This window comes from Biformimicrobium ophioploci, assembly GCF_030270605.1.
GTDB lineage: Bacteria > Pseudomonadota > Gammaproteobacteria > Pseudomonadales > Cellvibrionaceae > Biformimicrobium > Biformimicrobium ophioploci.
In genome coordinates, this window is sequence record NZ_BSYJ01000002.1 from 286,858 (window position 1) to 344,528 (window position 57,671).

Genomic DNA, 57,671 nt, shown 5'->3' on the forward strand with positions numbered 1-57,671 from the left:
GCGGGACTGTTTGCGGTGGTGTGCCACCCCAACCCGCAGGGCGGCGGAACCATGAACAATAAAGTGGTCACGACCCTGGTGCGCGCGTACCGCGACCTGGGTATCCCGGCGGTGCGTTTCAATTGTCGCGGTGTGGGTGCCAGCGAGGGGCAGTTCGACAATGGCGTGGGCGAGGCGGACGATGCGGCCAGTGTTATCGCCTGGGCACGCGCCCAGTTGCCGGGCAGCAGGCTGCTGCTGGCCGGCTTTTCCTTTGGTACTGGCGTGGCTACCAATGCGGGCTTCGGCCAGCCTGACCTTGAGCACCTGTTGCTGGTGGCGCCGCCGGTGTCCAGGTACCCCTATACCCGCGAGGGCCGTCTGCCGGCGCCGGCGCTGGTGTGCATGGGCACTGAGGACGAACTGGTTTCCCATCGTGAAGTCACCGAGTGGGTCGATCAGGTGCACTCGCCGCTTCTTTATAAGGAGTTCCCCGGGGTGTGCCATTTTTTCCATGGGCACCTGACCGATCTCAAGCGGGTCGCCAGCGAAGCGCTGATCCAGCACCTAGGCGCTTGATTGCTGCCGGCGCTGCCGTTACATTGCCTGCCGATTTTTGGCACACAGCAGGGCCTACATGTCCGAGCAATCCCCCCTGACACCGCTGCAGCGATACGAGCACGACCTGACGCGCCCGGGGTTCCGCGCGGACCCGGCCCAGCGCGCTGCCGTTGAGGCGCTCGAGGACCTGTATCACCGATTACTTCGCCATCGTGCCGCGCGCCAATCCCTGGTCGGTCGGTTCAAGTCCCGTTTTGGCACTACCGAAGTGGTGCAGGGCCTCTATTTCTGGGGCGGGGTCGGGCGCGGCAAGACCTACCTGATGGACAGCTTTTTCGAGTCGCTGCCGTTCGAGCAGAAGATGCGTGCCCACTTTCACCGCTTTATGCGCGAGGTGCATGCGGACCTGAAGCGTCTTGCCGGGCAGAAGAACCCGCTGGAGCAGGTTGCGGATGGCATCGCGGCGCGGGCGCAGGTGCTGTGTTTCGACGAGTTCTTCGTCTCCGATATCACCGATGCGATGATCCTTGCCGGCCTGATGGACGGGCTGTTCCGGCGCGGCGTTACCCTGGTGGCGACCTCCAATATAGTGCCGGACGGCCTCTACAAGGACGGCCTGCAGCGCGCGCGCTTCCTGCCGGCCATTGACCTGCTCAATCGCTATACGCAGGTGATCAATGTGGATGGCGGGGTGGATTATCGCCTGCGCGCGCTGGAGCAGGCGGAGCTATACCATGCGCCGCTGGATGCCGCCGCCAATGAGAGCCTGCAGGCGAGCTTTGACAGCCTGATTGTGGGTGGCTCCGAGGTGCACGAGGATATTGCGCTGGATATCGAGGGTCGCAGCATCACCGCCTATAGAGAAGCGGATGATGTGGCCTGGTTTGAATTCGAGGCGCTGTGCGATGGGCCGCGCTCGCAGAATGACTATATCGAGCTGGCCCGGGAATACCACGCAGTGCTGGTGGGCAATGTGCCGCAGTTCGATTCCTCCCGCGAGGACCAGGCGCGGCGCTTTATCAATCTGGTCGACGAGTTCTATGACCGCTCCGTCAAGCTGGTGCTGTCGGCGGCGGTGCCGCTGGAGCAGCTCTATGCCGGCCAGCGGCTGATCTTCGAGTTTGAGCGGACGGTCAGTCGACTTCTTGAAATGCAGTCGCACGAGTACCTCGCCAGACCGCACAAACCCTAGTGGCGGGGCGCACGCCGAGGTGTCGGACCACCTTGTGCGCGACGGTTTCGAAAAGCCAATTCCCGCGCCTGCTCAGCCGCATCAACCGTAATTCGGCGTTGTCCGAAAATTCAGCAATACTACTTGAAATGGGTGCGCCTCGCGTGTAGGATTCGCGCTCTTTTGTGGAGAGACCCCCGGATTCCGGGGTATTTACAGGTGTTTATAACATGAAGACATACAGTGCAAAGCCGGAAGCGGTAACCCGCGACTGGTACATTATTGACGCTGCAGACAAGACTCTGGGTCGGCTGTCGACCGAGATCGCGACACGTCTGCGTGGCAAGCACAAGCCTGAATATACTCCCCACGTGGACACCGGCGACTACATCGTAGTCATCAACGTGGAGAAGATCCGCGTTACCGGTAAAAAAGCAACGGACAAGATCTACCACAGCCACACCGGCTACCCTGGTGGTCTGAAATCCATCAGTTTTGAAAAGCTGATCGAGAAAGCTCCGGAGCGCACTCTGCAGTCTGCTGTTAAAGGCATGCTGCCGCGTGGTCCACTGGGACGAGCCATGTTCAAGAAGCTGAAAATCTACTCTGGCAGCGAGCATCCGCACGCCGCTCAGCAACCAAAAGAACTGGCACTTTAAGCGGGGCATTAGAAAATGGCAGCTACACAATATTACGGAACCGGTCGTCGTAAGACTTCCACCGCGCGCGTTTTCCTGACCCAGGGCGCCGGTAACATCACTATCAATGGCCGTTCCATCGACGAGTACTTCGGTCGCGAAGTTGCTCGCATGATCGTTCGTCAGCCGCTCGAGCTGATCGACATGACTGAGAAGTTCGACATCAACGTTACTGTAAAGGGCGGTGGTTCCTTCGGTCAGGCGGGTGCTATCCGTCACGGCCTGACCCGCGCACTGATGCAGTACGATGAAGCCAACCGTCCTCCGCTGCGTGCCGCTGGTTTTGTTACCCGCGACGCACGTGAAGTTGAGCGTAAGAAAGTTGGTCTGCGCAAAGCACGTAAGAAGCCGCAATTCTCCAAGCGTTAATTCGCAGCTTCAAAATGGCCCGGCACTTGCCGGGCTTTTTTTTGCCCGGAATTCGTGTTTTTGGCGTAGAATTGTGCGCCACCCGCCGGGCCCAATTTGCATTTTGCGAGAAAGTACAAAAAGTGACCGAACTTGTATAAAGAGGGCATTTTCTTTAACATGTCGCGGCTTTTTAGTGCCCCTTTTCGGGGTGGGTTATAACAATACCTATAGCTAGTTGTCGGTTTTTTGGGGAATTCTGCGCGCGCAGCCATATTTTAGGGGGGTTGGGTGAAGCGGGTTCCGTTGGGCCAGCGAATACGCTGTGATGGGAGATTAGCGTCATGAGTGATGGCGGAGTGAATGTAGGTCGGCGTCGGTTCCTGACGGCCGCTACCTGTGTCGTGGGTGGTGCAGGTGCAGTCGGTGTTGCCGTACCTTTCGTGGCATCCTGGAATCCGAGTGCCAAGGCCAAGGCCGCAGGTGCACCGGTCAAGTACAACATCAGCAAGCTGGAGCCGGGCCAGATGGTCACTGTCGAATGGCAGGGCAAGCCGGTGTACGTGGTACGTCGCACCAAGGACGCGCTGGACAACCTGGCTGCCATCGAGGGCAACCTGCGTGACCCGAGTTCCGAAGAATCCAAACAGCCGGAATATGTCGACCCCAAGACCCGTTCCATCAAGGGTGAGACCCTGGTCCTGCTGGGCCTGTGTACTCACCTCGGTTGTGCCCCGATGTACCGCCCGGAAGTGGGCGCCGCAGACCTCGGTGGTGACGAGTGGATGGGTGGCTTCTTCTGCCCGTGCCACGGTTCCAAGTTCGACCTCGCAGGCCGCGTGTACCAGGGTGTACCGGCGCCAATCAACCTCGAGGTTCCACCTTACTCGTATGAAAGCGACGATGTGATCGTTATTGGTCTGGATGAGGGGGCTGCAGCATGAGTTGGCTAAAAGGTCTCGGCGACTGGGTTGATGCGCGTCTGCCTATCTACCGCGCGTGGGACACCCACATGGGCAAGTACTACGCGCCCAAGAACTTCAATTTCTGGTATTTCTTCGGGGTTTTCTCCCTGCTGGTGCTGGTAAACCAGCTGCTGACCGGTATCTGGCTGGTGATGAGCTACTCGCCGACTGCCGAGGAAGCTTTCGCCTCCGTTGAATACATCATGCGTGATGTGGAGATGGGCTGGCTGATACGCTACCTGCACTCCACGGGCGCGTCCGCCTTCTTCGTGGTGGTTTACCTGCACATGTTCCGTGGCCTGCTGTATGGCTCCTATAAGCCGCCGCGCGAGCTGGTGTGGATCTTCGGTATGTGTATCTACCTGGTGCTGATGGCAGAGGCCTTCATGGGCTACGTACTGCCGTGGGGCCAGATGTCCTACTGGGGCGCACAGGTAATCGTTTCCCTGTTCGGTGCCGTCCCGGTGGTGGGTGAGGACCTGGTCCAGTGGATTCGCGGTGATTACCTGATTTCCGGTATTACCCTGACCCGCTTCTTCTCCCTGCACGTGATTGCGCTGCCGCTGGTTCTGGTAATGCTGGTGGTACTGCATATCCTCGCACTGCACGAAGTGGGTTCCAATAACCCGGACGGCGTAGAGATCAAGAAGAACAAGGATGAAAACGGCATCCCGAAAGACGGTATCCCGTTCCACCCGTACTTCACCGTGCATGACCTGGTGGGTATTGCGGTATTCCTGTTCGTGTTCTGTATCGTGGTGTTCTTCTTCCCGGAAATGGGCGGCTTCTTCCTTGAATACGCCAACTTCGAGGAAGCAAACCCGCTGAAGACCCCGGAACATATTGCGCCGGTCTGGTACTTCACGCCGTTCTACGCAATCCTGCGTGCGGTGACCTTCGACATCGGTCCGTTCACTTCGAAGTTCCTCGGCCTGGTGGCCATGGGCGCGGCGATCGCGATCCTGTTCGTACTGCCGTGGCTGGACAAGAGCCCGGTGAAGTCCATGCGCTACAAGGGCAACTTCAGCCGCTTCGCGCTGCTGGTGTTCGCAGCGGCATTCATCATCCTGGGTTACCTGGGTGTGAAGGCGCCGACCGACGGTCGCACCATGCTGGCCCAGATTTGTACCGTGATCTACTTCGCGTACTTCATCGGCATGCCGTTCTGGACCGCGCGTGAGAAGTGCCAGCCTGAGCCGACCCGCGTAACCAGCCCGGACGGCGGCAAGTCTGCGCTTGCCCTGATTGGCGGCATCATCGTGGTGGCGCTGCTGACCGTGATCCCGATCAAGGCAGTGGGTGCGACCAGCAACGTCCAGCTCGACGCAATCGAGCTGGACCAGACTGACAAGGCTTCCCTGCAGAACGGTGCCAAGTACTTCGTCAACTACTGCATGGGCTGTCACAGCGCCAACTTCTCCCGCTGGGAGCGCGTGGCTGACGACCTGGGTATCCCGCACGAGCTGATGATGGAGAACCTGGTCCTTGGTGACCACAAGATCGGTAACCTGATGGAAATCTCCATGGACCCGAAAGAGTCCAAGGCCTGGTTCGGCGCTACCCCGCCGGACCTGACCCTGAGCGCCCGTTCGCGCTCCCCGGAGTGGCTGTACACCTACCTGCGCGGCTTCTACCGCGACGACAGCCGTCCGACCGGTGTGAACAACAAGGTTTTCGACAAGGTCGCAATGCCGCACGTACTGCTCGAGCTGCAGGGCCTGCAGGAATGCGCGCCTGGCCCGAAGATGGACCACGGCAAGGTTGTACGCGACGAGCTGGGTAACCCGATCATGGATGAATCCGGCTGCGGCAGCCTGGTTGTAGGCGACGTGAAAGGTTCCATGACCCCGGAAGAGTACGACAAGGCCATGTATGACCTGGTCAACTTTATGGAGTACATTGCAGAGCCCATGCAGGAAGAGCGCAAGCGCATCGGTTTCTATGTGCTGGCCTTCATCCTGGTGTTCTTCATCTTTGCCTGGCTCCTCAACCGTGAGTACTGGAAAGACGTACATTAATCGGTAAGCACGGTTTTACGGGCGGTTGACCTGTGTCTGCCGCCCGTTTGCATTTTTACAGTTACCAACTATTCGTATGGCCCTGCCATACTGAAGCGAAATAATTTGAGGTAGTGTCCAATGGGTGTGCCGACTAACAAGCGCTCTTCCATGACCTTCTTTTCCGATGGTCGTGACCATTACAGCCACCGCGTGCGTATCGTACTGGCGGAAAAAGGTGTTTCCGTCGAAATCATCGACGTGGACCCGGTCGACAAGCCCGCCGAACTGGCGGACATGAATCCCTACAACTCCCTGCCGACCCTGGTGGACCGCGAGCTGGTGCTCTACGAGACCAAGGTCATGATGGAGTACCTGGACGAGCGCTTCCCGCACCCGCCGCTGCTGCCGGTCTACCCGGTTGCGCGTGCGCAGAGCCGCCAGATCATGCACCGCATCGAGCGCGACTGGTGCCCGCTGGTGGACAAGATCCTTGCCGGTGGCAAGGAAGCGACGGCCGCGCGCAAAGAGCTGCGCGACAGCCTGGTCGGCATTGCGCCGATGTTCAACGACCTGCCGTACTTCTTTAACGAGGAGTTCTCTCTGGTGGATTGCTGCATGGCACCGTTGCTGTGGCGCCTGGAGCAGTTCGAAATCGCGCTGCCGAAGACCAAGCAGGCCAAGCCGCTGCTGGATTACATGGATCGCCTGTTCTCTCGTGAAGCTTTCCAGGAGAGCCTCACCGAGTATGAAAAAGAGATGAGAAGTTGATACAGGCGGGCGCGCTGTGAAAAAGCCGGAAATGACCTCCAATCGGCCCTATATCATCCGGGCGTTCTACGAGTGGATTTCAGAAAACAAGTGCACCCCTTATATCCTGGTGGATTCGCACCTGCCGGGCGTACTGGTGCCGCAACAGCATGTGAATGAGGACGGCCAGATTGTTCTGAATATCTCCGAGACTGCGGTCTCCGGGCTCACCATGGACAACTACGCCATCCGCTTCAATGCCCGCTTCGGCGGCGTGCCCACGGATATCCAGGTGCCGGTTGGTGCCGTGATCGGAATCTATGCGCGCGAGAATGGCCAGGGCATGGTGTTCGAGGCGGAAGAAACGCCGGAGCCACCGGAGCCGACGCCGCCCACCAGTCTCGCCGATAAAAAGCCCGGCAAACGGCCGGCATTGCGCGTGGTGAAATAAGCCGCGTCATTTCAACAGGGGCCCGTTCTCTCCGGGCCTCTGTCGCCTCCCGCCTTTTCTCCCCTCCATTATTTTTATAATTACTGTTTTTATCGCGGCTGCTGGTTATTTCTATTGCTTATTGGTCAATCGATTGCCGCTCCCCAATACTGCTACCAATGCGCGTGAAATTCACTTTGCAAATAAAGGCAGGCTGCGATGGGAATACTTAGTCACACTGTGGGCATCTTTACCCACCCCGACCGTGAGTGGCAGAAAATCAGGGAAGATCACGACTCGGTAGGGCACCTGTTCCTCACCCATGTACCAATCCTGGCCCTGATACCGGTTGTCAGTTTCTACATCGGGGTTACGCAGTTCGGCTTTGATGTGGGCGACACCCACCGCAAACTGACCCCCGGCAGCGCGCTCTCCCTGAGCATCCTGACCTATGCGGCGATACTGGCCGGCGTATATATTTTTGGCGAGTTCATTCACTGGATGGCACGCACCTATGGTGTGGAAGGGGATGAGGACACCCTCCGCTACGAAAGCCACGCACTGGCAGTATTTGTGACAACGCCCATCTTCCTGGTGGGGTTTGTCGGGCTCTACCCGGACCTCTGGGTCAACGCCGTGGTGACACTGCTCGCTGCCTGTTACTCCATCTACCTGCTTTACGAGGGCATTCCGATCCTGATGAACATCGATAAGGAGCGCGCGTTTATGTACGCCTCCTCGGTGGTCACCATCGGGCTGGTGCTGCTGGTGATCGTGCGGATCGGCACGGTGATCCTGTGGTTGCTGGGTTTCCAGCCGATCTATACCGATTAGTCCCCGTATCCCCTAACGCTCCGCTAGAAAGACCGCGCCACTGGCGCGGTTTTTTTGTGTGCATCAGGCTTTACGATCGATTTTTTAGATCACGGCTATAAATTTAATTAAATTTAATTAATTGCTGCTTCTTAATAGTATTTCTTCGTGCCCGCGGGACTGCCCGCGAAATTACGAAAGCCAACGAGCAAGGAGAAATACCATGTCCCACTATATCGGCAACAGCATCCAGCCGTTTACCGCCAAGGCCTACCAGACCGGCGACTTTCTTGATGTGTCCAGCGAAGACCTGAAGGGCAAGTGGTCTGTGCTGTTCTTCTACCCGGCGGACTTCACCTTTGTATGTCCGACCGAGCTGGGTGACCTTGCGGATAACTATGCGGAGTTCCAGAAACTGGGTGTGGAAATCTATTCCGTCTCCACGGACACTCACTTCACCCACAAGGCCTGGCACGATACCTCCGACACCATCGGCAAGATCCGCTTCCCGATGCTCGCGGATCCGACAGGCAAGCTGACCCGTGACTTTGGCGTGATGATCGAGGAAGAGGGCATCGCCGAGCGCGGTACCTTCGTGATCGACCCGGAGGGCCGTATCCAGATTGTGGAAATCAATGCTGGCGGTATTGGGCGTAACGCCAGTGAGCTGCTGCGGAAGATCAAGGCGGCCCAGTACATCGCCGCCCACCCGGGTGAAGTGTGCCCGGCGAAGTGGGAAGAGGGCGAAGAGACCCTGGCGCCTTCCCTGGACCTGGTCGGCAAGATCTAAACCCGATCCTTTTCCTGGCTTTATCCACTGCCAGAGCTTGCCCCGCCAAAGTGCGGGGCTGTGCCCGTGGAAAATCATCAAAAGGACGAGGTTACCCATGTCATATAAAGCGCTGGATTCAAACCTGAAGCAACAGCTGAAAACCTACTTCGCAAATATCCGCCGTCCGGTCGAGATGCACCTTGCGGCCGGGGACTCGGCCAAGGGTTCCGAGCTGGCCGGCATGGTTGCGGACATCGCGGAGTTGTCTGCAGACATAACAAGGGTCGAGGCGCAGTTACCGCGCATACCGCAGCTGGCGGTTGGGTCTGCCGGGGAAGCGCCGCGGGTGTCGTTTTCCGGTGTGCCAGCGGGCCATGAATTCAATTCCCTGGTGCTGGCGCTGCTGCAGGCCGGTGGTCACCCGGCAAAAATTTCGGATGAACTGGCCGAGCGTATCCGCAACCTGCCGGGCGAATATCGCTTTGAAACCTTTGTGTCCCTGTCCTGCCAGAACTGCCCGGATGTGGTGCAGGCGCTGAACCTGATGGCGAGCCTGAACCCGCGCATTCGTCACGAGATGATCGACGGCGCCCTGTTCCCGCAGGAAGTGGAGGCCCGCAACATCATGGGCGTGCCGTCAGTGTGGCTGAACGGCGAACACTTCTTGCAGGGGCGCACCACGCTTGAGGAAGTGGTGGACAAGCTTGATACCGATGCACCTTCGCGCAAGGCCGAGGCGCTCAACCAGAAGGCGCCCTACGATGTGCTGGTGGTCGGTGGTGGCCCGGCCGGTGTTGCCGCGGCAATTTATGCGGCACGCAAGGGTATCCGTACCGGCCTGCTGGCCGAGCGCTTTGGCGGCCAGGTGATGGATACCGTGGGTATCGAGAACCTGATTTCCGTACCCTACACCGAGGGCCCGAAACTGGCTGCGAACCTGGAACAGCATCTCGCGGATTACGATGTGGATATCATTACAGGCCAGAAAGCGGCTGGCCTTGCACGAGACGGCAAGTTACAGCTTGCCCTTGAAAGTGGCGCAACCCTGTCGAGCAGAGCCGTCGTGCTTGCGACGGGCGCGCGCTGGCGCCAGCTGGGTGTGCCGGGAGAAGACGACTACCGCAACAAGGGCGTGGCTTACTGCCCGCACTGTGACGGACCACTGTTCAAGGGTAAGGATGTGGCGGTCATCGGCGGCGGCAACTCGGGTATCGAGGCCGCGATCGACCTGGCCGGCATAGTCCGAAACGTAACGGTGCTGGAGTTTGCCGACACTTTGCGCGCGGATGACGTGCTGGTGCGCAAGGCCAACTCTATGCCCAATATCACCATCATTACTTCTGCGCAGACCACAGAGGTCCACGGTGATGGCAGCAAAGTAATCGCCCTGGACTACATTGATCGCAACAGCGGTGAGTCAAAAGTGATTGAGTTGGCCGGCGTGTTTGTCCAGATCGGACTGGTGCCGAATACCGAATGGCTGCAGGGCTCGCAGGTAGAACGCAACCGCGCTGGCGAAATTATCGCGGATACGCGTGGTGCGACCAGCATGGAAGGCGTGTTTGCCGCGGGTGATGTCACTGATGTGCCCTACAAGCAGATCATCATATCCATGGGCGGCGGCGCTGCAGCTTCGCTGGGAGCGTTTGACTATCTGATTCGGAGCGCAGAAGAGGTAGAGGAGCCGGTACTGGCAAAGACAGCGTGACCCTGGTTCGGAGCAGTGGCGCCAAGCTAACCGGCTGGCATTTCAAAAACGCATAAATACTTCCCTGTAGCTCCTGCGCGCCGTCCATGGCGCGCAAGGTTTTGAAATGCAAGCCCGGTTATCTTGCCTTAGCGTTAACCAAAACCTGCCGACCTGGGGTGGCGTTAGCCAACGATCGGCGGCATCGGACAATCCAGTGTATCGGCAATCGCGCGCAGCATCTCTGCTTCCGGTGCATCCACCTGGCCATCGTGCTCGATCACCTTAACCAGTGCCTTCAGCAGGCGCGGCTTGTGCAGCGGCTTCAATCGGCTGCATACGGCAACCGCATTGTCCAGCAGCTCGATGGTGATGTCCTTCTGAAGGGGCAGCGGCCTGACCGGCAGTGCCAGTGCTTCGAGGCCGGCGATGTAAGCACTGTTGGCATCCAGGTATTCGGCATCCACGCAATGTGCCATGGCGGCGAGCAGGGTACTGGCAGCAGCCGGGACCTGGCCCTTGCTGACCGTGACAGCGCGACCACCGTTGGAACCTTCCATCGCATGCATCAGTACACGGTAGAGCGCCCATTCGCGCAGGTGCAGGGTGCCATCCAGTTCCAGCAGGCGCAGCAGGTTGCGCTTGAAGACCTCGTACTGGAACGGCGCCAGACGCTTGATGGCCGGTACGCTGAGGTCCAGGGCCGCGAGACGCTGTGCGGCGGGCAATGCCCGGACGGCGTCTTCGATCTTGCCCATTTCCCTGCGCACGCCGGGGTGGGCAATTTCCTCGAGCAGTGTGCGGGCACTGTCACGCTCCGTGCCCTCGATCGGCATCACCAGCAGGTAGATCAGTGCGCGCGCCGCGAACGGCTCATGTGCTGCCGCGCGAACGCGGTCGTCGAGGTTCGCCAGCATCTGGAAGCTGCTGGCCATATGCGCTTCACCGGGATGGCCGATGCTGTTGATGGACTGCGCCACCGCAGCGGTGCTGTAGCTGTTGTTATTGGAGGTGTTGATCCCGGAAATCTGTTGCGCGGCTGCGGCCTGTGCCGCCGTTGGAACAGATTTTTCATTAACTGTTGCCGTATCGGGTGCCAGTGCTGCGACTGCGGGATACTGCCCATCCCAGCTCGGTTCGATTCGCTGGATGCGATCGGCAAGCGCCGGGTGGGTACTGAAGAAACTGCTGAAACGCTGCTTCAGGCCGTTGGCGAAAAACATATGGCTGAATTCGCTGGTGCGACCGGCGGACATCTGCGAACCAAAGCTGTTGCCGCCAATCTTTTTCAGCGCGCCGGCAATGCCGCTGCTGTCGCGGGTGAACTGCACCGCGGAGGCATCGGCCAGGTATTCACGCTGGCGGCTTACCGCGGCCTTGATCATATTGCCGAAAAAAGTGCCGATGTAACCGATGGCCATCAGTGCCGCGCCGATCCCGAACAGCGCCAGCACGCCGTTTCCACGTCGGGAAGAGGAGCGGTAGCTGTAGGGCGAGCGGTAAGTGGCACTGCGCAGTAGCCATGAGCCCACCAGGCCGATAAACAGGATGCCGTGCAGCATCCCGATCAGGCGGATATTGAGGCGCATGTCACCGTTGAAGATATGGCTGAATTCGTGCGCGACAACGCCCTGCAGCTCGGCCCGGTCCAGCTTTTCGATACAGCCCCGGGTCAGGCCCACTACCGCATCGGCTTCCTTGTAACCGGCGGCGAAGGCATTGATGGCCTGGTCCTCGATCACATAGACATCGGGCACCGGGGTGCCGGAGGCAATCGCCATCTCCTCCACCACATTCAGGGCGCGGCGCTCGGCCTGGTCCTGAGAATCCAGGTTGATCAGGCGCCCGCCCATGGCCTCGGCCACGGTGCGGCCACCGCCGGAGAGTTCCCGTAGCTTGAACAGGGAGGCAATCGCTACCACACCGCACACAGTCAGGGCGATCCAGCCGATATTCTGCCAGCCGACAATTTGCGCAACCTGGAGCAGCTCAAATTCGGACAGCGGCTGGCCGCTGCCCTGAAAGGCCATCAGCGCAAACAGCAGGGTGGTGAGGCCGATCAGCAGGAATACCGCCAGCGCGAACAGGGAAAGGTACAGGGCGCTGCTGCGGCGCGCCCTGTCCTGGTACTCAAAAAAATTCATGGTCTGTTACCGTTACCAGTCAGGCTGATCAAAACTGGATTTGTGGTGCCGCCTGGATCTGCTCGGTATCGGCAAACTCCAGCAGCCTGGCGTCGGTACGGTGGCCGAAGGTGTTGGCAAAGAATACCGGCGGGAAGCTCTGGCGATAGGTGTTGTAGGTCATTACCGCATCGTTGAATGCCTGCCGCGCGAATGCCACCTTGTTTTCGGTGCTGGTCAACTCTTCGGACAGTTGCGCCATGTTCTGGTTGGCCTTGAGGTCCGGATAGGCTTCCATCACCACGTTCATGCGTCCCAGGGCATTGGCGAGCGCCCCTTCGGCGTTGGCCAGGCCCGCAATCGCACCGCCGTCAGCGGGGTTGGCGGAGGCAGCCTTGAGGCCCGCGAGGGCAGTGTTGCGCGCGGAGATCACCGCTTCCAGGGTCTCGCGCTCGTGCTTGAGGTAGCCCTTGGCGGTTTCCACCAGGTTGGGGATCAGGTCGTAGCGGCGCTTCAGCTGCACTTCAATCTGGGCGAAGGCGTTCTCGAAGCGGTTCTTGAGCGCAACCAGCTTGTTGTAAATGCCGATCACATAGAAGACCAGTGCCGCGATGGCGACCAGCCAGACAATACCCGTAAGGTCCATGGTGTGACTCCATTGTCATAGGTTGTTATTGGATATCCCGAGGAATCTTATCACGCCTGTAATTACGCCATCGTGTGGATTTGTGCGCGAAAACGGTCAGGCGTGCCACCTTGGTTGCACTGTGGCGGGTTTGAGGGCTGGTGTATAATGCGCGCCAATCTGCGGCCTCCGGGCCGGCACATCCGCCCCGCCAGTGGCGAGGCGTTATCTGAAGAATTGAGGAGTGCACGCATGAGCGACACGCAGGATCCGGTAGTAATCGTTGGTATTTCCCGTACCCCCATGGGCGGCATGCAGGGTGCCCTGAGTGGCCTGAGCGCTGCGGAGCTGGGCGCTGTGGCCATTCGCGGTGCGCTCGCGGACGCGGGTGTGGCTGCCGATCAGGTAGACGAAGTCTTTATGGGCTGCGTACTGCCGGCAGGCGTGGGCCAGGCGCCGGCGCGCCAGGCGTCCAAAGGTGCGGGTATTCCGGATGGAACCCCGACTACTACCGTGAACAAGGTGTGCGGCTCCGGTATGAAGACCGTAATGATGGGCCGCAACGCTATCCTGACTGGTGAAGCGGATGTGGTTGTTGCTGGTGGTATGGAGAGCATGAGTAATGCCCCTTATATGCTGCCGAAAGCGCGCGGTGGTATGCGCCTCGGTCACGGTGAGGTGCTGGACCACATGTTCACCGACGGCCTGCAGGACGCCTATGCCGGCGGCCTGATGGGCAACTTTGCCGAGTGCACCGCGGACAAGTACACCTTTTCCCGCGAGGCGCAGGACAACTTCGCACTGGAATCCCTGTCACGCGCCAATGCGGCGATCGAGAGCGGTGCTTTCGAGCGCGAAATCACTCCGGTAGTGATCAAATCCCGCAAGGGTGAAACCACCGTGGCGGTGGATGAGCAGCCGGGCAATGCGCGTCCGGAAAAAATCCCGACCCTGCGCCCGGCCTTCCGCAAGGACGGCACCGTAACCGCGGCCAACGCCAGCTCCATCTCCGATGGTGCGGCGGCGCTGGTGCTGATGCGCCAGTCCGAAGCGGAGAAGCGCGGTCTCAAGCCGCTGGCCGTACTGCGTGGCCAGACCCAGTTTGCGCAGGAGCCGGAGTGGTTTACCACGGCACCGGTCGGCGCCATGAAGAAGCTGTTCGAGCAGACTGGCTGGAGCGTTGCCGATGTCGACCTGTTCGAGATCAATGAGGCATTTGCGGTTGTGACCATGTCCGCGATGGAAGACCTGGGCCTGCCGCACGAGAAGGTAAATGTGAATGGCGGTGCCTGTGCACTGGGTCACCCGCTGGGCGCGAGCGGTGCGCGTATCATCGTGACCCTGCTGGCGGCGCTGGAAAATCGCGGCCTGAAAAAGGGTATGGCGAGCCTGTGTATCGGCGGTGGTGAGGCCACTGCGATCGCGATCGAACGCCTCTAATTCCTAAATGGGCCTGTGGCCTGTAGCCGGTATTTCTGTCCAAAACTGCCTACTCGGCAAATGTTTTGGACAGATAAGCCCGGCACGGCCACGCCGGGCCAGATATTTTTAGTCAATATATTCCACTGCTTTAACTACTTTCTGTACTCCGCCGACGCCACGCGTCGCTTCCGCCGCACGATCCGCCTCATTGCGGGTTAGCAGGCCCATCAGGTAAACCACACCGGCCTCGGTCACCACCTTGATTCGACCGCTGTCGATATCCTTGTTCGCCAGCAACACGCTTTTCACCTTGGACGTCATCCACAGGTCGCTGCTGCGTGACAGCACGGATGCGCCGCCCTGGATATTGAGTTCGTTGTAGACCTGGCGCACGTTCTTCACTTCTGCCGCAGTCTTGCCGGCCAGCAGGCGCATGTCATTGCTCGGCACCTGTCCGGTCAGCAGTACCACGCCGTTAAAACTGGTGACGTCGACATTCGACGCCTTCAGATCCGGGTGGGCCTTGCCGATATTCACGGTGACCACGGTCTCGATGGCCTGGTCGTCGATCATGGCTCCCAGGCTGCGTTTACCCGGGTCGGACTCGATCGGGCCGTTGTTGGTCAGGTCGGCGATGGTGGCACAGCCGGCCAGCATGATTGCGCCAAAGGTGGCTATCCCGAAGCGTATCACTCGCGCTTTCATCATTGTTTGGGACCTCTGAATTGTTATTGAAATAAAAGTTATTCTTCGTAGCTGCCGAACAGGCTGCTATCCACCAGGTCGCACAGGGTAAATACCGTTAGCATGTGCACCTGGTGTACGGCTGCGGGGTCTACTTCCGGCACCCGCAGTTCGATATCGTGGTTGTCGAGCAGGGCGGCACAGTCGCCGCCGTCAGCACCGGTAAAAGCCAGTACACTCATCTCGCGATCGCGTGCCGCACGCACGGCCTGGACCAGGTTGGAGTCGCGCCCGTCGCTGCTGAATATTACCAGCAGGTCTCCCGGCTGGCCGAGTGCGTGCACGGGCTTTGCATAGGTCTGTGCGCCGCCATGGTTCTGTGCAATCGCCGTGCCCAGTGCCGAGTCCGCGTTGATGGCCAGGGCCGGCAGGCTGGGGCGTTCGCGCTGGAAGCCGCTGACAAGATTGGTTACCAGTGTCTGTGCCACCGCGCCGCTGACGCCATTGCCACAGGCCAGCACCTTGTTTTCCGAAAGCAGTGTGTGGACCAGCATTTCACTGGCTTCCGCGATCAGCGGAGCGAGAAATTCCCCGGCATTCATCGTCGCCTCGATACTGCGGTGAAAGAGGGTTACGACGTGCTGTTCCATTGAGTGATTGTCCGTATCAGTAGGTCCCGAATGCGTTGCGGACCCAATTAATTCTTGTTGTATCTGTGCCCAGCGGCCCGGTGATTGCGACGATGTCGAAGCGACACGGTGCGTTGATTCGCCGGCGTTGCAGGTAGAACTGCGCCGCATTGAGCAATTTCCGCTGCTTGCGCTGGTCGACAGAGGCGAGTGCGCCGCCGTAGTGGTCCGTCTTCCGGTACCGGACCTCGACAAAAACGAGATGTTGCCCGTCCTGCGCGATCAGGTCCAGTTCGCCAACCTTGCAGCTGAAGTTTTTTTCAATAATACGCAGCCCTTGTTGCTGCAAAAAGTCGGCCGCGGCCGATTCCGCACGGCTTCCAGTGCCTGCGGTGGTCGTGATTCCATTCACGCTTTGTTGTCCCCCTTGGGGTTTATTGTTGTATCTGATCCTGCAGCTGCTCCGGTGCCGGGAGTGGCTCTTCCGCCTGCACGACGTCAGTGCGGGAAGCTGTCGGCATCGGCTTGCGGTATTCCGCGCTGGTGATTGCCCTGGCGCGGCCATTGCGCACCTGGGCCCATACCTGCTCGCGTTCGATCTTGCCATCGGCGCTCAGCATCAGGGTGCCGGTCAGGCCGAATACCCGCTGTTCGCTGAACTCACGCAGCAGCGGCAGGCGTCCGAACAGGCGGAATGCATCGGCGCCCATGGCGTAGAGGCCGGCAAAAGCAGCAGATGGCTTGGCTTGGCGCTCGATGCTGTCCTTGATGGCGTTGTCGCCCTCGAACAGCCACGGCATGGCGGTGAAGCGGATACCGTTCAGGTCGCGATTGCGCTCCCGGTCGTCGCCGGAATAAATCTGCGAAGTCGCAAATACCGGCAGGTCGCCGGCGTAGTAGTAGGCCAGCATCGGTTTGATCTGGCGCGCGGCATCGTTGCGCGCGATGGCAAATACCACGTCCAGGTCCGCGCGGCGGCGCGGGGTGAACTTGAGTGGACGCGCAATGGCCCTGCGGATTTCACGCTCGCGGGCGCGGCCCTCAGCGATCAGCAGGCTGTCGTTGATGGATTTGGAGATGGCGGCCTGATTGGCATATTCCGCGACGCTGGGAATATTGCCGCCAAGGCGCTGCCATTCCTCGCGGAAGGCTTCCGTTGCACGCGTGCCCCAGCCTGTGCCGGGTGCGACCACCAGCGCCTGGCGATGGCCTAGCTGGTAGGCCTGTCGCGCAACCTGTCGAGCCTCATCCTCGATGGCGAGGCCAAACTGCACCAGGTCACCGGTAAGGCGGCCGGTCTCCGCATAGTTCAGGGCCAGCGTCGGTACCGGCAGGGATTCCGTTGCGGCCAGGTTGTTCACCAGCTCCTTGTCCAGCGGCCCGATAATAAACTGGGCACCGCCATTGACGGCCTGCTGGTAGGTTTCCTCGAAGTTGCCGGCGGCACTGTCATAAATCTGGATGTCCGGGACCTGGGCGCCATTGTTCATCGCCGCGTAATAGGCAGCCAGGAACCCATCCTGGATGGCGCGTCCGGCACGTGAGAGCTTGCCCGTGAGCGGCAACAGCAGGGCAATATTCTGTGGCTGGTTGGCGGCAACCTGCTCGAACGCCTGTAACTGGCGCGGTGCCGTCAGGTTGGCGGTGTGGCCGGGCCAGCGTTCACGCCAGCGCTGCAGTGCCGTGGTCTGCGAGCTGATATCCATCTGTGTGTCACGGCCAAGCTTGGCCAGCTCATACCAGGCACGCATTTCCGGGTCCGAGGTGCTGGCTGCACGCGCGCTCAATTCTGCGCTGGGCAGCTGCATCAGCGTGGTCCAGAAACCCTCGTTGTTGGCCCGGGTTTCCTCTTCGGTGCGGGCGATGCTTGCCAGCGCACGATGTTCGGCGATGGCGCTGTCGATCTCCCCGAACAGGGAAAACAGCTCGGCGCGTAGCTGTCGCAGCGGCACACGGGTTTCGACCGGCAGGAAGGCGATTCCGCTACTCACGCGTTCGGCGCTGACCAGCTCGTGGGCTTCCATCAGGTCTGCCTGGTTGGAAAGGATCTTGCCGTAATGCAGGGCGTAATCGGCAAACTCCTGCTGGGCCAGGTTCTCTGCCTCAATCTGTTGCAGGGCCTGACTGGCACGCTCCTCGTCCTGCAAGCCGGCGAATATCACCCCGGCCTGCAGTAGCTGGCGGTCGCGCTCAGCAGTGGCGTTGCTCATGGCCTGCTGCATCAGGCGCTCTGCGGCGCCGCGGTCCAGCCCGGGCTGGGTGCGCTGTTCCGGTACCAGCGGGGGCTGCTGCTTGGGTGCCTGGCTGCCGCATGCGGTCAGGGCGAGCACCAGTGCTGCCGAGGCGATTGCAGGTACGGGCTTGGGCATGGTCAGGGCAAAGCGGAATTGCCGGCGCTTGGCGGGCATGCGGATCTCCTGCTGGTCTCGGTCCGGACTGTGCGGCCGGAATCGTTCAAAATTCTTATGGTTGACCAGTCGTCCGCAGGCGTGTGGAAGCGGGCGTGGCACCAGACCCGCTATGGTACCGCGAGCGGCGGAAGCAGGACAATGCGGCTGCCATGAAGGTGGGGAATCGCGTCACATCCGCGGAAAAAAAAACCGCCCGGAGGGCGGTATCAGGATGATTTTTCTATCTTTTCGCGAAAGGTTGCTGTCTCGACGGCTGCCGCGGGTTACTTCTGCAGCAGCAGTCCGCACTCGCGGTGTTCCTCGCCCTTGGTGGGGTCGAAGTAGATGTCGTTATCCGGCAGGTCGTGGGTGTAGACGTATTCTTCAACGTCCAGCTCGTTGAGGTGGAACATCGGCGCCACCCGCACGGTGCCGTGGCTGCCCTTGGTGAAGATATCCAGGTTCTTGCGGTGCGCGTTCTGGTCGTGGCGGATCCCGTTGAGCCAGACATCCGGCTTGAGGTCCTCCATGGCGCGGCTGAACGGCTCCAGCTTGACGGTGCGGGAGAAGAAATCGTGCTCCGGCGTGTCCAGCGGGGGGATGCCGCCATAGACCGCGTTGTAATGCGCAGCGGACATCTTGGGGGCGTAGGTGCGCATATTGAGGCCGAACAGCTCAATCACCTTCTCGATATGGCGGTAGGTTTCCGGGGTGTTGTACCCGTGATCCACCCAGATCACCGGGATGTCCGGCTTGACCCGGGTCACCAGATGCAAAAATGCCACCGCCAGCGGGCGGAAGTTGGTGAATACCACCGGGTTGACCGCGTTCTCGATGGTGAACTGCATGATCTCGCTCGGCCGGGCCTCGCGGAAGCGTCGGTTCAGGACGTCCAGGTCCGCATCGTGGTGGAAAGTGAGGGGCGTCTGACCGGCGTTTGCCGCTTGCGCTACTGATGAATTGGACGCTGTCACCGCCATGGTTTCCTTGCCTGAACGAATCGGGATCTGTAATTGGGAGGATCGTAAACTTAACGTTTCCATGGCTGACTTAAAAATAATAAAAGCGCATCCACATATGCCTTTTGGTTCTATACTGTCCCGCACAGGCCACAGTCCCGTCCGGAGGAAGATCGATGCTTGCGGAAAACGCCCTCTATATTGTTGCCACCCCGGTGGGCAATCTCGGGGATATGACGCCGCGTGCCGTGGATGTGCTCGCGGCGGTGGACATGGTGGCGGCCGAGGACACCCGTCACAGCCAGCGCCTGTTCGCCCATTTTGAAATCAATACGCCGCTGGCGGCATACCACGACCACTCCGGTGAGGGCCGGGTCGACTGGCTGCTGCAGAAACTGCACGACGGCGGCTCGGTGGCACTGATTTCCGATGCCGGCACCCCCCTGATTTCGGACCCGGGTTACCGCATCGTGCGCCGCGCGCGCGAGCAGGGCATCAAGGTGATCCCGGTGCCGGGGGCCTGCGCGTTTGTGGCTGCCCTGTCGGCGGCCGGCCTTCCGAGCGATCGCTTCAGTTTCGAGGGCTTCCTCGCCGCCAAGCCCGGTACCCGCCGCAACCAGCTGGAAAAGCTGGCAGCGGACACCCGCACCCTGGTGTTCTATGAAGCGCCGCATCGCGTGGCCGATACGCTGGCAGCCATGGCTGAGGTGTTCGGGGCGGGGCGCGAGGCGGTTATCGCACGCGAACTCACCAAGGCCTTCGAGACCATCCATTTTGCGCCGCTGGCGGAGCTGGCGGCGTGGGTTGCGGCGGATTCGAATCAGCAGCGCGGTGAAATAGTGCTGTTGGTGCGTGGCGCGCCGGAGCCGGGTGATGAGGGGCTGGACCCAGAGTCAATCCGGATCATGGAGATACTGCGGCAGGAGCTGCCGGTAAAACAGGCTGCCAAGCTGGCCAGCGAGATCACCGGTGTACGGAAAAAAACGCTGTACCAGTGGGCCATTGAAAAAGAATGATTGCCCGGGAGGGGCTTCATCATTACCCTATGCCGCGAGTTGGCTGGGCAATCGCTGTTCTTCTTCGGAAGAGTGGAGGAAAGTCCGGGCTCCATAGGGTATGACGCCAGGTAACGCCTGGGGGGCGCGAGCCTACGGAAAGTGCAGCAGAGAGTAGACCGCCGATGGCCTTCCCAGATTTCGGTCTGGGGGCACAGGTAAGGGTGAAAGGGTGCGGTAAGAGCGCACCGCGCAGCTGGTAACAGTCTGTGGCGATGGTAAACCCCGTCCGGAGCAAGACCAAATAGGCCCTCTACAGGTGTGACCCGCACTGAGGGCGGGTAGGTTGCTTGAGGTGTCTGGTGACAGGCATCCCAGATGAATGATTGTCCTCGACAGAACCCGGCTTACAGGCCAACTCACCAATTCCCATACATTCGGCCGCGGCTGCTAAATACGGCACCACCGCGGTTGAATGACCTTCCTCGCTCTCCTAGCTCGACAATATTCGTCAGGTTTCAATATTGGATTGTGTCTGGATGCCAGTGAGTCTCAATCAGGTTGGCTGGTATGAGCGTGCCATTTTTCGGGTGCCGGCTGTAATCGCGGTGCGCAGCCCGGGTATGTCAGAATGTGTTGATTCGTATTTTTGTACCAACACTGGAAAACCATGGCCAGACAGAATAATCACTCCCGCGAGCTGACTGAGTTCTTCCTGTTGAGCTTCTTGATCGCCTGGGCGGTTTGGATTCCAATCCTGCTGGGGCTCTTACCTGCCGCTTTGGTGCCGTTCGGGTTTTTGGGTCCGATTGTTGCCGCCACGACTCTCACGGCCAGAAATTCGGGCAAGGCCGGGCTGAAGAGTCTTTATGCCGGCCTGCTGAGGTTCAAGGTAAGCTGGGTTTGGTATATCGCGATATTGACGCCCGCGGCCATAACAACAGTTACCCATCTGGTTTTCTCATTCTTCTTCGGTTTTGAATCATTTATTGGGCTGGACAAGATTGTCATCAGTTACCTTGTGATCGCGGTATTCCTGATCCTCGAAGAGGTGGGCTGGCGAGGCTATGCGTTGCCGCGACTTTTGAACGGCCATAGTGCGCTCAAGGCGTCCTTGATTTTGGGCGTTGTATGGGCTGTCTGGCACTTCCCGTTCTGGTCAATTATCCCGATTGCGGGTGCGCCTGAGCCGTTTTTCCTCTTTTATATAACCGGCACCATGGGTGCGGTTTGCATGGCTGTGGTATTGACCTGGATCTACAAAAATACCGGTCGAAGCATTGCGCTGGCAACGCTCTGTCACGCGAGCTTCAATGCCACAGTCGGGGCAATCACATTTGATAAAAGCGTTGCGATCTATCACAACTTAATTCTTGTTGTTGTGGCAGTACTGGTCGCAGTGCTTTTGGTTGCGATATTTGGTGGCAAGGACCTGAGAAGGTCACGCTCAGGGGATGATCTCGATATGGTTGGCGCGGCCAATTAATCTGACTTCCCATGTCCAATACAGTGTAGCTAGTACGTAGGTTTTCCCGAGAGCGTGCTGGGCTTCATAAAATTCACTAATGTTATTAGACGGTGCTTTTTGGGGGGTGGGTTCGCCCCCTAAGTTTGAATGCGTAGACCAAAGCGAAAGTCAATACGATGCCCGCCAGCCATGTGATGCTATTTTGGCTCAATATGACTGAATAGATTGATACATACAGGCTTGAGTAGTTTGCCCAGGTCGCTGAGTTTCCGGCAAAGTTTACGAGAGCATGAGTTGCCAAAAAGGCAAGGAAGAAAAAGAAAAACGGGCTTTTCTTAAGCTCGATTCCTTTATCTTTTATGAGGATGGCAATAAATATTAATTCAACAGTAATATAGATAAGGTTTATACGTATCATACCGCTTAAATCACCGAAAACATCAGCGTCGAAAAGACGCGAAAGTGGAGATGGTAAAACTACGATGGCAGTGACTGCCATGTAGCGGGCATGGAGCGGCACTCGTTTTCTAAACCATATTGCTAATGCGCAAGAAAATGTGAACGCTAAGAGCATTCCGTGGTCAATCATGAAAAACGTAAGAGCCCAAAACTCACTAAGTTTTAAATCGGCCTGGCTTACGTACATTATGTGGACAGCGCTGGCAATAACTACCGGCGCTAACACAAAGGATGCTTTGCCAAGAGCGCGGTGCAATTCCTTTTTCTTCTGCCGGATCAAGGTCGATTGAGCAATGAGTAATACATACCAAAGAATCGCCGAAAGGCTGTGAATATGATGGGCGAGGCCGTTCGATGTTAGCTTTAAGAAATAGCTTGGTATGAAACCAGCGATTACTATTAGAAAGGAAATAAAGAAAAAGAGATTCGCGTTTTTATACATGATGTGCCCTAAGTTTTTGCTCGATTTTTCATCAGGTTTTTATATGGTTGCTGAGAAGTAACTCGGTCGTCTCTGCCTACTTTTCTCTCTTTCTCGTGTTTAAGTCCCCCGGAGTCCATACGGCTCTTCGCCCTGGGCCCACTGTGATTGAAGTGTTTCCAATGGTTTCGACATGCGCACCCCGCCCTTTTCTTGGTGTGAGATGTGCTCATAGAATGCTAATTCCCGCAGGAACTTTGATTGGTCTAGTTCCTTGATTGTTTCCCTGCCCAAAATCGTGTAGGCGTGATCCAGAAAAGCAATATGGTTTGCATTGTCTCCGCCGGGCGCTATGGGGGACATGCTTAGGGTAAGTAAAAGTATGTAGCTGCTTACGTTGAGGGAGGGCATATTTTCAGTTCCCGGGCGAAATTTTTATCTGAGTGAATATATTACAGCCCGGCAGGCGGGATAAAACGATTTATTTTTTAGGCTCTATTAGTAGAGCGTATCGCCTGAGTTATTGGTGGGTCGAGACGGTACGTTAACGCGTTGTTTTTAGTTGGATTTTTCATGATTCTTATGTAAAGAAGGGGGCGTTTTCTATTTAATGTAATGTTGTGTAATAAACGTGTATGGCGGAGATTTTTAGTATCTGTTACGTTGGCGCTTAAATTTCCCTGAAATGATACTGAATAGCTATGGAGTGGCATCAAATGTGTAGCCGGAGGCTTGTTCTATTTACCTTTCTATTGGTTTTCTTGCCGGCGTATGCCAACGCATCGTGGACAAAATATGAGTCCAGCAATTTTATAGTCTATTCGGATTATGCGGATAAAAGCGTAAAGAAAAAGATTGAGCGGCTAGAGCGCTTCAAGGCGACACTGAATAAATTGCTGTCAATTCCTGAGGCGGCCGGAAGGGTTCCGTTCGAAATATACTGGTTCAAGAATAGGCGCGAATTTCGAAAGTATACGGAAGATTTCGATACAGCAGGTTTTTTCCTCGATAGATTGGGCTCTCCGGTGATGGTTGTTGGGCCAGGTTACGGGGATGAGGTTCTGTTTCATGAGTATATCCACTTTCTTACGCGCAGGCTGGGTAGTTTCAAATATCCGCGTTGGTATGACGAGGGAATTGCCGAGTTCTATTCAACCATGGAGTTCAAAGGCGGCGATGCCATTGTTGGTGCAGTGCCAGATATCCGAAAGTCATGGTTGCAGCACAGGCCAAAGGTAAAGCTTTCCGAGCTATTGGAACATGGCTACCAATCACGCGGTTCCCAGTTTACTGCGCGATTTTATGCATCATCCTGGCTGCTCGTGCACCGCCTGATTCTCGGTTATATGAACAATATGCCGGATTACAATGATGGGCTTCGGGATTATCTGAAGCGCTATACCGAGGGCGAAAAAGGAGCCGAAGTATTTATGGCGAGTATTGGTGCGGATGAGGCGGACCTCCAATCCGAGCTTAGTCATTATGCTCGCAAGCGGAATTTAAAACTGGGTAGCATGAAGGCTCCGAAAGTTGCTGTACAAATACAAGCAGCCAGGCTCGATAAAGCTGAAGCTCTGAATGCTATGGTACGTCTGGCGCTTGCCAAAAACGACTGGAAATATGCAGAAGAGCTTTTGCGAGATGATGAGGCGACCCTGGATACAGAGGGCAGGGCTGTTTTGGCGATCATAGAGGGGCACGGAAATGAGGTGCCGGGCTCGGAAGTCGTATTGATTGAAGCTTTGGAGGCCAGTTCGGAGCTCAGCGGCGCAGCCAGTAATTTTCTCGGGCACGCATTGTTCGACCTGGCTGAAAAGCCGGGTGCCAGTAGTGAGCAAAACCTGATTGACGCAGTTAACTACCTGATGCAGGCAAGGGAGCAGGGGCAGCTTCATGGAGAGGCTCGTATGCTGGTTGAGGCGCTGTGGTCCCTTGGGCGAGAGGAGGAAGCTATCGCTGAAATTGTCCGATTAATTCAATCGAACCCCGCTAGCATCGCCACAAATATGCTTGCAGGTGAGTACATGATAAAAGCCCGGGCTCTCGATGAAGCAAAGTATTTCCTGAGGAAGGTGGTCAACTGGTCCCATTCGGAATCCCAGGTTAAATATGCAGAGAAATTGCTTGCGAAACTGGATTCAATAATCGCGGTGACAGAGGCGCCGTAGTCGTTGTGGCTCGCTATCGGGCAAATTGATCCTTCGTGGGGGCTGGCACATAATTGAATGGTCAAGGAACCGACTATCATCCCGCAGTGAAAGCCCAAGCCCTTTCCCATAAAGCTGGTCTGGAAGACTCCCACGCCTTGCCGGTTTCGGATGTTTTCCATCTGCTGGAAACCGGTGATGGGGGGCTGGCGGAGCGAGACGTGCTGCGGCGTGCGCAGCGCTATGGCAAAAATACATTGCCCGGTGTCGCTTTCACCCCTGCCTGGCAGCGCCTGCTGCACCAGGTCGACAATGCCCTGATTTATATCCTGATTGCCAGTGCGCTGGTGAGTTTCGCGCTGGGCCATGTGGTAGATGGCGGCGTCATCATCGCGGTGGTCATCATCAATGGCATCGTCGGTTTTATCCAGGAGGGCAAGGCCGAGGCGGCGCTGCAATCGATCCTTTCCATGATCCGCACCGAGAGTCTGGTGGTGCGCGACGGGGTCGCCACCTCCGTCGACAGTTCCGAGCTGGTACCCGGCGACTATGTGATGTTGCAGGCAGGCGACAGGGTGCCTGCGGATATCCGTATTTCCTGGTGCAAGGACCTGCGCTGTGATGAGTCTGCCCTGACAGGGGAGTCACAGCCGGTTGAGAAACAGGTAGAGCCGGTGGCGACAGATGCCCCGCTCGCGGAGCGTACCAGCATGGCCTACATGGGTACCATGGTGACCTATGGCGCGGCCCGCGGTGTGGTCTGCGATACAGGGCTCGCGACCCAGGTAGGCGGTATCAGTGAACTCGTGCGCCGGGCCAGCATTCCGGAAACGCCGCTGCAAAAACAGCTCAAGCGCTTCGCGCAGCAGCTGAGCGTGGGCATCCTGATTTTGTCCGTGGCGGCGATGCTGTTCGGGGTGTATTTCCGCGATTACGCGTTCGATGAGATGTTCCAGGCTGCGATTGGCATCGCGGTGGCGTCGGTGCCCGAGGGCCTACCCGCAATCGTCACCATTGCCCTTGCAATCGGTGTCCAGCGCATGGCGAGGAGCAATGCACTGGTGCGTCGCCTGCCTGGGGTGGAGGTGCTGGGCTCGGTGGACGTGATCTGTTCCGACAAGACCGGCACGCTCACCACCAATACCATGACGGCTCGGGAGCTGGTGGTGGGGTCAGGTAGCCTGGATATTTCCGGGGAGGGTTACCGGCCACAAGGTAACTTCCGTGACCGTTCCAGCGGTGCGCTGGTTGAAACGTCCCGTGACACACTGGTAACCCGGGCCTGCCTTGCGGCGATGCTTTGTAACGACGCGAGCCTGACGGAATCCGATGCCGACTGGGTGATGCACGGCGATCCCACCGAGGGTGCGCTGCTGGTAATGGCCTACAAATACGGCATCCGGCCGGGCAGTGTCGGCGGCAACTGGGCCCGTATCGACGAGCTCCCTTTCGAAACTGAAAAACGCTATATGGCTACCCTGCACCGGGAGACTGACGGTTCCGGTATTGCCATGATCAAGGGCGCGCCGGACCAGTTGCTGCAATCCTGCGTTTTCCAGTTGGGGGTGGCGGGCGAGGAGCCGCTTGACCTGCAGTACTGGCGGCGCCATCTGCATTCCCTGGCCGAGCGGGGCATGCGGGTAATGGCGCTGGCGCAGAAGAAGATTGCCAGCAGCGCGGCTGGCATTTCCCATGCCGATGTCGCCGAGGGGCTTACCATCCTTGCGCTGGTTGGCATCAGTGACCCGCCACGCGCGGAGGCCGTCGCCAGTATCCGCGCGTGTCACGAAGCTGGTATCCGGGTCAAGATGATTACCGGGGATAGCCCGGATACCGCGAGCGCCATCGGCGATGAGCTTGGGCTTGTTACTCATGAAGCGCAGACTGGCCGCGAGCTGGACGCGCTGGCAGAAGGGGAGTTGGCCCAGGTTGCTTCGCGGGTGGATATCTTTGCGCGCACCAGTCCCGCCAATAAACTGCAGCTGGTCAACGCCCTGCAGGCGCAGGGCCATGTGGTGGCCATGACCGGCGATGGGGTGAATGATGCGCCCGCACTGCGTACGGCAGATATTGGTGTGGCGATGGGCAAGAAGGGCACCGATGCTGCGCGTGAGGCGGCGGATATCATCCTCACCGATGACAATTTCGCCACCATCGTGCGTGCGGTGCAGGAAGGTCGCACCGTTTACGACAATATCGTCAAGTCGATCCTGTTTGTGTTGCCCACCAGTCTCGCCGAGGCGGCGGTAATCCTGATTGCGATTGTTGTGGGCCAGGTGCTGCCGATTACGCCGGCCCAGATCCTGTGGGTCAATATGATCACTGCGGTGACCCTGGCACTGGCGCTGGCACTGGAGCCACCAGAAGCAGGCTTGATGTTGCGACCGCCACGGGCCTCGTCGCAGGGCTTGATAACGGCAAACCTGGTGTCGAGGATTTTGCTGGTTGGCATCTGCTCGGCGCTGATTGTATTCGGCCTGTTCAGCTATTTCCGCGCGCAGGGAGAAAGCCTGGAGCTGGCCCGCAGTGTTGCGGTCAATGCGCTGGTCATGGTGGAGGCGGTGTACCTGTTGAGCTGCCGCCACCTGACCGCCTCCATATTCAGGCGGGATTTCTTTCGCGGTGCGTTGCCTGCATTCCTGGCAATTGCGATCGTGGCGCTGTTCCAGCTTGGCTTTACCTACCTGCCGGTGTCACAGCAACTGTTCGGGCTTGAGGCGCTGCATCTGCAGCACTGGATCGCAATCTTGCTGGCCTGCCTGCCATTGGTGCTTGCTGTGGAACTGGAAAAGTGGTTGTGGCGGTTAGGGCGGCCCCGCCAATAATTCGTTCGCTTTCCTCAGCTAGAGCTCCAGTTCGACGGCGTACTGCTCAACCATGCGTTGTATCTCTTCCTGAAAGCGCTGGTCTTTCTGTTCCCGCATAAAATCACGCAGCACCGTGGCGCGCACTTCCTGCAGTTTTGCCGGACGTTCCGGTTCGTAGTCGAGGAACAACACCAGGTGCAGTCCTCTGGGGGAGACGATTGGTCCCTGCCACCTTTCCCGGTCTGCATCCGTGGTGTTCAGCAGGTTCTGGGCAAACTGCTGGCCGAAGTGGGCATCCAGCATTTCGCGCTTTTGCCGTGCGTAGTTGTGCTGGTGTGGAAACGGGTCCCCCAGCTGCACGGCGTCCGCGGTGGATAATTTGCCCGCGTTCAGTTTTTTGAGGACTTTCTCCGCCCGCGCCATTGCACCTGCATCACTTTGGATAAAAACGTGAGTGAGGGAAAACTGCTCCGGCTGGCGATACAGGTCACGATGCCTGGAAAAGAAGGCCTGCAAGGCCTCTTTCGGTGGTTGCGCCGGCGGGCGGGTGGAGTCCTGGGCCATAAACTCCAGTTTCTGCACTAGCCGTTTTTTGATCACCGGGTCTTCCTGCGCGAGCTGCATGTCCATCGCCTGGCGGTAAAGCGCCTCCTCCCGGATGTACAGGTCGATGAGGTGATCGCGTTCAGCGGTGTTCATGCTTTGCAGGTGTCGACGTGCAGTCTGAAGATCCGGGGCCCGCGTCTGGTATTGCAGAAACTGGACCAGGCGCTCTTCCGTGACCCGGATGGCCCGCTCTTCGCTTCCCCATTCATGGCCGATGCTGAACAGCAGGCCGCCGAGGATGGCAAAATGCAGCAGTGGCTCTCGCAGCCAGCGTGTCATGCTCTGCGCTCCCTTCATCCCCAGTGTTCCTTTTGCTCGATTCCGTTGTTCGATTCCGCTCCTGTCAGGCACAGCCGGATCCTGCCGTCCGTGATTGACCTGACTTTCCGTAATCAGTCTAGAACAGGCGTCCAGCCGGTCTGCCCGGGAGCTGAAGAGATGCGCGTCGGATTTCCACTTTATTGGCGCCGGGGATTTGTTAGTGCCAACTAACTTTTATTCACCGTCCAAACTTAAAGTAATTTCTCACGTAAAGAATGTAAGTGCTTGCTTGCGCTCATTTCGTAGCCGAGCAACCATCAGTTGGCGGTAGCGCTGGCGGCAATTTCCCCTTTTGTATCAACAAGATAACGGTGTGATTCCTTGACTTTGCAAGGGGTGGGAATATAGTGGCCTAAGTGGAAAAAAGTGGAGAAATGTGGGTGCAGGTGGGAAGTTAGTGGGTAATTACCCCGCCCTGGCGCCTCTCTCCAAAAAATAACTGGGTAAATCTACAGCAAAAATCGTCACCCATGTATCTCGGAAGCCATGCCATCAATATGGACGCCAAGGGGCGTCTGGCCATACCCGCGCGGATTCGCGAGGGGCTTATGGCTGCGTGTGGCGGGCGTCTGGTGATGACCGCGCACACCGAGGAGCGTTGCCTGCTGGTGTACCCGGAGCCCCAGTGGCAGGAAATCCTGCCAAATATCGAAGCTCTGCCAAGCTTTAATAAAGTGGCACGCCGGACCCAGCGCCTGCTGATCGGTTATGCCTGTGAGCTGGAGATGGATGCCAACGGCCGCGTGCTGGTTCCGCCTACGCTTAGGGAGTACGCCGGTCTGGAAAAGAAGCTGATGTTGGTGGGCCAGGGCAAGAAGCTGGAGCTCTGGAGCGAGCCGCGCTGGATGGAATGGATTGACGACAGCGAAGGCGACGATGAGATTCCGCCCGAGATGGCGTCCCTTTCCCTGTAATCCGACCTGGGGGTAATAGATGTCGCAGGAGCTCCACAAGACGGTATTGCTGGATGAGGCGGTCGATGCACTGGTGACCGATGCCTCCGGCTTTTATGTGGACGGTACCTTCGGGCGCGGCGGCCACAGTGGTGCGATCCTGGCGCAGCTCGCGGACAGCGGGCAGCTGCTGGCAATCGACAAGGATCCGCAGGCCATTGCCTACGGGCAGGAAAAATTTGCCGGTGAAGAGCGCCTCGCGCTGTATCACGGTTCCTTTGCGGAGCTGTCTGATGCGGTGGCCGGGCGAGGTATGTCCGGGCAGGTTACCGGCATATTGCTGGACCTGGGGGTGTCATCGCCTCAGCTGGATGAGGCGGAACGCGGTTTCAGCTTCCTTCAGGACGGGCCGCTGGATATGCGCATGGACACCACCCGCGGTATGAGCGCGGCGGAGTGGGTCAACACCGCGGAAGAGTCTGAGATTGCGCGGGTATTTAAGGAATTTGGCGAAGAGCGCTTCGCAAGACGCATGGCGGGCGCCATCTGCAAGCGCCGCGAGGAAAAGCCGTTTAGCCGTACCGGCGACTTGGCAGAAGTGGTCAAGGCGGCAAACCCGGCCTGGGAAAAAGGCAAGCACCCGGCCACGCGGGCATTTCAGGCCATTCGCATCCATATCAATGGAGAGCTGGAAGACCTGCAGAAGACGCTGGCCAGTGCGCTGGAAGAATTGAAGCCCGGTGGTCGCCTGGTGGTGATCAGTTTCCACTCGCTGGAAGACCGCATGGTGAAGCGTTATTTCCGCGAGCAGGAAAAGGGCCCGCAGTTGCCCAAAGGGTTGCCGGTGATGGAGTCACAGGTACCGAGGACCATCCGCACCATCGGCAAGGCGATCAAGGCCAGTGCCGAGGAAGTGGGTGGCAATGTGCGTTCCCGCAGCGCCGTTATGCGGGTTGCAGAGAAGCTGCCGGGTGCCGCCTGATGGGCGGCGCAGTAAAAAAGTCGCTGTGGCTGGCGGCCCTGTGGTTTGGTGTGCTGGCTTCCGCCATTGGCGTTGTACACAGCACACACCAGTCGCGCTCACTGACAGCGCAGCTGGTGCAGATGCAAAAGGCGCAGGATGAGTTGCGCTTTGAGCGGGAGCGGTTGTTGATCGAGCGCGGTGCCTTCTCGGCCTATAGCCGGATCGAACAGGCAGCGCGGGAAGAACTGGATATGAGGATGCCCACCGAAGACGAAAGGATTCTGGTGGATGCGAGCGGTAAGTAAATAGAGGCGCGAATAAAAGCGCACAAAAAACGGGTATGGGGACCTGAGCACCTATGGGCGCAACCAAGGTTAAGCAGATTCAGCCGGGTATTCCCCGCTGGCGCTTTGCGCTGGTGGCGGCATGCCTTGTTGTGATGTGTGGCGCGTTGGTCGTGCACCTGGCGAAATTGCAGGTGGTGCCCTCCGAGGATCGCGGCTTTGAGTTCCTGCAGGAAGAGGGGCGCGCGCGCACCCTCCGTACCGAAAGCATCGCCGCTTACCGCGGCAGTATCGTGGATCGCAATGGCGAGCAGCTGGCGGTAAGCACCCCGGTCTCCACCGTATGGGCCAACCCCAAGCAGCTGGCCCAGGCGGCTGACCGCTTGCCGCAGCTGGCGAGTGCGCTCGGCATGAGCGAGAAGGCGCTCAGGGCGAAGCTGAAAAATTACCGCAATAAAGAGTTTATGTACCTGAAGCGCCGTGTGGATCCATCCGAGGCGCAACAGGTGCTGGCGCTGGATGTTCCGGGCGTGTTCGAGCGTAGCGAATATCGCCGTTATTACCCGGCCGGTGAAGTGGCGGCCCACATCGTCGGCTTTACCGATATCGACGATCGCGGCCAGGAAGGTATGGAGCTGGCCTTTGACGAGTGGCTGAACGGAACCCCCGGCAAGAAGCGCGTGGTCAAGGATCTCAAGGGGCGTGTGGTACAGGATCTGGCTTTGCTGGAAGAAGCGCAGCCCGGTGGCAACCTGCAGTTGACGATCGATCTGCGCCTGCAATACCTGGCCTATAGGGAGCTGAAGGCGGCAGTAGCGGAAAACAATGCATCGTCCGGGTCCATGGTGATTCTCGACGCGGACACAGGGGATGTGCTGGCGATGGTGAACCAGCCATCGTTCAACCCCAACGACCGGAAGACAGCAAAACCGGGCACCACCAGAAACCGGGCAATAACAGATCAGATTGAACCCGGGTCAGTGATGAAAGCACTGACCATGATGGCAGCACTGGAAAGCGGGCGCTTTACGCCCGCTTCGGTGTTTCAGACGAGCCCTGGCTGGATCCATATCGGCGGCAAGACGTTCAAGGACCCGGTCAACTACGGCAGCCTGGACCTGGCCGGCATCCTGATGAAATCCAGCCAGGTGGGTACCACCAAGCTGGCGATGGAGCTCGAGCCCGATGCGGTACGCGACCTGTTTTACCGCGCAGGCCTGGGTGAGTCCGTGGGCACCGGTTTCCCGGGCGAATCCGCCGGCAAGCTGCCGAGCCGCACTCGCTGGCATCCGGTGGAGCGCGCCAACTTCGCCTTCGGTTACGGCCTTACCGTGAGCGCCCTGCAGCTTGCCCAGGCATACAACGTGATTGCCAACAAGGGCGTGAAGAAGTCGGTCAACCTGGTTGTGGGAGATGCCGCCGTGCATACCGAAGAGCAGGTGGTGGAAGAAAAGGTCGCGAAGCAGGTCGTGCGCATGATGACCACCGTGACCGGCGATGCCGGTACCGGTAAGCGTGCCCGGGTAGAGGGCTACACCGTTGCCGGCAAGACCGGTACGGCGCGCAAGGTGACATCAAAAGGTTATTCGGAAGACCGGCATCGCTCGGTCTTTGCGGGTTTTATTCCGGCGGATGAGCCGCGCCTGGTGGCGGCAATCGTGGTGGAGGACCCGGGTAATGAAAAATATCACGGTGGCGATGTGGCGGCACCGGTGTTTGGCAAGGTAATGGAATCTGCAATGCGCATGCTGGGCGAGTCGCCGGAATCTGACCGCGATCCCGCCAAGCAACTTGCTGCGCAGGTGCAGAAACGGGAGACAGCAATATGAGCCAGCGCAGTATTTCGCTCAAGCAGCTGGTGCCCGGCTACGCAGGCATTCCCGAACTGGAAGTGACTGGCGTGGCACTGGACAGCCGCAAGGTTGTACCGGGTGGCCTGTTTATGGCGATTCCCGGCAGTGTGGTGGACGGCCGCGATTATATTCCGCAGGCCATAGACAAAGGCGCGGCCGCCATCCTGTGTGAGGCGGATGCGGTCAGTTGCGAACAGCGTGAAGGCGTCACCATTTGTGGCGTGCCGGGGCTTGCGGCGCGCATCGGTGAAATTGCCGCGCGTTTTTACGGCAAGCCGACAGAGTCCATTTACCTGGTGGGCGTGACCGGTACCAATGGCAAGTCGACCTGTGCCTACCTCGCGACACAGCTACTCGCGGCCCACTTCGGTAGCGCGGGCCTGATGGGGACCATCGGTAACGGCGTTTGGCGCGATGGCGACATCGACCTGGTGGAAACCGGGTTGACCACCCCGGACCCGGTACGCCTGCAGGAAGAATATGCGACGTTCCATGAGCAGGGCGTGCGCGCCGCGGCCATGGAAGTTTCCTCACACTCGCTCGACCAGGGCCGGGTGCACGGGCTGACATTTGATACGGCAATTTTTACCAACCTGAGCCGCGACCACCTGGATTACCACGGCACCATGGCCGCTTATGGATCGGCCAAGGAAAAACTGTTTGGCCTGCCGAAGATGCGTTTTGGCGTGATCAATGTGGACGACCCCTTCGGTGCCCAGCTGGCGGAGCGGGTCAAATTGCGCGGCCTCAAGGTAATCACTTACGGACTGCAGGGCGGCGATGTACGCGCGACGGAACTGCGCCGCCTTGAGCAGGGCTTTGTGGTCAAGCTCACTACCCCCTGGGGTGAGGGTGAGCTGCATGCCGCGCTGATGGGTGACTTCAATATCCACAACGCGCTGGCGGTGGTGGCCGCCGCAAAATGTGCCGGCATGCCGTTCGAGAAAATCCTCGAGGTGTTCCCGAGCCTGCGCGCGGTGCCGGGGCGCATGGAGCGAGTGGAGAGCGATGCTGGAGATGATGATATCTCCGTGCTGGTGGATTACGCCCACACGCCGGACGCACTGCGTGCAGCACTGGCGGCGGTGCGCCCTTATTGCCGCGGCCGCTTGTGGTGTGTGTTTGGTTGCGGCGGTGATCGCGACAGCGGCAAGCGCGCGCCAATGGGGCGCATTGCATCGGAAATGGCGGATGTCGCGGTAGTGACCAGCGACAACCCGCGCACCGAGGATCCGCAGGCGATTATCCGCGATGTCCTCGAAGGTGCGGCGGACAGCGCCCGGGTGGAGCCGGATCGCGCGAAAGCAATCGCCATGGCGGTTAGTGAAGCGGCCCCCGGCGATATCGTGTTGATCGCGGGCAAGGGACACGAGGATTACCAGATCATCGGCAAGGAACGCACGCATTTCTGTGATCGCGAGCATGCCGAGCAACAGCTGGCTTTACGGGCCACTGGTAAAGCGCAGGACGCAGGAGGGACAGCATGATCGAAGCGCTTTCCCTGCAGCAATTGCAGCAGCGTTTTGGTGGAGAGTTACACAACGGCGATGCCTGTTTCACAGGTGTCGGTACCGACTCACGTAATGTCGCCGAGGGTGACCTGTTCGTTGCGTTGAGCGGTGAGAATTTTGATGCGCACGATTTTGTCGCTTCCGTGGCGGACAAGGTGTGCGGCGTGATTGTCTCGCGTCACCTGCCGGACGTGAATGTGCCTCAGTGGCAGGTAGATGACACGGTAATCGCGCTGGGCCAGGTGGCCATGCTCTGCCGTGAAAAATTCTCCGGCAAGGTTATCGGCATCACCGGTTCCTGTGGCAAGACCACGGTGAAGGAAATGCTGGCCGCTGTGTTGCAGCAGAAGCACAACGTCTGTGTGACGCGTGGCAACCTGAACAATCATATCGGTGTGCCGCTGACCCTGTTTGGGCTCGGTCACGAGCACGAAGTGGCGATTATTGAGATGGGCGCCAGTGGCCCGAGTGAAATCGGCTACCTGTGTAGCCTTGCCAGGCCGCAAGTCACCGGCATCACCAATGTGCAGCCGGCACATGTGGAAGGTTTTGGCTCCATCCAGGGCATCGCCAATGCCAAGGGCCAGATCTACAGCGGCCTCGAGCAAAATGGTGTGGCGGTGGTCAATGTGGACGACGATTTTGCGCCGCAGTGGTTGAACGCCATGCGCAGCGATATCGCCACCACCCGCGTATCGGTCGAACAGGCAGCGGATATTTTTGCCACTGACGCCAGTGTGAATGACGCGGGCTTTGCCAGCTTCACCCTGCACATCGGTGACAAGGCATTGCCGGTCAACCTGAAGGTCCTGGGTGGCCACAATGTGGCCAATGCGGTGATGGTCGCCGGCCTGGCCCGGGGTGTTGGACTTGAGGCGGAAGAGATCGTTGCCGGGATCGAGCAGTTCACCGGTGTTGCCGGACGTATGGCAGAGAGCGAGGGGCACGGTGCGTCACGCGTGATCGACGACAGCTATAACGCCAATCCCGGCTCCGTTACTGCGGCAATCAAGATGCTTGCCACTCGTGCCGGCAAGCGCGTGCTGGTGCTCGGCGACATGAAGGAACTGGGTGAGGACGCGCTCGAGCAACACCGCAATATGGGGCGCCTCGCGCGTCAGAGCGGTATCGACGCGCTGTACACCATTGGAGAGCTGGCTTCTGCCGCTTCGGAAAGTTTTGGCGCAGACGGGCGTCACTATCCGGATCGGCAGGCACTGGTTCGAGAATTATCAGCCCAGCTGGACGAGCACACGACGGTGCTGGTCAAGGGCTCCCGCAGTGCGCGCATGGAGTTGATCGTGCAGGCACTGACACAAGAGGAAGGTTAATCATGCTGGTTTGGCTGGCCGAGTATTTACAGCAGTACGTAAGTGGTTTCTCGGTATTCCAGTACCTGACCGTGCGCGCGATTCTGGGAGTGCTGACGGCACTGGGAATTTCCCTGATCGTCGGTCCCAAGATGATCTACTGGCTGAACCATATGCAGGTCGGCCAGGCGGTGCGCGATGACGGCCCCGAGAGTCACCTGAGTAAATCGGGTACGCCGACCATGGGCGGCACCCTGATTCTGGCTGCGATCTTCGCGTCAGTGCTGCTCTGGGCGGACCTGTCGAATCGCTATGTGCTGGTGACCATGGCGGTGACCTTTATTTTTGGTGCGGTCGGCTTTGTCGATGATTACAAGAAGGTGGTGGAGAAGAACCCACGCGGCCTGATTGCGCGCTGGAAATATTTCTGGCAATCGGTGGCGGGCCTGGGCGCTGCGATCTACCTGTATATGACCGCGGCCACGCCCGCGGAAACGCAGCTGATTATTCCGTTCTTCAAAAATGTGGCGCTGGATCTGGGCCCCATGTACATCGTGCTGACGTACTTCGTCATCGTCGGCACCAGTAACGCGGTCAACCTGACCGACGGACTGGATGGCCTCGCGATCATGCCCACGGTACTGGTTGGCGGTGCGCTGGGTGTTATCGCCTATCTGGTGGGTAACGCGCAGTTTGCGCCTTACCTGCATATCCCGTTTATCGCGGGGGCCGGTGAGCTGGTGGTGTTCTGCGCGGCACTTGGCGGTGCGGGGCTCGGGTTCCTGTGGTTCAACACCTATCCCGCACAGGTATTTATGGGGGATGTAGGCGCGCTGGCACTGGGTGCGGCGCTCGGGGTGATGGCGGTGATCGTACGCCATGAAATTGTGCTGTTCATTATGGGCGGCGTATTTGTGCTGGAGACGGTGTCGGTCATTCTGCAGGTCGCTTCTTTCAAGCTGACCGGCAAACGGATTTTCCGGATGGCGCCGCTGCATCACCACTATGAATTGAAAGGGTGGCCTGAACCGCGCGTGATCGTGCGCTTCTGGATCATCACCGTTGTACTGGTCCTGTTCGGGCTGGCAACACTGAAACTCAGATAAAAAGACTGGCTGGAAATAGATAACAAATGGCAACCAGTGACTTGATAGCATCCAACGCGATGCGGGTCGTAATCGGGCTCGGGGCGAGCGGCGTTTCTGCCGTGCGTTACCTGCGCGCCGAGGGTTTGCCGTGCGTGGTTTTCGATACTCGCGAGCAGCCGGCGGGGCTGGACGCATTCCGGGAAGCTTTCCCGGATGTCGCAGTACATACCGGCGCTCTCAACCCGGAGGTGCTGGCAAGCGCAGCAGAACTGATTGTGAGCCCGGGCGTATCTGTGAAGACGCCAGAGATCCGTGCCGCTGCCGAGGCCGGTGTGCCGGTGATCGGCGATGTAGAGCTGTTTGCCCGTGCCATCAAAGGAATGCCGCTGGACCTGGTGGCTATTACCGGCTCCAACGCCAAAAGTACCGTTACTACCCTGCTGGGTGATATGGCCAAAGCGGCCGGTCGCAATGTGGTGATCGGCGGCAATATCGGCGTGCCGGTGCTGGATCTGTTACCACTGGAAGGTGTGGATACGGTGGTGCTGGAGCTGTCCAGTTTCCAGCTGGAAACCACCTATTCGCTGGAAGCGACTGCCGCCACGATCCTCAACATTTCCGAGGATCATATGGATCGTTATGACAGCCTGGCTGAATACCATCAGGCCAAGCTGCGTATCGTGCGCGGTGCGCACAGGGTGCTGGTCAATCGCGACGACGCACTGACACAGCCGCCGATGGCGCAGGGTGTGGAGTACCGCAGCTTCGGTGGCGGCAACCCGGACCTCAAGCAGTACGGCACTATTGATATCGACGGCGAAAAGTGGCTTGCGAAAGGGCCGCGCGCGTTGATGCCGGTCACCGAACTGGGCACCGTCGGCAGCCACAACGTATTGAATGCACTTTCGGCATTTGCCCTCGGTGACATGATCGGCCTGGAAGAAGAGCCGATGCTGGAAACCCTGCGGGTGTTCCACGGACTGGCGCACCGGTGCGAAAAAGTAGCGGAGTTTGCCGGCCTGTATTTCGTAAACGATTCCAAGGGCACTAATGTCGGTGCAACCCTGGCGGCGGTGGAAGGCCTCGGCGAAGACCACAATGTGGTTCTGCTGGCCGGAGGCGTCGGCAAGGGCGCGGACTTCTCACCGCTGCGTGAGGGCGCGCCGTCCCTGCGGGCCCTGGTCACCTTCGGCCAGGATGGCCCGGTCATCGCACAGGCGTTTGGCAACAGCTGTGAAAGTTATGCGGTGCAAGACATGGCCGAGGCGCTGGCAAAAGCCGTGGAAGTGGCCCAGCCCGGTGATTTCGTATTGCTGTCGCCGGCCTGTGCCAGCTTTGACCAGTATCGCAACTTCGAGGTGCGTGGTGAGCATTTCCGCTCGCTGGTGAAAGCGCTGGAGCAGCAGCACGATGCAAGCGGGGAGGTGGCCAATGCCTGATGCCGGTTCCTCCAAATCGATGATGCCGACGGCGCCGCTGAAGAACCCGTGGCTGATGCCGCTGGCCGTCGCCGCGCTGATCAGCATCGGTCTGGTGATGGTGGCTTCTGCCTCGATCAGTAATGCGGCGGAATCCTACGGAAATCCCTGGCATTACCTCACACGTCACTGCATTTACCTGGTATTGGCGCTGTGTGGCATGGCTGTAGTGGCAATGATCCCGATGGATATCTGGCAACGCCTTTCCTGGCCGCTGTTGCTGTTCGCGATCCTGCTGCTGGTGGCAGTGCTTGTGCCGGGCCTCGGGCGCCGCGTCAACGGAGCACTGCGCTGGATTGCTGTGGGACCGTTCAGCGTGCAGCCGGCGGAAGTGGCGAAGTTCTGCGTGATCGTGTTCTTTGCCAGCTTCCTCACGCGGCGCTACGCGCAGATCCGCCACTGGGGCAGCTTCCTGATTCCGTTTGTGCTGCTGGGCATCGTTGCGGTGCTGCTGCTGGCGGAGCCGGACTTCGGCTCGGTCGTGGTGATCTCGCTGACCGTGATGGCGATGGTGTTCCTCGCCGGCGCGCGCCTGCCGCATACCTTCGTGCTGGTGATGCTGGCGCTCGGTGCGCTGGTGGCAATCGCCATTGCCAGCCCTTATCGACTGGAGCGCCTGTCGACCTTTATGGATCCGTGGGCAGCGAAGTTCTCCGGCGGTTACCAGCTGACCCAGTCCCTGATTGCTTTCGGCCAGGGCGAATGGGCCGGCGTCGGGCTTGGCAACAGCGTGCAGAAACTGCTGTATCTACCGGAAGCTCATACAGACTTTGTTTTTGCAGTGCTCTCCGAGGAATGGGGTCTTGCCGGTGGGCTGGCAGTGATCGCGCTGTTTGTGGTGCTGATCCAGCAGATGCTGAAGCTGGTAAGCGCAGCGCTCCTGCACAAGCGCTTTTTTGACGCGATGGTGGTGTTCGGCGTGGCGGTGCTGTTCGCAGGGCAGGCATTTATCAATATGGGCGTGGCATCGGGCCTGTTGCCTACCAAGGGCCTGACACTGCCGTTTGTCAGTTTCGGCGGCAGTAGCCTGATCGTCTGCAGCGCATTGTTCGCGCTGGTGCTGCGTGTGCAGTACGAACTGGCCCGCGGCCCTGTGCAACAGGCTAGCGCCAAGAAGGATGGCCCGGTTCTCCGGACCAGCAAGCGCGCGGCCAACAGCAGCAAATCCCGAGTGAAGGATGACGCTCTGCAGGAGGTGGCCGCATGAGCAGCCTGCAGGGCAAGAAAATACTGGTAATGGCCGGCGGTACCGGTGGCCATGTGTTTCCCGCACTGGCGGTGGCACGCGCACTGGAAGACACCGGGGCGGAAATCGCCTGGATGGGCACCCGCCGCGGTATCGAGTCGCGTCTGATGCCGCAGGAAAATATTCCGCTGCACTGTATCGATGTGGAGGGCGTGCGCGGCAAGGGCAAGCTGGCGCTGTTGAAGGCGCCGTGGCAGGTAAGTAAGGCGCTATCGCAGGCGCGCGGGATTATCCGCACGGTGCAGCCGGACCTGGTACTCGGCTTTGGCGGTTTTGCCTCGGGCCCCGGTGGGCTGGCGGCGAAACTGTGCGGGCTGCCGCTGCTGATTCACGAACAGAATGCAGTCGCGGGCACCACTAACCGGTTGCTGGCGAAAATCGCAGACCGGGTCATGGCAGCGTTTCCGTGTGACCTGAAGGGGGCCACGGTAGTGGGCAACCCGGTACGCAAGGACATCGCACGGTTACCGGAGCCGGCGGCGCGCGTCGGCAGTGGCCAGCAGGGCCGTTACCTGCTGGTACTGGGCGGTAGCCTGGGCGCACAGGCAATTAATGAAACCTTGCCGCAGGCGCTGGCGCAGTTGCCTGCTGAGCAACGGCCGCTGGTGGTACACCAGGCGGGCCCGAAATTGATTGAGAGCGCGCAGCGTGCCTATGAAGAAGCGGGTGTGGCCGCGCGGGTGATTCCGTTTATCGATGATATGGCGGATGCCTATGCGGGCGCAGACCTGGTGGTGTGTCGTGCCGGCGCTCTGACGGTATCGGAAGTGGCGGCGGCGGGTGTCGGGGCAATCATGGTCCCGTTCCCCTATGCCATCGACGACCACCAGACAAAAAATGGCGAGTGGTTGGCAAATGCCGGCGCTGGCGAAGTGATACAGCAGAAAGACCTGACTGCAGAACTGCTGGCTGAAAAACTGGCAGCGCTGTTCGGCCAGCCGCAGCGTCTGCTGCAGATGGCAGAAGCGGCGAGAGATGCGGCAAAGACTGGCGCGACAGGCGATGTGGTAGAAGCCTGTGAGGAATTAGTGAGGTAGTTATGTCCGAACGCGAAGAGCTTTTCAGTGCAGCGGTAGCCGGGGAAGATTACTTCCGGATGCCGGGTATGCGCCGCATCCGTCGTATCCACTTTATCGGTATCGGCGGCGCGGGCATGAGCGGCATCGCCGAAGTATTGCAGAACCAGGGTTACCAGGTATCCGGTTCGGACCTGAAAGAGAGCGGCGTGACCGACCGCCTGCGCGGTATGGGCATCGAGGTGTTCATCGGTCACCGCGCGGAGAATGTGGCCGATGTGGATGTGGTGGTGAACTCGTCCGCGATCCACACGGACAACCCGGAATACCTGGCCGCGAAGGAAAACCGTATCCCGGTGGTACGCCGCGCGGAGATGCTCGGTGAGCTGATGCGCTATCGCTACGGTATTGCCGTAGCGGGTACGCATGGCAAGACCACCACCACCAGTCTGCTTGCGTCGATTTTTGCTGCGGACCAGCGTGACCCGACATTTGTGATCGGCGGCCTGGTGAACAGTGCTGGCACCAATGCGGCGCTGGGTGAAAGCCGTTACCTGATCGCGGAAGCGGATGAAAGCGATGCGTCGTTTATTCACCTGCAGCCGATGGTGACAGTAATCACCAATATCGATGCCGACCATATGGAAACCTATGGCGGCGACTTTAATAAGGTGAAGCAGATTTTTGTCGACTTCATTCACAACCTGCCGTTCTACGGCCTCGCGGTTGTGTGTGGGGATGACGAGAATGTCCAGGAAGTGCTGCCGCGGTTTTCGCGCCCGGTGCTGACCTATGGATTTGACGAAGAAAATGATTTCCGCATTCGCGACGTACGCCAGGAGCCGATGCGCAGTTTCTTCACGGTGGAAAGGCCGGATATGGAACCGCTGGAAGTCTGTGTGAACACACCCGGGATCCACAACGTGCTGAACGCGACTGCGGCGATTGCCGTTGCCACGGACGAGGGCGTGTCCGACGAGGCAATCAAGGCGGGCCTGGAGAATTTCCAGGGCGTGGGGCGCCGCTTCCAGGTGTACGGGCATTTCCCGGTGGAAGGCAGCGACCCGGCGAACGAAGAGAGCAAGGTGATGCTGGTGGACGACTACGGTCACCACCCGCGGGAAGTGGCAGCGACCATCAGGGCGGTGCGCGATGGCTGGCCGGAACGTCGCCTGGTGATGGTGTACCAGCCGCATCGCTATACGCGCACGCGCGACCTGTTCGAGGATTTTGTACAGGTACTGTCCTCGGTGGACAAGCTGGTATTGCTGGATGTGTACAGCGCGGGCGAGGACCCGATTCCTGGTGCGGACGGGCGCACCCTGTCGCGCAGCATTCGCAACCGTGGCCAGCAGGATCCGATTTTCGTGGAGCACGTGGATGAGGTGCCGGAAATACTGCAGGGCGTGCTGGAGCCCGGCGACATAGTGCTGACCCAGGGCGCCGGCAATGTCGGCACACTCGCCGGGCGCCTGACGGAAACCCTGTTTTCCGGAACCGGTGAGGCGGGCTGATGGCGCCGCAGCCGGCAAAGAAGGAAAAACAGAAGGCGGCGGCCAAGAAAAAACGCCCGCGTGGCGCCAGCCGTCGCCCGGACGCCGATGCGCCGAGCTTTTGGCCGGCTGTCCTGAAAGGCCTGCTGGTTTGTGTACTGGGTGTTGGCCTGCTATATGGCGCGGTGCTGGGAGTGCAGCAACTGCCGGTACCGAAGGTGCCGGATGCAACAGCGCTGAAGAATGTGGAAGTGCGCGGTGAGTTCCGCGCGGTGAGTCAGGCCCGCGTAGAGGAACTGTTGCTGCCGCTGCTGGCGCCGGGGTTTTTCAGCCTCGATGTCAAGGGCGTGAAAGAAGTGCTGGAAGCCGAAGGCTGGATTCGCCAGGCCGCTGTCGGCCGGCGCTGGCCACAGGGCATCTGGATCGAGATTACGGAAGAGCAGCCGCTGGCCTACTGGGGTAAAGACAGGATGCTGGTGGCGAGTGGCAAGATCCTGCAGCGGCCGCAGGGGTTAGCCAGCAAGGCCTTGCCGCTGCTGTCGGGACCGGAAGAGTCGGTGCGGGAAGTGATGGAGCGCTACCGCGACCTGAATGCATTGTTGCAGGGCAGCGGCATGAGCATCGCAAGCCTGCAGCTGGAAAACGCAGGCTGGTTGCTGGAGATGAAGTCCGGCGTGCGCATGGTACTGGGTACTGGCGAGCTGCTGCAGAAAGTGGAGCGCTTTCTGGCGCTGAGCAAGGGCTTGCTGGCGCCATACCTGGACCGGGTGGCGGGCGTGGATGCGCGCTACAGCAACGCACTGGCGGTGCAGTGGAAAGACAGCTGAGTCGATGATGAAAAACAGGCGAATAAAAAGCCGCTGATTGAACAGAAAATAAAACAACAGAATTGATTACAACAATAAAGCTGCGCGCGTCAGTGCAGCGAGGTGGATGAAATGGCGCAGGCAAATGAAAATCGAATGATCGTGGGGCTGGATATCGGCACTTCCAAGGTCGTGGCCATCGTGGGTGAGGTTTCACCGACGGGGGAGCTTGAAATTGTCGGCATTGGTTCGCACCGTTCCTCGGGTATGAAGAAAGGCGTGGTGGTCAATATTGAATCCACCGTGCAGTCGATCCAGCGCGCGGTGGAAGAGGCCGAGTTGATGGCGGGATGCCAGATCCACTCGGTATATGCCGGTATTGCCGGTAGCCATATTCGCAGCATGAATTCCCACGGCATTGTCGCGATCAAGGATCGCGAGGTGGCGCCGCAGGACCTGGAGCGCGTAATCGATGCGGCGCGGGCCGTCGCCATTCCGGCGGACCAGAAAATCCTGCACACCATCCCGCAGGAATACCTGATCGATGAACAGGAAGGCGTGAAGGAGCCGCTGGGTATGTCTGGTGTGCGCCTGGAAGCCAAAGTGCACCTGGTCACCTGCGCAGTCAATGCGGCGCAGAATATCGAGAAATGTATTCGCCGCTGCGGCCTGGAAGTGGAAGACATCATCCTGGAGCAGCTGGCGTCGAGCTATGCGGTACTCACCGACGACGAGAAAGAGCTGGGCGTGTGCATGGTGGATATCGGTGGTGGTACTACGGACATTGCGATCTTTACCGGCGGCGCTATCCGTCATACCGGTGTGATCCCGATTGCCGGCGACCAGGTCACCAATGATATCGCCATGGCGCTGCGCACGCCTACGCCGCATGCGGAAGACCTGAAGATCAAATATGCCTGTGCGCTGGCAAAGCTCGCGCGCGAAGGCGAAACCATCAAGGTGCCGGGTGTGGGTGATCGTGCACCGCGCGACCTGTCCCGCCAGGCACTGGCGGACGTGGTGGAGCCTCGTTACGACGAGCTGTTTACGCTGGTGCAGGCGGAGCTGCGTCGCAGCGGTTTCGAAGACTTGTGTGCGGCGGGCGTGGTGATCACCGGTGGATCTTCCAAGATGGAAGGGGTGGTGGAACTGGCAGAGGAAATTTTCCATATGCCGGTACGTCTGGCAACGCCGCAGGGTGTCTCCGGTCTGACCGATATCGTCACCAACTCCATTTACTCCACGGGCGTGGGCCTTCTGCAGTACGCCAGGGAAAAGGAAGAGGGCGGCATGGTCAGCAAGCCGGTCAAGAAAAATGAAAACCAGTGGTGGGACAAGGTGAAGCACTGGTTCCAGGGCAATCTCTGATTGCTCCGGGATAAGGTTCAAGTTGTTTGGTTGTTTTGTTTTTAAATTGGAAATAAGAGCATAAAAAAGGGGAACAGAAATGTTCGAATTGGTTGATAGCATTCCAGAAAATGCAGTTATCAAGGTGGTTGGCGTTGGTGGTGGCGGCGGTAACGCCGTGCAGCACATGATCGTCAGCCAGGTTGAGGGTGTGGATTTCATCTGCGCCAACACCGATGCGCAGGCGCTCAATCGCGTTGAGAACTGCACCATCCTGCAACTGGGGAACGAAATTACCAAGGGTCTCGGCGCGGGCGCCAATCCTGAAGTGGGTCGTCAGGCTGCACTTGAGGATCGTGAGCGCATCGCCGAGGTTCTGTCCGGTGCGGACATGGTCTTTATTACTGCCGGCATGGGCGGCGGTACCGGTACCGGTGCTGCGCCGATCGTCGCGGAAATCGCGCGCGAGCTGGGTATTCTCACCGTGGCAGTGGTGACCCGCCCGTTTGTATTCGAAGGCAAAAAGCGCGCGGCCGTGGCCGATGAGGGTATGCGTGAACTGCAGGGTGCAGTGGATTCCCTGATCACCATCCCCAACGAGCGCCTCATAGAAGTGCTGGGCAACAAGGTCTCACTGAAGGCTGCGTTCCAGGAAGCCAACAACGTATTGCTGGGTGCAGTACAGGGCGTGGCCGATCTGATCATCCGCCCGGGCATCATCAACGTGGACTTCGCGGACGTACGCACCGTGATGTCCGAGATGGGCATGGCAATGATGGGCACCGGTTCCGCTACCGGCGAAGACCGCGCACGCGTTGCCGCAGAGAAGGCGGTACGCAGCCCGCTGCTCGACAACATCAACCTCGAGGGTGCCCGCGGTATCCTGGTCAACATCATTACCGGCACCGCAGAAGGCTGCGAGTTGGGTCTGGGTGAATTCTCCGAGGTCGGTGACCTGGTGGGTGAATTCGCATCTCCTGAGGCGACTGTCGTGGTGGGTACCGCGGTGGACGAGTCTTTGGGTGAAGAGCTGCGCGTAACCGTGGTTGCTACCGGTCTCGGTGAAGTGGTTGCCGCAGCACCGGCGCGTCCGCAGAAGGTTGTGGACAACACCCGTGCGCCGGCGCGTCCGAGCCGTGACGCACACGACCAGACTGCTGCGCGTCAACAGGCGCCTGAGCGCCAGCCAGTAACTGATCGACGCCAGCCGGTTACAAGCCAGCAAAACCCGCTGGGTGGCGCGGAGCCGGATATGGAATATCTCGATATTCCGGCTTTCCTGCGCCGCCAAGCCGATTAAGGCCAGCAAGAGGCGGTTTGTTTTATTTATGCTCTCGCCCAAGGATGGGCGGCTCGGGGGAGGGGTGGCAATTGCGCCACCCCGACCAGCGGGTTTAGGAGTAATCAGGAGGTGAACGGAAAGCGGTACGAGCAATAACCCGATCACATAATGGGCGCATAAATTGCCTTTGGGCTATGTTTAAGAAGGCGGCAGGCTTTAACTACCGTGAGCTGGAGCGCGACATTAAGGGAAACTGACAGGTCGCGACTGAAATCACCATATTGGTTATTTCGCGCCAACTCTGCTATTATTGCCGGCTTGATTCGGACTCGGGTACAGCTTAGCGACCCCATTATTAGTGGAATTCGAACCGCAAATGATTAAACAGCGTACATTGAAGAATGCCATTCGGGCGACCGGTGTTGGTCTGCACACTGGCCAGAAAGTTGTTCTTACGCTCAAGCCTGCACCGGTTAACTCCGGTATTGTGTTCCGTCGTGTAGATCTGGACCCGGTGGTCGAGATTGAAGCCAAGGCGGAAAACGTCGGCGACACCATGCTCAACACCACCCTGGTAAAGGGTGACGTGCGCGTATCTACCGTTGAGCACCTGCTGTCCGCAATGGCGGGCCTCGGTATCGATAACGCAGTCGTCGAGCTGACTTCCCCGGAAGTGCCGATCATGGACGGCAGTGCCGGTCCGTTTGTATTCCTTATCCAGTCTGCTGGTATCCAGGAGCAGGCTGCACCGAAGCGCTACCTGCGCATCAAGAAGCCGGTGACCATCGAAGACGGCGACAAGAAGGTCAGCTTCCTGCCGTTCGACGGTTTCAAGGTTTCCTTTACCATTGATTTCGACCACCCGGTATTCCAGGGCCGCAACCTGAGTTCCTCCGTGGACTTCTCCAGCACCTCCTTCGTCAAAGAAGTGAGCCGCGCCCGTACCTTCGGCTTTATGCACGAGATCGAGTACCTGCGCTCCAAGGGCCTGGTACAGGGTGGCAGCGTTGACAACGCCATCGTGGTGGACCAGTACCGCATCCTCAACGAGGGCGGCCTCCGCTACGAAGACGAATTCGTCAAGCACAAGATTCTCGACGCCATCGGCGACCTGTACCTGCTGGGTACCAGCCTGATCGGCGAGTTCCAGGCCTACAAGTCTGGCCATGCACTGAACAACAAATCCCTGCGCCAGCTGATGGCACAGGAAGACGCCTGGGAAATGGTGACCTTCGACACAGAAGAAGAGGCGCCCATTTCCTACGTGAAGCCAATTTTGGCGGTGTAAGAAAACAAGGCTGGCAGCTCACTGCCGGCCTTTTTTCATTTTTGGGGTATTGATTTCGGTTGAACCCGGTGCCATATAAAAGGCAATCGGTAACCGATTTGACAGGGGTGGGAGCACCAGGGGGATTTCCCCGGGCTTTCGCAAATATAAAGATAACTTCAGCAGAGGTCAGCGCTGCCGTCAGAGCAGTGAACGCCCGATGAAAGTCATCGTATTAAGTGGCCGCGAAGCCAAGTCTCGTACATTCAACCTCGGCACCTGGAGCAAGGCGCTGGTGGGTCTGTGCGTGCTCGGTTTACCCGTGGGCGCGTTCCTGCTGGGGGCTAACCTGCCCGCGCAGGAAACTGACCTGTTTGATGCCCGTACCACGAATGCCTGGCACAAGGCCCTGCGCAAGCAGCAGTCGGACGTGGCCGATGCCGAGCAGGAAGCCAAAGAACAGCTGACCGCACTGACCCTGAAACTGGGTGAGATGCAGGCACGCCTGACCCGTCTCGATGCCCTGGGTGAGCGACTGGTTTCCATCGCCAAGCTCGACAAGGGCGAATTCCAGTTCGGCACCATGCCGGCCATGGGTGGCCCTGACGCAATCGCCGAAGTGGGCGAGCTGCCGTACCAGCCGCCGGAGTTCGTGAGTGTCCTCAATGGCCTCGCGCACCAGATCGACGATCGCCAGTCGCAGCTCGATACCCTGGAAGCCCTGATGTCCCGGCGCAAGCTGGATGACGACATGTTCCTGGCCGGGCGCCCGATCAAGAAGGGCTGGATGTCCTCCCGCTATGGTTATCGCACCGACCCGTTCAATGGCAACCGCGCCTGGCACGGTGGTGTGGATTTCGCCGGCAAGAAGGGTGCCGACGTGGTGGCGGTTGCTGCCGGCGTGGTGACCTGGGCTGACAACCGTTACGGCTACGGCCAGATGGTCGAAATCAACCACGGCAACGGTTACAAAACACGCTACGGCCACAATTCCCAGCTGAAAGTGAAGCTTGGCGACATTGTGAAGAAGGGCGAAACCGTCGCCCTGATGGGTTCCAGCGGTCGCTCGACCGGCCCGCACGTGCACTTCGAGGTCTACAAGAACGGCCGCCCGGTAAACCCGGCAACCTATATCCGCCGCACCGGGCGCTGAATTCCCTCCCCAACTTGCGACTCAGCGCGCCTTACTGTTTACTTGCATCCTCCGGCGCAGGCCTACTGCGCTGCTATCAATAAAGTGGTTTTATAAGAATGATTGGCAAAGTCTTCCGTGCGGTCTTCGGCTCCAAGAACGACCGTGAAATCAAGCGCATGCGGCGCATCGTCAAGCGTATCAACGAGCTGGAAGAGTCCTATTCGGCGCTGGACGACGCGGCCCTCAAGGCCAAGACCGCGGAATTCCGCGAGCGTCACGAGAAGGGTGAATCCCTGGATGCGCTGCTGCCGGAAGCCTTTGCCGCCGTGCGTGAATCGGGCAAGCGGACCCTGGGCCTGCGCCACTTTGACGTACAGATGATCGGTGGCATCACCCTGCACGAAGGCCGCATCGCCGAGATGCGCACCGGTGAAGGTAAGACCCTGGTGGCGACACTGCCGGCCTACCTGAACGCCATCACCGGCAAGGGTGTTCACATCGTAACCGTGAACGATTACCTGGCCAGTCGTGACGCCAACTGGATGCGCCCGGTCTATGAATTCCTGGGCCTGAGCGTTGGCATCGTGGTGTCCATGCAGGATCCGCTGCAGAAGAAGTCCGCCTACGAGGCCGACATTACCTACGGCACCAACAACGAATTCGGCTTCGACTACCTGCGCGACAACATGGTGCTGCGCCTCGATGACCGCGTACAGCGCCCGCACAACTTCGCCATCGTGGATGAGGTGGACTCCATCCTGATCGATGAGGCCCGTACCCCGCTGATCATCTCCGGCCAGGCCGAAGATTCGTCCAAGATGTACATGCACATCAACACGCTGATTCCACAGTTGCAGCGTGCGGCCGAGGGTGGCGAAGGCGACTTCACCGTGGACGAGAAAACCCGTCAGGTGGAGCTGACCGAAGAAGGCCACCAGAGGGTGGAAGACCTGCTGACCAGCAGTGGTGCCCTGCGCGAAGGTGAAAGCCTGTACGCACCGAACAACCTGGGCCTGCTGCACCACGTGCAGTCCGCACTGCGCGCGCACAACCTGTTCCGCAACGATGTGGATTACATCGTGCAGGACGGCCAGGTGGTGCTGATCGACGAGCATACCGGCCGGACCATGCCGGGCCGCCGCCTTTCCGAGGGCCTGCACCAGGCGCTGGAAGCGAAAGAGGGCGTGCAGATCCAGAGCGAGAGCCAGACCCTGGCTTCCACTACTTTCCAGAACCTGTTCCGCTACTACCCGAAACTGGCGGGCATGACCGGTACTGCAGATACCGAAGCCTTTGAATTCCACCAGATTTACAGCCTGGACGTAGTGGTGATCCCCACTAACAAGGAGATCGCGCGCCAGGACCTCAACGACCTCGTCTACCTCACCAAAGAGGAGAAGATGGATGCGATCGTCGAGGACATCAAATACTGCCGCGAGAAGAACGCACCGATCCTGGTGGGTACCGCGTCCATCGAGACTTCTGAAGAGATGTCCCGTCGCCTGCAGAAGGCGAAGATCCAGCACCAGGTACTGAACGCCAAGTTCCACGAGAAGGAAGCGCATATCATCGCCCAGGCGGGCCGTCCGGGTACCGTGACCATCGCCACCAACATGGCGGGTCGTGGTACCGATATTGTCCTGGGTGGTAACTGGGAGGCGGAAGTCGAGGCACTGGAAAACCCGACCGAAGCGCAGATCGCCAAGATCAAGGAAGACTGGCAGAAGCGCCACGACACCGTGATCGAGGCCGGTGGCCTGCACATCATCGGTACCGAGCGTCACGAATCCCGCCGTATCGACAACCAGCTGCGTGGCCGCGCCGGCCGTCAGGGCGACCCGGGCATGACCCGTTTCTACCTGTCGCTGGAAGACAACCTGATGCGTATCTTCGCCTCCGACCGGGTGAAGAACTTCATGAAGATGCTGGGTATGGAAAAGGGCGAGGCTATCGAGCACCGCATGGTTTCCAATGCCATCGAAAAAGCACAGCGCAAGGTGGAAGGCCGTAACTTCGATATCCGCAAGCAGCTACTGGAGTACGATGACGTTGCCAATGACCAGCGTCAGGTGATCTACCAGCAGCGCAATGAGCTGCTGGATGCGGACAATATCAGCGATGCCATCACCGGTATCCGCGAGGATGTGGTCAACAGCATTATCGATGGTTATATCCCACCGCAGAGTATCGAGGAGCAGTGGAATATCGCGGGCCTCGAGCAGCAGCTGGCTGGTGAGCTGGGCCTCGAACTGCCGATCCAGAAGTGGCTGGACGAAGACCGTAACCTGCACGAAGAGAACCTGCGCAAGAAGATCGTGGACTCCGCACAGGAAGCCTACGACGCGAAGCTCAAGCGCATTGCGGAAAACACCGGCGACGAGAAACTGATGGCTTCCGTGGAGCGCCAGGTGATGCTGCAGGTACTGGACCAGCTGTGGAAGGAACACCTTTCCAGCATGGATCACCTGCGTGCCGGTATTGGTCTGCGTGCTTACGCGAACAAGAACCCGAAACAGGAATACAAGCGCGAGTCTTTCCACCTGTTCGAGTCCATGCTGGACAGCCTCAAGCATGAGGTGGTACGCGTGATGGCGCATGTGGAGCCGATGACTCGCGAGCAAATGGAAGAGATGGAAGCGCGCCGCATCGAGGCAGCCAAGCGCCAGCAGATGGAGCTGCAACACGCAGCGGCATCCGCGCTGGAGCAGGAGAATGCCGAGGTGGGTGGCGCGCCCAAACCGCAGACGCCACAGACACGTGGCCCCAAGGTTGGCCGTAACGATCCCTGCCCCTGCGGTTCCGGCAAGAAATACAAGCAGTGTCACGGTAAGCTCGGCGCTGCGTGAGGCTGGTAGATTTTGAAAAGGGGCCTCAGGCCCCTTTTTTAATGTGTATGGAAATTAGAAGTAAAAGGAATTCACAAGAATGACTGACCAGAAAATACAGCCGGCAGCGGTAGAGGGAGTTGAGTTGGCGGCCTACCCGGCGCGCATCAAACAGTGGGACAGGGACGACCTGGTGCTGGTCAACATCTGCGAGGGCGCGACCGTCGCCGCTACCTTCACCCAGAATCGTTTCTGTGCGGCACCGGTCACGATTGCCAAGGAGCACCTGGCTGCGGGCCCAGCGCGGGCACTGATCATCAACGCCGGCAATGCCAATGCCTGTACCGGCGAGCGCGGCCTGGCCGACGCCAAAGCCAGCTGTGCCAAGGTGGCGGAGGTGCTTGATGTACAGGCAGAACAGGTGCTGCCGTTCAGCACCGGCGTTATCGGTGAATACCTGCCGATGGAAAAAATCCTGGAAGCAATCCCGCAGGCATCTGCCAAATTCAGTGGTGATTGGGAGCCGGCCGCGCGTGCGATCATGACCACGGACACGGTACACAAGTTGGCGAGCCGCCAGGTAGAGATTGATGGTGTCACGGTAACCGTCAGCGGTATGTCCAAGGGCTCCGGCATGATCCACCCGGATATGGCCACCATGCTCGCTTACATTGCTACCGATGCGCCGGTTGCGCAGGAGCTGCTGCAGGCGCTGGTACGCAGGGCCGTCAACGCGTCTTTCAATCGTATCTCAGTGGACGGAGATACTTCCACCAACGACGCTTGCGTGTTGATCGCGACTGGTAAGGCTGGCTTGCCGGAGTTTACCGATGCAGGCGACCAGGGTTATGCCGATTTGGAAGCGGCGGTAATCGACGTACACCGCGAGCTGGCACAGGCCATTGTCAAAGATGGTGAGGGCGCGTCCAAATTTGTCACTCTGGATATCCGCGGGGGTACTTCGTCTGATGAGTCTCTGGCAGTCGGTCGTGCGCTCGCCGTCTCACCGCTTGTAAAGACAGCGCTCTACGCATCAGACCCGAACTGGGGCCGCTTGGTGGCTGCCATTGGCAATGCCGGCATTGCAGACCTGGATCCAGTACGCGTCAGCGTCTATCTGGATGATGTGCAGATTGTCGAGCATGGCGGCCGCGCCGCCAGCTATACCGAAGAGGCGGGGCAGGCTGTGGTGGATAAGGCAGCGTTTACGATCCGGGTAGAGCTCGGTCGCGGTAATGCGGATGAAGTGCTGTGGACCTGCGACCTTTCTCATGATTACGTCACCATCAACGCGGAATACCGTACCTGACGGGAATAAATTGAAGTGACCGTAAAAATTATCAATCCGTTACCGAAAGTGCATGTTGCGGTTGGAGTCATTATCGACCGTGACAACCGCATCCTGATTTCCAAGCGTCACAATCATTTGCATATGGGCGGCCGCTGGGAATTTCCCGGCGGCAAGCTGGATGATGAAGAAGATGTGCAAGGTGCGCTGGCGCGCGAGCTGCTGGAAGAGCTGTCCATCGAAGTGAGAGCCTCCGCACCGCTGATCGTGGTGGAGCACGACTATGGCGAAAAGGTCGTACTACTGGATGTCTGGTGGGTGCACGATTTTGCCGGCGAGCCGCATGGTGCGGAGGGGCAGGAAGTGCGTTGGGTGAGTGTGGAGGAACTGGGTGATTACCAGTTCCCGGACGCGAATACGCCGATAGTAGAGGCTGTTAGAAAGGCCCTGAGTTAGTATTCAATGATGAGTGGGGTTATCGAGATCTTCACTCATCACGTCATCAAAGACCGGCGAGCCTTCTATTCTATGGCTCTCGCTAGCCCAGTCACCCAGATCAATCAACTTGCAGCGCTCAGAGCAGAACGGCCGGTGCGGATTCTCCGGAGAAAACTCGGTCGCTTTCTTGCAGATCGGGCAGTTCACCTTTGCCGGCTTTTTCACAACACATTCCTTAAATAAATCTTTGAGTTGGTCTGCGTAGACACTAGGCGCATTTTAATCGAATCGGCCCTGCGATCCAAAAGGTGGCTTAAAGCGGCCTATTGGCGTGCAGCCAGCGCCAGGTATTCGAGATGGAGTTTGCCCACCTGCGCCTGTAGGGATTGGAGGGTGCCGCTGTTATCGATCACATCATCGGCACGCTCAAGGCGCTTCTCACGCGGCATCTGCGCGGCCATGATGGCCCGGATTTGCTGTTCATTGTTTTTATCGCGCGCAGTCGCGCGGGCGAGTTGCACATCCTCCGGCACATCGACCACGCAGTTGCGGTTAGTCAGCTCGTGCTGTTCGGTTTCAAACAGCAGCGGGGTTTCCAGAATGGCGTAGGCGCTGGTGGCGCTCTGCAGGCGTGCGATGGTTTCCTCGCGGATCAGCGGGTGCAGCAATGCTTCCAGCCATTCACGTTTTGACGGGTCTGTGAACACCTGCTCGCGCAACCAGGCCCGGTCCAGCTCTCCGCTTTCCGCAATCGCCTCAGGGCCGAAATAGTCTGCGATCTTGGTGAGGGCAGGCCTGCCGGGCTCTACCACCACGCGGGCCATCTGGTCCGCATCGACCACAGTAATGCTATGCTCCTGGAAGTAGCCGGCAGCGGCGGACTTGCCGCTGCCGATACCGCCTGTCAGGCCGACGATAAACACGGGGGCTTACTGGCCCAGGCCGGAGACGGCCATATACCAGTCCCAGATCTCTGTGCCCCACAGCATCGCAATCCAGCCCGCACCGGCCAGGAACGGGCCGAAGGCAATCGGCAGGTTCTTGTCGCGTCCGGCAATCAACGTCCAGGTGATACCCACTACGGCACCAACGCCGGCGGACAGGATGATCACCAGCGGCAGGATCTGCCAGCCAAGCCAGGCACCGATAGCGGCAAGGATCTTGAAATCTCCCGCGCCCATGCCTTCCTTGCCGGTGATGAGTTTGAACAGGTGGTACACGGACCAAAGCGCGAGGTAACCTGCGATCGCACCGATCACAGCGTCCTGCAGCGACGTGAACACACCGAAGATATTGAACAGCAACCCGGTCCACAGCAATGGCAGGGTGATGTCGTCCGGTAAAAGGTGGTGGTCAAAGTCAATGCCGGTGAGCGCTACCAGTGCCCAGGTAAACAGGATGGCGCCGGCAGCCTGCCAGGTAGGGCCGAAGTGCCACACCACGAACGCGGTCAAGAGGCCAGTGATCAGTTCCACACCCGGGTAGCGTGCAGAAATTCGGGTGCCACAGTTACCGCATTTTCCGCCCAGCATCAGGTAGCTGATCAGCGGGATGTTGTGCCAGGGCTTGATCTCCGCCTCGCACTTGGGGCAGTGGGAATGGGGTAGCACCAGGTTGAATGGGGCTTCAAGATCCGCCTTGTCTGCTTTGCATAATGGCAGATCAAAATGCTCGTGATAGCCCAGCTTGAACTCCCGCTCCATCATTAGTGGTAAGCGGTAGATAACTACATTCAGGAAGCTGCCAACCAGCAGCCCTAAAACAAAAGCGCTGCCTAAAAGCAGCGCCTTGTTCGCAAACAGCGTTTCTAACATATCTTCTTATTCTTAAGGCTGTTTCTTAAAAGTCTCTTTAGACGACCTGACCCAGCTGGAAGATCGGCAGGTACATGGCGATCATCAGGCCGCCAATCAAAATACCTAGAACCGCCATAATCATGGGTTCCATGAGCGCGGTGAGGTTGTCGACTGCGTTATCGACAGCTTCTTCATAGAAGTCAGCACACTTGGCCAGCATATCGTCCAGCGCACCGGACTCCTCACCAATTGCTGCCATCTGGATTAGCATACTTGGAAACAGGCCTGTGCTACGAATCGCGGCGTTTAGGGGGATACCGGTGGCCACGGAATCCCGGATCTGCATGGTGGCTTCTTCATAGACCACGTTACCGGTAGCGCCGGCGACGGATTTCAGCGCATCGATCAGAGGTACACCGGCAGCAAAGGTGGTGGACAGGGTGCGGGCAAAACGTGCGGAAATGGAATTGTAAGTAATATCTCCAAAAATCGGCATGCGCAGTGCTAGTTTGTCGAAAATTTCCTGAACTTTTTTGCTACGCTTCTTGGCCTCAATCAGGCCGCCCATCGTTAACAAAGTTGCAATAAGGAGGTAGAACCAGTTGGCTTGCATCCATTCGGACATCCCGACGACTAAAAGAGTGAAGGCTGGCAGGTCTGCACCGAAACTGGAGAAAGTCTCTGCGAACTGGGGCACTACCTTTACGAGCAAAATTGCTGTCACCACAATTGCCACCACGATGACCGCAATCGGATAGGTCATGGCTTTCTTGATCTTGGCCTTGAGTTGTTCCGTTTTTTCCTTGTAGGTGGCAATGCGGTCCAGCATGGTTTCCAGTGCGCCGGACTGCTCACCGGAAGCCACCAGGTTACAGAACAGGCTGTCGAAGTGTAGCGGGTGCTTGCGCAGGGATTCGGCGAAGGAAGTACCGGATGCCACATCCAGTTTGACCTTGTTCACAAGTTCGCGCACACCCTCATTATCGAGGCCATCGGCCACGATATCGAAGCTTTGTACCAGCGGTACACCGGCCTTCATCATGGTGGCCATCTGCCGGGTGAATAGGGCGATATCTGCCGGTGTAACTTTTTTTGATGCTCCAAATAAGGGCTTGGGCTTCTTGCGAACGTTATTGGCAATAATGCCCTGCTTGCGCAACTGGGCCTTGACCAGAGCAGGGCTGGTGCCGTTGATTTCACCCTCGACCTTATTGCCCTTTGCATCCAGACCCTTGAACAGGAACGTGATACTTGCCGTTGGAGTATTTGCCATTTATTTAGTCCTTGGTAACACGGTTGGCTTCTTCGAGGCTGATAATACCCATGGCGACCTTGCGCAGAGCAGAAATTCGCAGGTTATTGAAGCCTTGTTCTTTGGCCTTGTCGGCAATCTCAATGGAGTTGCCGCCTTCCATGATAATACGGGAGATCTCGTCGGTGATGCGAACCACTTCATACACGCCCACCCGGCCCTTGTAGCCGCGGGAGCAATGCTCGCAACCCACCGGCTCATAGATCTGCCAGTCACTGCGAGGGATGTTCACTGCATCGAACCCTTCGTCCTTCAATATTTCCTCGGGAATATCTGCCGGTTTCTTGCATTCTTTACAGAGGCGTCTCGCGAGGCGCTGGGCAATAATCAGGCTGACGGAGGTTGCCACGTTGAATGTGGGCACACCCATATTCAACAGTCGGGTCAGGGTTTCGGGCGCGGAATTGGTGTGCAGTGTAGAGAGTACCAAATGACCGGTCTGGGCGGCTTTGATGGCAATCTCTGCCGTTTCCAGATCCCGGATCTCACCCACCATGACTATGTCCGGGTCCTGACGGAGGAAGGAGCGCAGTGCTTCGGCGAAGGTCAGGCCTACCTTGTTGTTTACGTTGACCTGGTTGACCCCTTCAAGGTTGATTTCCACCGGATCTTCCGCGGTGGAAATATTGGTCTCCGGCGTATTGAGGATATTCAGGCCGGTATACAGAGATACGGTTTTACCGGAACCGGTGGGGCCCGTTACGAGAATCATGCCCTGAGGTTGTGCCAGCGCATCCAGGTAGAGTTTCTTCTGGTCTTCCTCGTATCCGAGCGCATCGATGCCCAGCTTGGCGGAAGACGGGTCCAGGATACGCAGTACGATCTTTTCTCCCCACAGGGTGGGCAGGGAGTTGACCCGAAAGTCGATGGCCTTGTTCTTGGACAGCTTCATTTTTATGCGGCCGTCCTGCGGAACGCGTCGCTCTGAAATGTCCATCTTGGACATCACCTTCAATCGCGCTGAAAGGCGGCCGGCCAGCTGGATTGGTGGCTTGGCAATCTCATGCAGTACGCCATCGGTCCGCAGCCGTACCCGGTAGGTTTTTTCGTAAGGCTCAAAGTGGATATCGGAGGCGCCGGTGCGAATCGCATCCAGTAGAACCTTGTTCACAAAACGTACAACCGGGGCTTCATCGCCGCCGGCATCGTCGTTATCATTTGGCTTTTCCTGTCCGGATTCTACATCTAATGAATCCAGATCCTCATCGTCCAACCCTTCCAGTCCGCCGCCGATGTCGTCGCTGTTGTTCAGGTAGTTATCGATGGCCTTGGAGAGCTTGTCTGCCTCAACCAGAATTGCCTCTGTGGTGAGGCCGGTATTGAACTTGATTTCATCCAGGCCAGAGAGGTTGGTGGGATCTGCCACCGCCACGAAAAGACGGTTGCCACGCTTATATAAAGGCAGCGCGAAATGCTTGACGATAAGCTTGGAATCTACCAGATCCTTGGGGAGTAGATCGAAGTTATAGGCGCTCAGGTCATAGAGTGGGCTGCCAAACGATGTTGCAGCGAGCGAGGCTAGTTCCGAGGATTTGACCAGCTTTGCCTCGACGGCATGTTGCGCGAAGGTGTGGCCGTCCCGCCGGGCCGCCTTAATAGCTTCCTGAGCGGTAGGTTCGTCGATGATCTGGTCGGCCACCAGCTTCTTGGCAAGGCCACTGATAATAATGCTCATTATTTGTACGCTTAAAGCTTATACGCTCGGTTAAGAGCTGGTTATTGTACGTGCGTCTACATTTTATTCTGCGCCGCGCATTACGAGGGGCCTACTTCCTATAGGTAACAAAAGGACTATAGCGGATGGCTTTACGTACGCCAACGTTAAGGGGTTGGTTAATTTTTGAGTAGGAAAATTTTTCTCACGAGGTGACAAAAAATGTCAGCAACTGCTAATTGGCGGAAAGTTAATGCGTACAAGGAAATAAAATTCTTAAGAAAAGGTTCGCAAGTTGTTGATTTCGGGCTTGCGTAAGTTGGCACGAAGCTTGTATTGTTTCCTGCGACTACTCCTCGGGGGGGTCCCGAACAATAACTGTCTGGACGGAGACAAATAGAATGAAAAAACAACAGGGTTTTACTCTTATTGAATTGATGATCGTTGTTGCGATCATCGGTATTCTGGCTGCGGTGGCACTACCGGCTTACCAGGATTACACCATCCGCGCGAAGATGTCAGAAGTGGTTTTGGCTGCTAGCTCTTGCCGTACTACTATTTCTGAGGTTTCCCAGACTGGTCTGGCAGCAGCGCCGACCGGCGACGACTTTGGCTGTGGCGAGGGTGTAACCCCGGTTTCCCAGTACGTTAACGTGATCAATACTACTGCGGCGGGCATCGTGCAGGTAACTGTTCAGGGTATTGATCCTGCCGTAAATACTCAGGTTGTTGAGCTGCGCCCGTTCTCTAACGCTGGTGCGACTACCGCATCTGTTGCTGCTGATTTCGTTCGCGGCACTGCAGTCCCGGTTCGCGCTTGGCTGTGTGGTCCGCAGGACGCTTCTGCCCTGGACGTTAAATACCTGCCGGCTACCTGTCGCGACTAAGGCGAATGTAGGCTTGGCTTAATTGATCCTGAGTCAAAGGTATACAAAAGGCTCCGCCATAATTGGCGGAGCCTTTTTTTGTTCTGTCTGCTTTGGCTTGGTTTTCGAGTGTATATCTTAGGTTGGCTTCTCACTATGGTTTGTCTCTCAGTGCTATTTGTATGATGTGGAAAATAATTAACTTCAATTTTTCTGAGAAATTTATCTTCCTGGTTCCGCCTTTTCTGCTGTTTTAGCTAGTAGGCTGCTGTATATTTCCGGCAGTTAAGCT

The 57,671-nt window shown here is 58.5% G+C and carries 50 protein-coding genes and 1 other RNA gene (1 of these 51 running past the window's edge); 37 read left to right on the forward strand and 14 right to left on the reverse strand.

All coding sequences use genetic code 11. From position 1 onward, the window contains the following. From QSJ80_RS04715 to ahpF, 11 genes are all read left to right on the forward strand, one after another. Positions 1-558, forward strand: partial view of an alpha/beta hydrolase gene (locus QSJ80_RS04715; RefSeq protein WP_285763166.1) — the 3' portion only. Its footprint begins 138 nt before the window's first position; 558 of the gene's 696 nt are visible here — the last part of the coding sequence; its start codon lies off the left edge, out of view; its stop codon occupies positions 556-558. 58 nt (positions 559-616) lie between these two features. After that, positions 617-1,732, forward strand: coding sequence for a cell division protein ZapE (gene zapE, locus QSJ80_RS04720; protein WP_285763168.1), 1,116 nt, complete (start codon positions 617-619; stop codon positions 1,730-1,732). A 209-nt stretch (positions 1,733-1,941) separates the two neighbouring features. Continuing rightward, entirely contained in the window at positions 1,942-2,370 is a 429-nt protein-coding gene (rplM, locus tag QSJ80_RS04725) for a 50S ribosomal protein L13 (protein WP_285763169.1), read from the forward strand. 15 nt (positions 2,371-2,385) lie between these two features. Further along, a complete protein-coding gene (gene rpsI / locus QSJ80_RS04730; RefSeq protein WP_285763171.1) occupies positions 2,386-2,778 on the forward strand; it encodes a 30S ribosomal protein S9 in 393 nt (130 codons plus the stop codon). 323 nt (positions 2,779-3,101) lie between these two features. After that, positions 3,102-3,701 carry a ubiquinol-cytochrome c reductase iron-sulfur subunit gene (gene petA / locus QSJ80_RS04735; protein WP_285763172.1) on the forward strand — a complete coding sequence of 200 codons (600 nt, stop codon included), beginning with the start codon at positions 3,102-3,104 and terminating at the stop codon, positions 3,699-3,701. Continuing rightward, positions 3,698-5,740: a ubiquinol-cytochrome c reductase gene (locus QSJ80_RS04740; RefSeq protein WP_285763173.1), complete on the forward strand. Its 2,043-nt coding sequence runs from the start codon at positions 3,698-3,700 to the stop codon at positions 5,738-5,740. Before petA ends, QSJ80_RS04740 begins: the two co-directional genes overlap by 4 nt. A 120-nt stretch (positions 5,741-5,860) precedes the next feature. Then, positions 5,861-6,490 (forward strand): glutathione S-transferase N-terminal domain-containing protein, encoded by a 630-nt coding sequence (locus QSJ80_RS04745; protein WP_285763174.1) that lies wholly within the window; start codon positions 5,861-5,863, stop codon positions 6,488-6,490. Positions 6,491-6,521: 31 nt separating this feature from the next. After that, positions 6,522-6,920 carry a ClpXP protease specificity-enhancing factor gene (locus QSJ80_RS04750; protein WP_285763654.1) on the forward strand — a complete coding sequence of 133 codons (399 nt, stop codon included), beginning with the start codon at positions 6,522-6,524 and terminating at the stop codon, positions 6,918-6,920. Between the two features lie 198 nt (positions 6,921-7,118). Next, the gene (locus QSJ80_RS04755) at positions 7,119-7,733 is read left to right on the forward strand and encodes a Yip1 family protein (RefSeq protein WP_285763175.1); all 615 of its coding nucleotides are present in this window, start codon (positions 7,119-7,121) and stop codon (positions 7,731-7,733) included. Positions 7,734-7,935: 202 nt separating this feature from the next. After that, positions 7,936-8,502 carry an alkyl hydroperoxide reductase subunit C gene (gene ahpC / locus QSJ80_RS04760; RefSeq protein WP_285763176.1) on the forward strand — a complete coding sequence of 189 codons (567 nt, stop codon included), beginning with the start codon at positions 7,936-7,938 and terminating at the stop codon, positions 8,500-8,502. Between the two features lie 97 nt (positions 8,503-8,599). Next, positions 8,600-10,192 (forward strand): alkyl hydroperoxide reductase subunit F, encoded by a 1,593-nt coding sequence (gene ahpF, locus QSJ80_RS04765; protein WP_285763177.1) that lies wholly within the window; start codon positions 8,600-8,602, stop codon positions 10,190-10,192. Between the two features lie 164 nt (positions 10,193-10,356). Here ahpF and QSJ80_RS04770 read toward each other — a convergent pair whose 3' ends face one another. Then, positions 10,357-12,315: a M48 family metallopeptidase gene (locus QSJ80_RS04770; RefSeq protein ID WP_285763179.1), complete on the reverse strand. Its 1,959-nt coding sequence runs from the start codon at positions 12,313-12,315 to the stop codon at positions 10,357-10,359. A 28-nt stretch (positions 12,316-12,343) separates the two neighbouring features. Beyond that, entirely contained in the window at positions 12,344-12,940 is a 597-nt protein-coding gene (locus QSJ80_RS04775) for a LemA family protein (RefSeq protein ID WP_285763180.1), read from the reverse strand. A 231-nt stretch (positions 12,941-13,171) separates the two neighbouring features. Here QSJ80_RS04775 and QSJ80_RS04780 point away from each other — a divergent pair, with 231 nt between their 5' ends. Beyond that, on the forward strand, positions 13,172-14,359 hold the full coding sequence (locus QSJ80_RS04780; protein WP_285763181.1) for an acetyl-CoA C-acyltransferase: 1,188 nt from the start codon (positions 13,172-13,174) through the stop codon (positions 14,357-14,359). Between the two features lie 108 nt (positions 14,360-14,467). Here QSJ80_RS04780 and QSJ80_RS04785 read toward each other — a convergent pair whose 3' ends face one another. The 5 genes from QSJ80_RS04785 to QSJ80_RS04805 all read right to left on the reverse strand — a co-directional run bounded on the left by QSJ80_RS04785 (position 14,468) and on the right by QSJ80_RS04805 (position 19,018). Further along, positions 14,468-15,049: a BON domain-containing protein gene (locus QSJ80_RS04785; RefSeq protein WP_285763183.1), complete on the reverse strand. Its 582-nt coding sequence runs from the start codon at positions 15,047-15,049 to the stop codon at positions 14,468-14,470. Between the two features lie 35 nt (positions 15,050-15,084). Then, positions 15,085-15,675 carry a D-sedoheptulose-7-phosphate isomerase gene (locus QSJ80_RS04790; protein WP_285763184.1) on the reverse strand — a complete coding sequence of 197 codons (591 nt, stop codon included), beginning with the start codon at positions 15,673-15,675 and terminating at the stop codon, positions 15,085-15,087. Positions 15,676-15,691: 16 nt separating this feature from the next. Continuing rightward, positions 15,692-16,066 carry a YraN family protein gene (locus QSJ80_RS04795; protein WP_285763185.1) on the reverse strand — a complete coding sequence of 125 codons (375 nt, stop codon included), beginning with the start codon at positions 16,064-16,066 and terminating at the stop codon, positions 15,692-15,694. A 22-nt stretch (positions 16,067-16,088) separates the two neighbouring features. Continuing rightward, positions 16,089-18,062 carry a penicillin-binding protein activator gene (locus QSJ80_RS04800; RefSeq protein ID WP_285763186.1) on the reverse strand — a complete coding sequence of 658 codons (1,974 nt, stop codon included), beginning with the start codon at positions 18,060-18,062 and terminating at the stop codon, positions 16,089-16,091. Between the two features lie 266 nt (positions 18,063-18,328). Beyond that, positions 18,329-19,018 (reverse strand): phosphoadenosine phosphosulfate reductase domain-containing protein, encoded by a 690-nt coding sequence (locus QSJ80_RS04805; protein WP_434219168.1) that lies wholly within the window; start codon positions 19,016-19,018, stop codon positions 18,329-18,331. Positions 19,019-19,179: 161 nt separating this feature from the next. Here QSJ80_RS04805 and rsmI point away from each other — a divergent pair, with 161 nt between their 5' ends. The 3 genes from rsmI (at position 19,180) to QSJ80_RS04820 (ending at position 21,484) form a co-directional block, all read left to right on the forward strand. Beyond that, positions 19,180-20,019 carry a 16S rRNA (cytidine(1402)-2'-O)-methyltransferase gene (gene rsmI, locus QSJ80_RS04810; RefSeq protein WP_285763187.1) on the forward strand — a complete coding sequence of 280 codons (840 nt, stop codon included), beginning with the start codon at positions 19,180-19,182 and terminating at the stop codon, positions 20,017-20,019. A gap of 35 nt (positions 20,020-20,054) precedes the next feature. Then, positions 20,055-20,424: RNase P RNA component class A (gene rnpB / locus QSJ80_RS04815), an RNA gene on the forward strand. Positions 20,425-20,668: 244 nt separating this feature from the next. Beyond that, positions 20,669-21,484 (forward strand): type II CAAX endopeptidase family protein, encoded by an 816-nt coding sequence (locus QSJ80_RS04820; protein WP_285763188.1) that lies wholly within the window; start codon positions 20,669-20,671, stop codon positions 21,482-21,484. Between the two features lie 85 nt (positions 21,485-21,569). On the opposite strand, the gene QSJ80_RS04825 is transcribed toward QSJ80_RS04820, so the two are convergent. Then, complete coding sequence (locus QSJ80_RS04825; protein WP_285763190.1) at positions 21,570-22,367, reverse strand: hypothetical protein; 798 nt, start codon at positions 22,365-22,367, stop codon at positions 21,570-21,572. A 680-nt stretch (positions 22,368-23,047) separates the two neighbouring features. Between QSJ80_RS04825 and QSJ80_RS04830 the strand changes: the two genes are divergently transcribed. Then, on the forward strand, positions 23,048-24,514 hold the full coding sequence (locus QSJ80_RS04830; RefSeq protein ID WP_285763191.1) for a hypothetical protein: 1,467 nt from the start codon (positions 23,048-23,050) through the stop codon (positions 24,512-24,514). Positions 24,515-24,600: 86 nt separating this feature from the next. Beyond that, positions 24,601-27,318, forward strand: a complete 2,718-nt coding sequence (locus tag QSJ80_RS04835; RefSeq protein ID WP_285763192.1) for a cation-translocating P-type ATPase — start codon at positions 24,601-24,603, stop codon at positions 27,316-27,318. An 18-nt stretch (positions 27,319-27,336) separates the two neighbouring features. Here QSJ80_RS04835 and QSJ80_RS04840 read toward each other — a convergent pair whose 3' ends face one another. Then, entirely contained in the window at positions 27,337-28,203 is an 867-nt protein-coding gene (locus QSJ80_RS04840; protein ID WP_285763193.1) for a peptidylprolyl isomerase, read from the reverse strand. Between the two features lie 494 nt (positions 28,204-28,697). Between QSJ80_RS04840 and mraZ the strand changes: the two genes are divergently transcribed. From mraZ to mutT, 19 genes are all read left to right on the forward strand, one after another. Continuing rightward, positions 28,698-29,141 carry a division/cell wall cluster transcriptional repressor MraZ gene (gene mraZ / locus QSJ80_RS04845; protein WP_285763194.1) on the forward strand — a complete coding sequence of 148 codons (444 nt, stop codon included), beginning with the start codon at positions 28,698-28,700 and terminating at the stop codon, positions 29,139-29,141. Between the two features lie 19 nt (positions 29,142-29,160). After that, positions 29,161-30,102, forward strand: coding sequence for a 16S rRNA (cytosine(1402)-N(4))-methyltransferase RsmH (gene rsmH, locus QSJ80_RS04850; protein ID WP_285763195.1), 942 nt, complete (start codon positions 29,161-29,163; stop codon positions 30,100-30,102). Further along, on the forward strand, positions 30,102-30,389 hold the full coding sequence (gene ftsL, locus QSJ80_RS04855) for a cell division protein FtsL (protein ID WP_285763196.1): 288 nt from the start codon (positions 30,102-30,104) through the stop codon (positions 30,387-30,389). Before rsmH ends, ftsL begins: the two co-directional genes overlap by 1 nt. Positions 30,390-30,442: 53 nt before the next feature. Continuing rightward, a complete protein-coding gene (locus QSJ80_RS04860) occupies positions 30,443-32,197 on the forward strand; it encodes a peptidoglycan D,D-transpeptidase FtsI family protein (RefSeq protein WP_285763197.1) in 1,755 nt (584 codons plus the stop codon). Then, positions 32,194-33,708: a UDP-N-acetylmuramoyl-L-alanyl-D-glutamate--2,6-diaminopimelate ligase gene (locus QSJ80_RS04865; protein WP_285763198.1), complete on the forward strand. Its 1,515-nt coding sequence runs from the start codon at positions 32,194-32,196 to the stop codon at positions 33,706-33,708. Before QSJ80_RS04860 ends, QSJ80_RS04865 begins: the two co-directional genes overlap by 4 nt. Then, positions 33,705-35,063 (forward strand): UDP-N-acetylmuramoyl-tripeptide--D-alanyl-D-alanine ligase, encoded by a 1,359-nt coding sequence (locus QSJ80_RS04870; RefSeq protein WP_285763199.1) that lies wholly within the window; start codon positions 33,705-33,707, stop codon positions 35,061-35,063. The genes QSJ80_RS04865 and QSJ80_RS04870 overlap by 4 nt, the downstream gene beginning before the upstream one ends. Positions 35,064-35,065: 2 nt before the next feature. Continuing rightward, complete coding sequence (gene mraY, locus QSJ80_RS04875) at positions 35,066-36,148, forward strand: phospho-N-acetylmuramoyl-pentapeptide-transferase (protein WP_285763200.1); 1,083 nt, start codon at positions 35,066-35,068, stop codon at positions 36,146-36,148. A gap of 26 nt (positions 36,149-36,174) precedes the next feature. Further along, complete coding sequence (gene murD, locus QSJ80_RS04880) at positions 36,175-37,569, forward strand: UDP-N-acetylmuramoyl-L-alanine--D-glutamate ligase (protein ID WP_285763202.1); 1,395 nt, start codon at positions 36,175-36,177, stop codon at positions 37,567-37,569. Beyond that, positions 37,562-38,815, forward strand: a complete 1,254-nt coding sequence (gene ftsW / locus QSJ80_RS04885; RefSeq protein WP_285763203.1) for a putative lipid II flippase FtsW — start codon at positions 37,562-37,564, stop codon at positions 38,813-38,815. Before murD ends, ftsW begins: the two co-directional genes overlap by 8 nt. Further along, positions 38,812-39,891 carry an undecaprenyldiphospho-muramoylpentapeptide beta-N-acetylglucosaminyltransferase gene (murG, locus tag QSJ80_RS04890; RefSeq protein ID WP_285763204.1) on the forward strand — a complete coding sequence of 360 codons (1,080 nt, stop codon included), beginning with the start codon at positions 38,812-38,814 and terminating at the stop codon, positions 39,889-39,891. The genes ftsW and murG overlap by 4 nt, the downstream gene beginning before the upstream one ends. A 2-nt stretch (positions 39,892-39,893) precedes the next feature. Next, positions 39,894-41,384, forward strand: coding sequence for a UDP-N-acetylmuramate--L-alanine ligase (gene murC, locus QSJ80_RS04895; RefSeq protein ID WP_434219169.1), 1,491 nt, complete (start codon positions 39,894-39,896; stop codon positions 41,382-41,384). Then, entirely contained in the window at positions 41,384-42,190 is an 807-nt protein-coding gene (locus QSJ80_RS04900; protein WP_285763205.1) for a cell division protein FtsQ/DivIB, read from the forward strand. Before murC ends, QSJ80_RS04900 begins: the two co-directional genes overlap by 1 nt. Before the next feature lie 111 nt (positions 42,191-42,301). Then, on the forward strand, positions 42,302-43,537 hold the full coding sequence (ftsA, locus tag QSJ80_RS04905) for a cell division protein FtsA (protein WP_285763206.1): 1,236 nt from the start codon (positions 42,302-42,304) through the stop codon (positions 43,535-43,537). A gap of 79 nt (positions 43,538-43,616) precedes the next feature. Further along, a complete protein-coding gene (gene ftsZ, locus QSJ80_RS04910; RefSeq protein ID WP_285763207.1) occupies positions 43,617-44,816 on the forward strand; it encodes a cell division protein FtsZ in 1,200 nt (399 codons plus the stop codon). A 358-nt stretch (positions 44,817-45,174) separates the two neighbouring features. Then, positions 45,175-46,086, forward strand: coding sequence for a UDP-3-O-acyl-N-acetylglucosamine deacetylase (lpxC, locus tag QSJ80_RS04915; protein ID WP_285763208.1), 912 nt, complete (start codon positions 45,175-45,177; stop codon positions 46,084-46,086). Between the two features lie 199 nt (positions 46,087-46,285). Continuing rightward, a complete protein-coding gene (locus tag QSJ80_RS04920) occupies positions 46,286-47,218 on the forward strand; it encodes a M23 family metallopeptidase (RefSeq protein ID WP_285763209.1) in 933 nt (310 codons plus the stop codon). A 98-nt stretch (positions 47,219-47,316) separates the two neighbouring features. Beyond that, positions 47,317-50,046 (forward strand): preprotein translocase subunit SecA, encoded by a 2,730-nt coding sequence (gene secA, locus QSJ80_RS04925; RefSeq protein WP_285763210.1) that lies wholly within the window; start codon positions 47,317-47,319, stop codon positions 50,044-50,046. A 79-nt stretch (positions 50,047-50,125) separates the two neighbouring features. Next, positions 50,126-51,334: a bifunctional glutamate N-acetyltransferase/amino-acid acetyltransferase ArgJ gene (argJ, locus tag QSJ80_RS04930; RefSeq protein ID WP_285763211.1), complete on the forward strand. Its 1,209-nt coding sequence runs from the start codon at positions 50,126-50,128 to the stop codon at positions 51,332-51,334. Positions 51,335-51,349: 15 nt separating this feature from the next. Beyond that, on the forward strand, positions 51,350-51,769 hold the full coding sequence (gene mutT, locus QSJ80_RS04935) for an 8-oxo-dGTP diphosphatase MutT (protein WP_285763212.1): 420 nt from the start codon (positions 51,350-51,352) through the stop codon (positions 51,767-51,769). A 3-nt stretch (positions 51,770-51,772) separates the two neighbouring features. Here the strand turns inward: mutT and yacG are convergent, their stop codons facing one another. The 5 genes from yacG to pilB form a co-directional block, all read right to left on the reverse strand. Then, positions 51,773-51,976 (reverse strand): DNA gyrase inhibitor YacG, encoded by a 204-nt coding sequence (yacG, locus tag QSJ80_RS04940; RefSeq protein WP_285763213.1) that lies wholly within the window; start codon positions 51,974-51,976, stop codon positions 51,773-51,775. Between the two features lie 98 nt (positions 51,977-52,074). Beyond that, a complete protein-coding gene (coaE, locus tag QSJ80_RS04945; protein ID WP_285763214.1) occupies positions 52,075-52,674 on the reverse strand; it encodes a dephospho-CoA kinase in 600 nt (199 codons plus the stop codon). Between the two features lie 6 nt (positions 52,675-52,680). Further along, positions 52,681-53,565, reverse strand: coding sequence for a prepilin peptidase (locus tag QSJ80_RS04950; RefSeq protein ID WP_285763216.1), 885 nt, complete (start codon positions 53,563-53,565; stop codon positions 52,681-52,683). Positions 53,566-53,602: 37 nt separating this feature from the next. Further along, positions 53,603-54,820, reverse strand: a complete 1,218-nt coding sequence (locus tag QSJ80_RS04955) for a type II secretion system F family protein (protein ID WP_285763217.1) — start codon at positions 54,818-54,820, stop codon at positions 53,603-53,605. 4 nt (positions 54,821-54,824) lie between these two features. Further along, complete coding sequence (gene pilB, locus QSJ80_RS04960; protein ID WP_285763218.1) at positions 54,825-56,534, reverse strand: type IV-A pilus assembly ATPase PilB; 1,710 nt, start codon at positions 56,532-56,534, stop codon at positions 54,825-54,827. Positions 56,535-56,914: 380 nt separating this feature from the next. Here pilB and QSJ80_RS04965 point away from each other — a divergent pair, with 380 nt between their 5' ends. After that, positions 56,915-57,400: a pilin gene (locus QSJ80_RS04965; RefSeq protein WP_285763220.1), complete on the forward strand. Its 486-nt coding sequence runs from the start codon at positions 56,915-56,917 to the stop codon at positions 57,398-57,400. Positions 57,401-57,671: the final 271 nt, after the last annotated feature.

What these genes read in the sequence shown, in the direction of transcription:
- QSJ80_RS04965 (WP_285763220.1), top strand. Translation starts at nt 56,915, where the DNA reads ATGAAAAAACAACAGGGTTTTACTCTTATTGAATTGATGATCGTTGTT.
- petA (WP_285763172.1), top strand. Translation starts at nt 3,102, where the DNA reads ATGAGTGATGGCGGAGTGAATGTAGGTCGGCGTCGGTTCCTGACGGCC.
- QSJ80_RS04790 (WP_285763184.1), bottom strand. Translation starts at nt 15,675, where the DNA reads ATGGAACAGCACGTCGTAACCCTCTTTCACCGCAGTATCGAGGCGACG.
- QSJ80_RS04955 (WP_285763217.1), bottom strand. Translation starts at nt 54,820, where the DNA reads ATGGCAAATACTCCAACGGCAAGTATCACGTTCCTGTTCAAGGGTCTG.
- QSJ80_RS04900 (WP_285763205.1), top strand. Translation starts at nt 41,384, where the DNA reads ATGGCGCCGCAGCCGGCAAAGAAGGAAAAACAGAAGGCGGCGGCCAAG.
- murD (WP_285763202.1), top strand. Translation starts at nt 36,175, where the DNA reads ATGGCAACCAGTGACTTGATAGCATCCAACGCGATGCGGGTCGTAATC.
- rpsI (WP_285763171.1), top strand. Translation starts at nt 2,386, where the DNA reads ATGGCAGCTACACAATATTACGGAACCGGTCGTCGTAAGACTTCCACC.
- QSJ80_RS04770 (WP_285763179.1), bottom strand. Translation starts at nt 12,315, where the DNA reads ATGAATTTTTTTGAGTACCAGGACAGGGCGCGCCGCAGCAGCGCCCTG.
- mraZ (WP_285763194.1), top strand. Translation starts at nt 28,698, where the DNA reads ATGTATCTCGGAAGCCATGCCATCAATATGGACGCCAAGGGGCGTCTG.
- QSJ80_RS04950 (WP_285763216.1), bottom strand. Translation starts at nt 53,565, where the DNA reads ATGTTAGAAACGCTGTTTGCGAACAAGGCGCTGCTTTTAGGCAGCGCT.
- QSJ80_RS04740 (WP_285763173.1), top strand. Translation starts at nt 3,698, where the DNA reads ATGAGTTGGCTAAAAGGTCTCGGCGACTGGGTTGATGCGCGTCTGCCT.
- mraY (WP_285763200.1), top strand. Translation starts at nt 35,066, where the DNA reads ATGCTGGTTTGGCTGGCCGAGTATTTACAGCAGTACGTAAGTGGTTTC.
- ahpF (WP_285763177.1), top strand. Translation starts at nt 8,600, where the DNA reads ATGTCATATAAAGCGCTGGATTCAAACCTGAAGCAACAGCTGAAAACC.
- QSJ80_RS04755 (WP_285763175.1), top strand. Translation starts at nt 7,119, where the DNA reads ATGGGAATACTTAGTCACACTGTGGGCATCTTTACCCACCCCGACCGT.
- QSJ80_RS04800 (WP_285763186.1), bottom strand. Translation starts at nt 18,062, where the DNA reads ATGCCCGCCAAGCGCCGGCAATTCCGCTTTGCCCTGACCATGCCCAAG.
- QSJ80_RS04780 (WP_285763181.1), top strand. Translation starts at nt 13,172, where the DNA reads ATGAGCGACACGCAGGATCCGGTAGTAATCGTTGGTATTTCCCGTACC.
- QSJ80_RS04830 (WP_285763191.1), top strand. Translation starts at nt 23,048, where the DNA reads ATGGAGTGGCATCAAATGTGTAGCCGGAGGCTTGTTCTATTTACCTTT.
- QSJ80_RS04775 (WP_285763180.1), bottom strand. Translation starts at nt 12,940, where the DNA reads ATGGACCTTACGGGTATTGTCTGGCTGGTCGCCATCGCGGCACTGGTC.
- QSJ80_RS04825 (WP_285763190.1), bottom strand. Translation starts at nt 22,367, where the DNA reads ATGTATAAAAACGCGAATCTCTTTTTCTTTATTTCCTTTCTAATAGTA.
- rsmH (WP_285763195.1), top strand. Translation starts at nt 29,161, where the DNA reads ATGTCGCAGGAGCTCCACAAGACGGTATTGCTGGATGAGGCGGTCGAT.
- QSJ80_RS04750 (WP_285763654.1), top strand. Translation starts at nt 6,522, where the DNA reads ATGACCTCCAATCGGCCCTATATCATCCGGGCGTTCTACGAGTGGATT.
- murG (WP_285763204.1), top strand. Translation starts at nt 38,812, where the DNA reads ATGAGCAGCCTGCAGGGCAAGAAAATACTGGTAATGGCCGGCGGTACC.
- rplM (WP_285763169.1), top strand. Translation starts at nt 1,942, where the DNA reads ATGAAGACATACAGTGCAAAGCCGGAAGCGGTAACCCGCGACTGGTAC.
- QSJ80_RS04865 (WP_285763198.1), top strand. Translation starts at nt 32,194, where the DNA reads ATGAGCCAGCGCAGTATTTCGCTCAAGCAGCTGGTGCCCGGCTACGCA.
- ftsL (WP_285763196.1), top strand. Translation starts at nt 30,102, where the DNA reads ATGGGCGGCGCAGTAAAAAAGTCGCTGTGGCTGGCGGCCCTGTGGTTT.
- QSJ80_RS04870 (WP_285763199.1), top strand. Translation starts at nt 33,705, where the DNA reads ATGATCGAAGCGCTTTCCCTGCAGCAATTGCAGCAGCGTTTTGGTGGA.
- rsmI (WP_285763187.1), top strand. Translation starts at nt 19,180, where the DNA reads ATGCTTGCGGAAAACGCCCTCTATATTGTTGCCACCCCGGTGGGCAAT.
- ftsW (WP_285763203.1), top strand. Translation starts at nt 37,562, where the DNA reads ATGCCTGATGCCGGTTCCTCCAAATCGATGATGCCGACGGCGCCGCTG.
- murC (WP_434219169.1), top strand. Translation starts at nt 39,894, where the DNA reads ATGTCCGAACGCGAAGAGCTTTTCAGTGCAGCGGTAGCCGGGGAAGAT.
- ahpC (WP_285763176.1), top strand. Translation starts at nt 7,936, where the DNA reads ATGTCCCACTATATCGGCAACAGCATCCAGCCGTTTACCGCCAAGGCC.
- lpxC (WP_285763208.1), top strand. Translation starts at nt 45,175, where the DNA reads ATGATTAAACAGCGTACATTGAAGAATGCCATTCGGGCGACCGGTGTT.
- argJ (WP_285763211.1), top strand. Translation starts at nt 50,126, where the DNA reads ATGACTGACCAGAAAATACAGCCGGCAGCGGTAGAGGGAGTTGAGTTG.
- zapE (WP_285763168.1), top strand. Translation starts at nt 617, where the DNA reads ATGTCCGAGCAATCCCCCCTGACACCGCTGCAGCGATACGAGCACGAC.
- QSJ80_RS04820 (WP_285763188.1), top strand. Translation starts at nt 20,669, where the DNA reads ATGGCCAGACAGAATAATCACTCCCGCGAGCTGACTGAGTTCTTCCTG.
- QSJ80_RS04745 (WP_285763174.1), top strand. Translation starts at nt 5,861, where the DNA reads ATGGGTGTGCCGACTAACAAGCGCTCTTCCATGACCTTCTTTTCCGAT.
- QSJ80_RS04840 (WP_285763193.1), bottom strand. Translation starts at nt 28,203, where the DNA reads ATGAAGGGAGCGCAGAGCATGACACGCTGGCTGCGAGAGCCACTGCTG.
- QSJ80_RS04785 (WP_285763183.1), bottom strand. Translation starts at nt 15,049, where the DNA reads ATGATGAAAGCGCGAGTGATACGCTTCGGGATAGCCACCTTTGGCGCA.
- pilB (WP_285763218.1), bottom strand. Translation starts at nt 56,534, where the DNA reads ATGAGCATTATTATCAGTGGCCTTGCCAAGAAGCTGGTGGCCGACCAG.
- ftsZ (WP_285763207.1), top strand. Translation starts at nt 43,617, where the DNA reads ATGTTCGAATTGGTTGATAGCATTCCAGAAAATGCAGTTATCAAGGTG.
- secA (WP_285763210.1), top strand. Translation starts at nt 47,317, where the DNA reads ATGATTGGCAAAGTCTTCCGTGCGGTCTTCGGCTCCAAGAACGACCGT.
- QSJ80_RS04860 (WP_285763197.1), top strand. Translation starts at nt 30,443, where the DNA reads ATGGGCGCAACCAAGGTTAAGCAGATTCAGCCGGGTATTCCCCGCTGG.
- ftsA (WP_285763206.1), top strand. Translation starts at nt 42,302, where the DNA reads ATGGCGCAGGCAAATGAAAATCGAATGATCGTGGGGCTGGATATCGGC.
- QSJ80_RS04920 (WP_285763209.1), top strand. Translation starts at nt 46,286, where the DNA reads ATGAAAGTCATCGTATTAAGTGGCCGCGAAGCCAAGTCTCGTACATTC.